The organism is Breoghania sp. (assembly GCF_963674635.1).
In the GTDB taxonomy this organism is placed as follows: domain Bacteria; phylum Pseudomonadota; class Alphaproteobacteria; order Rhizobiales; family Stappiaceae; genus Breoghania.
This window is the reverse complement of record NZ_OY771475.1, coordinates 2,923,185-2,979,513: the sequence shown is the minus strand read 5'-3', so window position 1 is coordinate 2,979,513 and position 56,329 is coordinate 2,923,185. Positions and strand designations below refer to the sequence as shown.

General features: G+C 60.8%; 52 protein-coding genes, 1 tRNA gene and 3 pseudogenes (2 of these 56 only partly in view). 25 read left to right on the top strand and 31 right to left on the bottom strand.

The window, feature by feature from the left end:
* Together lpdA and ABGM93_RS12990 are read left to right on the top strand one after the other, a co-directional pair.
* Positions 1-943: the 3' portion of a dihydrolipoyl dehydrogenase gene (gene lpdA, locus ABGM93_RS12995; RefSeq protein WP_321500056.1), read on the top strand. 461 nt of this gene lie to the left of the window's left edge; the window shows 943 of its 1,404 coding nt (coding positions 462-1,404); its start codon lies off the left edge, out of view; the stop codon is at positions 941-943.
* A gap of 180 nt (positions 944-1,123) precedes the next feature.
* On the top strand, positions 1,124-1,270 hold the full coding sequence (locus ABGM93_RS12990; protein WP_319772384.1) for a hypothetical protein: 147 nt from the start codon (positions 1,124-1,126) through the stop codon (positions 1,268-1,270).
* Between the two features lie 10 nt (positions 1,271-1,280).
* Here ABGM93_RS12990 and ABGM93_RS12985 read toward each other — a convergent pair whose 3' ends face one another.
* The 3 genes from ABGM93_RS12985 to ABGM93_RS12975 all read right to left on the bottom strand — a co-directional run bounded on the left by ABGM93_RS12985 (position 1,281) and on the right by ABGM93_RS12975 (position 4,547).
* Entirely contained in the window at positions 1,281-1,964 is a 684-nt protein-coding gene (locus ABGM93_RS12985; protein WP_321500054.1) for a GntR family transcriptional regulator, read from the bottom strand.
* Positions 1,965-2,149: 185 nt separating this feature from the next.
* Positions 2,150-3,487 carry an allophanate hydrolase gene (gene atzF, locus ABGM93_RS12980; protein ID WP_321500052.1) on the bottom strand — a complete coding sequence of 446 codons (1,338 nt, stop codon included), beginning with the start codon at positions 3,485-3,487 and terminating at the stop codon, positions 2,150-2,152.
* Positions 3,488-3,683: 196 nt separating this feature from the next.
* A complete protein-coding gene (locus ABGM93_RS12975) occupies positions 3,684-4,547 on the bottom strand; it encodes a GNAT family N-acetyltransferase (protein ID WP_321500050.1) in 864 nt (287 codons plus the stop codon).
* A 213-nt stretch (positions 4,548-4,760) separates the two neighbouring features.
* Between ABGM93_RS12975 and ABGM93_RS12970 the strand changes: the two genes are divergently transcribed.
* The 5 genes from ABGM93_RS12970 to ABGM93_RS12950 all read left to right on the top strand — a co-directional run bounded on the left by ABGM93_RS12970 (position 4,761) and on the right by ABGM93_RS12950 (position 9,009).
* Entirely contained in the window at positions 4,761-5,666 is a 906-nt protein-coding gene (locus ABGM93_RS12970; protein ID WP_321500048.1) for an alpha/beta hydrolase, read from the top strand.
* 509 nt (positions 5,667-6,175) lie between these two features.
* Entirely contained in the window at positions 6,176-6,367 is a 192-nt protein-coding gene (locus ABGM93_RS12965; RefSeq protein ID WP_321500046.1) for a PLDc N-terminal domain-containing protein, read from the top strand.
* Positions 6,368-6,643: 276 nt separating this feature from the next.
* Positions 6,644-6,841 (top strand): NepR family anti-sigma factor, encoded by a 198-nt coding sequence (locus ABGM93_RS12960; RefSeq protein WP_321500044.1) that lies wholly within the window; start codon positions 6,644-6,646, stop codon positions 6,839-6,841.
* On the top strand, positions 6,834-7,412 hold the full coding sequence (locus ABGM93_RS12955) for a sigma-70 family RNA polymerase sigma factor (protein ID WP_321500042.1): 579 nt from the start codon (positions 6,834-6,836) through the stop codon (positions 7,410-7,412). Before ABGM93_RS12960 ends, ABGM93_RS12955 begins: the two co-directional genes overlap by 8 nt.
* Positions 7,399-9,009 carry a histidine kinase dimerization/phosphoacceptor domain -containing protein gene (locus ABGM93_RS12950; protein ID WP_321500040.1) on the top strand — a complete coding sequence of 537 codons (1,611 nt, stop codon included), beginning with the start codon at positions 7,399-7,401 and terminating at the stop codon, positions 9,007-9,009. Before ABGM93_RS12955 ends, ABGM93_RS12950 begins: the two co-directional genes overlap by 14 nt.
* 139 nt (positions 9,010-9,148) lie before the next feature.
* On the opposite strand, the gene ABGM93_RS12945 is transcribed toward ABGM93_RS12950, so the two are convergent.
* On the bottom strand, positions 9,149-9,328 hold the full coding sequence (locus ABGM93_RS12945) for a DUF1328 domain-containing protein (RefSeq protein ID WP_319772393.1): 180 nt from the start codon (positions 9,326-9,328) through the stop codon (positions 9,149-9,151).
* Positions 9,329-9,727: 399 nt separating this feature from the next.
* On the opposite strand from ABGM93_RS12945, the gene ABGM93_RS12940 reads away from it, so the two are divergent.
* From ABGM93_RS12940 to ABGM93_RS12925, 4 genes are all read left to right on the top strand, one after another.
* Entirely contained in the window at positions 9,728-10,894 is a 1,167-nt protein-coding gene (locus tag ABGM93_RS12940; RefSeq protein WP_321500038.1) for a PRC-barrel domain-containing protein, read from the top strand.
* Between the two features lie 212 nt (positions 10,895-11,106).
* Complete coding sequence (locus ABGM93_RS12935; protein ID WP_321500036.1) at positions 11,107-11,448, top strand: DUF883 C-terminal domain-containing protein; 342 nt, start codon at positions 11,107-11,109, stop codon at positions 11,446-11,448.
* A gap of 4 nt (positions 11,449-11,452) precedes the next feature.
* Complete coding sequence (locus tag ABGM93_RS12930; RefSeq protein ID WP_321500033.1) at positions 11,453-11,893, top strand: hypothetical protein; 441 nt, start codon at positions 11,453-11,455, stop codon at positions 11,891-11,893.
* A gap of 62 nt (positions 11,894-11,955) precedes the next feature.
* Positions 11,956-12,471: a DNA starvation/stationary phase protection protein gene (locus ABGM93_RS12925; RefSeq protein WP_321500031.1), complete on the top strand. Its 516-nt coding sequence runs from the start codon at positions 11,956-11,958 to the stop codon at positions 12,469-12,471.
* An 89-nt stretch (positions 12,472-12,560) separates the two neighbouring features.
* Here ABGM93_RS12925 and ABGM93_RS12920 read toward each other — a convergent pair whose 3' ends face one another.
* Positions 12,561-12,782, bottom strand: coding sequence for a NepR family anti-sigma factor (locus tag ABGM93_RS12920; protein WP_321500029.1), 222 nt, complete (start codon positions 12,780-12,782; stop codon positions 12,561-12,563).
* Between the two features lie 137 nt (positions 12,783-12,919).
* On the opposite strand from ABGM93_RS12920, the gene ABGM93_RS12915 reads away from it, so the two are divergent.
* The gene (locus ABGM93_RS12915) at positions 12,920-13,717 is read left to right on the top strand and encodes a response regulator (protein ID WP_321500027.1); all 798 of its coding nucleotides are present in this window, start codon (positions 12,920-12,922) and stop codon (positions 13,715-13,717) included.
* A gap of 83 nt (positions 13,718-13,800) precedes the next feature.
* On the opposite strand, the gene ABGM93_RS12910 is transcribed toward ABGM93_RS12915, so the two are convergent.
* A complete protein-coding gene (locus ABGM93_RS12910; RefSeq protein ID WP_319772400.1) occupies positions 13,801-13,998 on the bottom strand; it encodes a CsbD family protein in 198 nt (65 codons plus the stop codon).
* Positions 13,999-14,171: 173 nt separating this feature from the next.
* On the opposite strand from ABGM93_RS12910, the gene ABGM93_RS12905 reads away from it, so the two are divergent.
* Both ABGM93_RS12905 and ABGM93_RS12900 read left to right on the top strand, forming a co-directional pair.
* On the top strand, positions 14,172-15,275 hold the full coding sequence (locus ABGM93_RS12905; RefSeq protein ID WP_321500024.1) for an AI-2E family transporter: 1,104 nt from the start codon (positions 14,172-14,174) through the stop codon (positions 15,273-15,275).
* A gap of 168 nt (positions 15,276-15,443) precedes the next feature.
* Positions 15,444-16,772 (top strand): DUF2254 domain-containing protein, encoded by a 1,329-nt coding sequence (locus ABGM93_RS12900; protein WP_319772402.1) that lies wholly within the window; start codon positions 15,444-15,446, stop codon positions 16,770-16,772.
* A gap of 32 nt (positions 16,773-16,804) precedes the next feature.
* Here the strand turns inward: ABGM93_RS12900 and ABGM93_RS12895 are convergent, their stop codons facing one another.
* From ABGM93_RS12895 to ABGM93_RS12880, 4 genes are all read right to left on the bottom strand, one after another.
* Positions 16,805-17,128, bottom strand: a complete 324-nt coding sequence (locus ABGM93_RS12895) for a hypothetical protein (RefSeq protein WP_321500022.1) — start codon at positions 17,126-17,128, stop codon at positions 16,805-16,807.
* Between the two features lie 74 nt (positions 17,129-17,202).
* Positions 17,203-18,981: an ABC transporter ATP-binding protein gene (locus ABGM93_RS12890; RefSeq protein ID WP_321500020.1), complete on the bottom strand. Its 1,779-nt coding sequence runs from the start codon at positions 18,979-18,981 to the stop codon at positions 17,203-17,205.
* Between the two features lie 279 nt (positions 18,982-19,260).
* A complete protein-coding gene (gene catB, locus ABGM93_RS12885; RefSeq protein ID WP_321500019.1) occupies positions 19,261-19,887 on the bottom strand; it encodes a type B chloramphenicol O-acetyltransferase in 627 nt (208 codons plus the stop codon).
* A gap of 289 nt (positions 19,888-20,176) precedes the next feature.
* Positions 20,177-20,953: a tetratricopeptide repeat protein gene (locus ABGM93_RS12880; protein WP_321334827.1), complete on the bottom strand. Its 777-nt coding sequence runs from the start codon at positions 20,951-20,953 to the stop codon at positions 20,177-20,179.
* A gap of 203 nt (positions 20,954-21,156) precedes the next feature.
* Between ABGM93_RS12880 and ABGM93_RS12875 the strand changes: the two genes are divergently transcribed.
* The 3 genes from ABGM93_RS12875 (at position 21,157) to ABGM93_RS12865 (ending at position 23,898) form a co-directional block, all read left to right on the top strand.
* A complete protein-coding gene (locus tag ABGM93_RS12875) occupies positions 21,157-22,491 on the top strand; it encodes a leucyl aminopeptidase family protein (protein ID WP_321505885.1) in 1,335 nt (444 codons plus the stop codon).
* Positions 22,492-22,615: 124 nt separating this feature from the next.
* Positions 22,616-22,966, top strand: coding sequence for a MarR family transcriptional regulator (locus ABGM93_RS12870; RefSeq protein ID WP_321500017.1), 351 nt, complete (start codon positions 22,616-22,618; stop codon positions 22,964-22,966).
* Complete coding sequence (locus tag ABGM93_RS12865; protein ID WP_321500015.1) at positions 22,963-23,898, top strand: NlpC/P60 family protein; 936 nt, start codon at positions 22,963-22,965, stop codon at positions 23,896-23,898. Before ABGM93_RS12870 ends, ABGM93_RS12865 begins: the two co-directional genes overlap by 4 nt.
* Positions 23,899-23,928: 30 nt before the next feature.
* Here the strand turns inward: ABGM93_RS12865 and ABGM93_RS12860 are convergent, their stop codons facing one another.
* The 3 genes from ABGM93_RS12860 to ABGM93_RS12850 all read right to left on the bottom strand — a co-directional run bounded on the left by ABGM93_RS12860 (position 23,929) and on the right by ABGM93_RS12850 (position 27,250).
* The gene (locus ABGM93_RS12860; protein WP_321500013.1) at positions 23,929-24,912 is read right to left on the bottom strand and encodes an NAD regulator; all 984 of its coding nucleotides are present in this window, start codon (positions 24,910-24,912) and stop codon (positions 23,929-23,931) included.
* Positions 24,913-25,077: 165 nt separating this feature from the next.
* Positions 25,078-26,577, bottom strand: a complete 1,500-nt coding sequence (locus ABGM93_RS12855; protein WP_321334832.1) for a phosphomannomutase/phosphoglucomutase — start codon at positions 26,575-26,577, stop codon at positions 25,078-25,080.
* 154 nt (positions 26,578-26,731) lie between these two features.
* Entirely contained in the window at positions 26,732-27,250 is a 519-nt protein-coding gene (locus ABGM93_RS12850) for a TIGR02281 family clan AA aspartic protease (RefSeq protein WP_321500011.1), read from the bottom strand.
* Between the two features lie 220 nt (positions 27,251-27,470).
* Between ABGM93_RS12850 and ABGM93_RS12845 the strand changes: the two genes are divergently transcribed.
* Positions 27,471-27,968, top strand: coding sequence for a CAP domain-containing protein (locus ABGM93_RS12845; RefSeq protein WP_321500009.1), 498 nt, complete (start codon positions 27,471-27,473; stop codon positions 27,966-27,968).
* Positions 27,969-28,008: 40 nt separating this feature from the next.
* Here ABGM93_RS12845 and ABGM93_RS12840 read toward each other — a convergent pair whose 3' ends face one another.
* The 13 genes from ABGM93_RS12840 to ABGM93_RS12780 all read right to left on the bottom strand — a co-directional run bounded on the left by ABGM93_RS12840 (position 28,009) and on the right by ABGM93_RS12780 (position 40,734).
* The gene (locus ABGM93_RS12840; RefSeq protein ID WP_321500008.1) at positions 28,009-28,521 is read right to left on the bottom strand and encodes an RNA pyrophosphohydrolase; all 513 of its coding nucleotides are present in this window, start codon (positions 28,519-28,521) and stop codon (positions 28,009-28,011) included.
* Between the two features lie 75 nt (positions 28,522-28,596).
* The gene (locus ABGM93_RS12835) at positions 28,597-29,766 is read right to left on the bottom strand and encodes a divergent polysaccharide deacetylase family protein (protein ID WP_321500006.1); all 1,170 of its coding nucleotides are present in this window, start codon (positions 29,764-29,766) and stop codon (positions 28,597-28,599) included.
* Positions 29,767-30,167: 401 nt separating this feature from the next.
* A complete protein-coding gene (locus tag ABGM93_RS12830) occupies positions 30,168-31,496 on the bottom strand; it encodes a S41 family peptidase (RefSeq protein ID WP_321500004.1) in 1,329 nt (442 codons plus the stop codon).
* Positions 31,493-32,800, bottom strand: coding sequence for a peptidoglycan DD-metalloendopeptidase family protein (locus ABGM93_RS12825; protein ID WP_321500002.1), 1,308 nt, complete (start codon positions 32,798-32,800; stop codon positions 31,493-31,495). Before ABGM93_RS12825 ends, ABGM93_RS12830 begins: the two co-directional genes overlap by 4 nt.
* 471 nt (positions 32,801-33,271) lie before the next feature.
* Positions 33,272-33,754, bottom strand: a complete 483-nt coding sequence (gene rlmH, locus ABGM93_RS12820) for a 23S rRNA (pseudouridine(1915)-N(3))-methyltransferase RlmH (RefSeq protein WP_321500000.1) — start codon at positions 33,752-33,754, stop codon at positions 33,272-33,274.
* Between the two features lie 75 nt (positions 33,755-33,829).
* Complete coding sequence (gene rsfS, locus ABGM93_RS12815; protein WP_319772417.1) at positions 33,830-34,213, bottom strand: ribosome silencing factor; 384 nt, start codon at positions 34,211-34,213, stop codon at positions 33,830-33,832.
* 314 nt (positions 34,214-34,527) lie between these two features.
* Positions 34,528-35,127, bottom strand: a complete 600-nt coding sequence (locus tag ABGM93_RS12810) for a nicotinate-nucleotide adenylyltransferase (protein WP_321505883.1) — start codon at positions 35,125-35,127, stop codon at positions 34,528-34,530.
* A 68-nt stretch (positions 35,128-35,195) separates the two neighbouring features.
* Positions 35,196-36,485: a glutamate-5-semialdehyde dehydrogenase gene (locus ABGM93_RS12805; protein ID WP_321505880.1), complete on the bottom strand. Its 1,290-nt coding sequence runs from the start codon at positions 36,483-36,485 to the stop codon at positions 35,196-35,198.
* A gap of 92 nt (positions 36,486-36,577) precedes the next feature.
* Positions 36,578-37,696 carry a glutamate 5-kinase gene (gene proB, locus ABGM93_RS12800; protein ID WP_321505878.1) on the bottom strand — a complete coding sequence of 373 codons (1,119 nt, stop codon included), beginning with the start codon at positions 37,694-37,696 and terminating at the stop codon, positions 36,578-36,580.
* A complete protein-coding gene (gene obgE / locus ABGM93_RS12795) occupies positions 37,693-38,736 on the bottom strand; it encodes a GTPase ObgE (protein WP_321499998.1) in 1,044 nt (347 codons plus the stop codon). Before obgE ends, proB begins: the two co-directional genes overlap by 4 nt.
* Positions 38,737-38,974: 238 nt before the next feature.
* Positions 38,975-39,607, bottom strand: a complete 633-nt coding sequence (locus tag ABGM93_RS12790) for a GNAT family N-acetyltransferase (protein ID WP_321499996.1) — start codon at positions 39,605-39,607, stop codon at positions 38,975-38,977.
* Between the two features lie 145 nt (positions 39,608-39,752).
* Complete coding sequence (gene rpmA, locus ABGM93_RS12785) at positions 39,753-40,022, bottom strand: 50S ribosomal protein L27 (RefSeq protein ID WP_319772422.1); 270 nt, start codon at positions 40,020-40,022, stop codon at positions 39,753-39,755.
* Between the two features lie 97 nt (positions 40,023-40,119).
* Positions 40,120-40,734: a 50S ribosomal protein L21 gene (locus tag ABGM93_RS12780; protein ID WP_321499994.1), complete on the bottom strand. Its 615-nt coding sequence runs from the start codon at positions 40,732-40,734 to the stop codon at positions 40,120-40,122.
* 614 nt (positions 40,735-41,348) lie between these two features.
* Between ABGM93_RS12780 and ABGM93_RS12775 the strand changes: the two genes are divergently transcribed.
* The 5 genes from ABGM93_RS12775 to ABGM93_RS12755 all read left to right on the top strand — a co-directional run bounded on the left by ABGM93_RS12775 (position 41,349) and on the right by ABGM93_RS12755 (position 47,987).
* Positions 41,349-41,438: transfer RNA gene (locus tag ABGM93_RS12775), tRNA-Ser, on the top strand.
* A gap of 1,091 nt (positions 41,439-42,529) precedes the next feature.
* Positions 42,530-42,937 carry a hypothetical protein gene (locus ABGM93_RS12770; RefSeq protein ID WP_321499992.1) on the top strand — a complete coding sequence of 136 codons (408 nt, stop codon included), beginning with the start codon at positions 42,530-42,532 and terminating at the stop codon, positions 42,935-42,937.
* A 169-nt stretch (positions 42,938-43,106) separates the two neighbouring features.
* Entirely contained in the window at positions 43,107-44,807 is a 1,701-nt protein-coding gene (locus ABGM93_RS12765) for a hypothetical protein (RefSeq protein ID WP_321499990.1), read from the top strand.
* Between the two features lie 29 nt (positions 44,808-44,836).
* On the top strand, positions 44,837-47,161 hold the full coding sequence (locus ABGM93_RS12760) for a glycoside hydrolase family 99-like domain-containing protein (protein WP_321499988.1): 2,325 nt from the start codon (positions 44,837-44,839) through the stop codon (positions 47,159-47,161).
* Positions 47,145-47,987: a class I SAM-dependent methyltransferase gene (locus ABGM93_RS12755; RefSeq protein WP_321499986.1), complete on the top strand. Its 843-nt coding sequence runs from the start codon at positions 47,145-47,147 to the stop codon at positions 47,985-47,987. The genes ABGM93_RS12760 and ABGM93_RS12755 overlap by 17 nt, the downstream gene beginning before the upstream one ends.
* A gap of 91 nt (positions 47,988-48,078) precedes the next feature.
* Here ABGM93_RS12755 and ABGM93_RS12750 read toward each other — a convergent pair.
* Positions 48,079-48,253, bottom strand: a pseudogene (locus tag ABGM93_RS12750) (integrase core domain-containing protein); the annotation flags it as partial.
* Positions 48,254-48,447: 194 nt separating this feature from the next.
* Positions 48,448-49,455, bottom strand: coding sequence for a hypothetical protein (locus tag ABGM93_RS12745; RefSeq protein WP_321499984.1), 1,008 nt, complete (start codon positions 49,453-49,455; stop codon positions 48,448-48,450).
* A gap of 952 nt (positions 49,456-50,407) precedes the next feature.
* Here ABGM93_RS12745 and ABGM93_RS12740 point away from each other — a divergent pair.
* Positions 50,408-52,876, top strand: a complete 2,469-nt coding sequence (locus ABGM93_RS12740) for a M10 family metallopeptidase (protein ID WP_321499982.1) — start codon at positions 50,408-50,410, stop codon at positions 52,874-52,876.
* Positions 52,877-52,981: 105 nt separating this feature from the next.
* Here ABGM93_RS12740 and ABGM93_RS12735 read toward each other — a convergent pair.
* Together ABGM93_RS12735 and ABGM93_RS12730 are read right to left on the bottom strand one after the other, a co-directional pair.
* Positions 52,982-53,689 (bottom strand): annotated as a pseudogene (locus tag ABGM93_RS12735) (IS5 family transposase).
* A gap of 710 nt (positions 53,690-54,399) precedes the next feature.
* On the bottom strand, positions 54,400-55,050 hold the full coding sequence (locus ABGM93_RS12730) for a hypothetical protein (protein WP_321499979.1): 651 nt from the start codon (positions 55,048-55,050) through the stop codon (positions 54,400-54,402).
* Positions 55,051-55,473: 423 nt separating this feature from the next.
* On the opposite strand from ABGM93_RS12730, the gene ABGM93_RS12725 reads away from it, so the two are divergent.
* A complete protein-coding gene (locus ABGM93_RS12725) occupies positions 55,474-55,788 on the top strand; it encodes a DUF6165 family protein (RefSeq protein ID WP_321499977.1) in 315 nt (104 codons plus the stop codon).
* Positions 55,789-56,196: 408 nt separating this feature from the next.
* Here ABGM93_RS12725 and ABGM93_RS12720 read toward each other — a convergent pair.
* Positions 56,197-56,329: pseudogene (locus ABGM93_RS12720) on the bottom strand (DDE-type integrase/transposase/recombinase) (its annotated part continues 159 nt past the right edge of the window); the annotation flags it as partial.

Here is a 56,329-nt window from a genome sequence, read left to right as displayed (position 1 = left end):
GATTGACGAGAAGAAGGTCGTCTCCTCCACCGGCGCGCTGTCGCTGGAAAAGGTGCCGGGCAAGATGATCGTGGTCGGTGCGGGCGTGATCGGGCTTGAGCTCGGCTCCGTCTGGCGTCGTCTCGGCGCCGAGGTGACGGTGGTCGAATTCCTCGACCGCATCCTGCCGGGCATGGATGGCGATGTCGCCAAGAACTTCCAGCGCATCCTCAAGAAGCAGGGCTTCGACTTCAAGCTCGGCGCGAAGGTGACGGGCGTGGAGAAGGCAGGAAGCGGCCTGAAGGTTTCCGTGGAACCGGCCTCCGGCGACGGCAAGGCGGAAACACTTGAAGCCGATGTGGTTCTGGTCGCCATCGGACGGCGTCCCTACACCGAAGGCCTGGGCCTTGAGGCGGTCGGCGTTGAGCTCGATGAGCGCAAGCGCGTGAAGACCGACGCCCACTTCAAGACCTCTGTTGACGGCATCTACGCCATCGGCGACGTGATCGCCGGTCCGATGCTGGCCCACAAGGCCGAGGATGAGGGTGCAGCCCTTGCCGAGATCCTCGCCGGTCAGGCCGGTCACGTGAATTACGACGTCATTCCGGGCGTGGTCTACACCATGCCGGAGGTTGCAAGCGTCGGGAAGACGGAAGAGGACCTGAAGGCGGCGGGCATCAAGTACAAGGCGGGCAAGTATCCCTTCTCCGCCAATGGCCGCGCCCGTGCCATCGGACAGACCGACGGGTTCATCAAGATCCTCGCCGATGCGGAGACCGACCGGGTCCTCGGCGCACACATGATCGGCGCGGGTGTCGGCGAGATGATCCACGAACTGGCCGTGCTGATGGAGTTCGGCGGCTCGTCGGAAGATCTGGCACGCACCTGCCATGCGCACCCGACCCTGTCGGAAGCCGTGCGCGAGGCCGCCATGGCGACCTACGACAAGCCGATCCACATGTGATCTGACCGTTCAACGACAAGCGGATTGGGAACGCGCCCGGGGGCTCTTCGGGCGCGTTTTTCATTGTGCCGGATCTCCGTGCCTGAGGCATCGAGGGGAACCGGTTGCGGTGGCGCGGCGTTTTCCTCCCGAAGCAGGCTCGAACACGGGCCTTGAAACCGTCTCAGGAGGGAAGCTCCCATGAACCGCAATGCGCTTTTCGCACTCGTCGCCGTCCTTGCCGTGGCCGCGGGCACCTTCGGCTATCTCTATTACGAGGAACAGCAGAAGACCACGGGCATCGAGGTGGAGGTCGGCAATAACGGCCTGTCCGTCGAGGCCAAGTAACGGCGCAGCGTCAGCCCTGCTGCTCGACATAGGTGTCGAAGGAGATCTTCACCGTGTCGATATGCGTCCGCATCAGCTCCGCGGCTCCGGCTCGGTCGCCGCGGGCAATCGTCTCCACGATGGTCGTATGCTCGGCCTGCGATTTCGCCAGCCGTCCGAGGGTGCGGAACTGGGCCCGGCGGAAAGGCGCAAGCCTGAGCCGGGTCGCTAGGGTGAGTTCCGCCAGATAGGCGTTGTGGCTTCCGGCATAGATCGCGTTGTGAAAGGCCTCGTTGAGTTCGTGGTAGCGCTGCGGGTCCCCCTGGCGCATCACCCCGGCGAGATCCGCAAGTATGGCTTCCAGCTCGCGCCGTTCATCCGCGCTCATGTTGACGGCCGCGAGACCGGCGCACAGGGCCTCAAGCTCGGCCATGACGATGAACATCTCGTCCAGCCGCTCCGGCGAGAGCTTCGCGACGAAGGCCCCGCAATGGGGCTTTTGCTCCACAAGCCCGCTCGCCTCCAACTGGCGCAAGGCCTCCCGAATGGGCGTGCGGGACACGCCGAACCGTGCGGCGAGGCCCATCTCATCGAGCTGTGTGCCCGGCACAAGTTCGCCCTTCACGATCTCATCGGCAAGCTGCAGGCGAATATCCTCGGTGCGGGTTCGGCTGCGTGAGGGCTTGGAAATGAGATCGTTGTCTGACGATGACATGATGGATTTGGCCCCCTGTAATTGCCCGCCATTCGCGATGCCCTGAACGAAAGGTCGAATCGCGGGGCGATCATAACGTCTTGAAATCTTGAGGGTTAGGTCTGTGTCGCCGCAGCATGGCGGGGCAGGAGGCATGGCGCAGACGCCGGGCGAATACGCCCCGCAGACCTGCGCCGGTGTCCGCCTCACCGCCCGCGTTCGATCGAGGCGGCGATGCCTGCAAGAAACCCGTCGCTTCCCGCCTCGCCGATTAGGGTGACATTTCCGGGAAGCCCGTCGCTGCGCGGAGCAACGGGGACGGCCAGGGCTGCCAGATCGAGCAGGTTCACGAAATTTGTGTATGTGCCGAGCTGGCTGTTGGGGGTGATCGGGTCGGCCTCGATTTCCGCCACTGTCACGAAACGCGGGATGGTGGGGACGCAAAGACAATCGACGCCCGCCATGTTCGCATGGGTGATGCGTTCCAGCGCCTTCAGCCGGTAAAGCCCCTCAAAGGCGTCGGCGGCGCTCAGGCCTTCCGCGGCGCTCACGATCCGGCGCGTCACCGGATGAAGGATCTCCGGTCGTGTTTCCATGATCTCGCGCAGCGCGGCATAGCGCTCCGCCACCCACGCGCCTTCATAGAGAAGGTCGGCGGTCTCGTGGAACGCGGCGAAATCGATGTTCACGATCTCCGCCCCGCGCGCGGCAAGCGTATCGAGCGTGGTCTGATAGGCGGCGGCCTGAGCCGCATCGCCGAAGAACCTGCGTTGATCACGCGGCGGCACCCCAATGCGCAGCTCCTGTTTCAGGCCCTCGGGGGCGGCGAATGCGAAGGTGCGGGAATAGGCGTCCTGCGGGTCATGGACGGCGGCGTGGGCAAAGACCGTCCAGGCATCGGCGACGTTGCGGGCAAAAACGGACATGCAGTCGAGCGTGCGGCAAGCCGGTATCATGCCAGTGGCCGAAAGCGCGCCCACGCTCGGCTTCAGGCCGACAAGATCGTTGAGGGCGGCGGGCACGCGTCCGGAGCCGGCCGTGTCGGTGCCGAGAGAAAAGCTGACAATCCCGTGGGCGACGGCGACCGCCGAGCCGGAACTGGACCCGCCCGGCACCAGGGCGGGGTCGATCGCATTTTTCGGCGCCGGATAGGGGGTGCGCACCCCCACAAGTCCGGTCGCGAACTGGTCGAGATTGGTCTTGCCGATCACGATGGCCCCCGCCGCCTTGAGCCGCGCCACCACGAAGGCGTCGCATTCGGGTCGGTATTCATAGGCGCGACAGGCCGCGGTCGTCGGCATTCCGGCCACGTCGATATTGTCCTTCACCGCGAAAGGGACGCCCCACAAGGGCCGGGCGGGGTCGAAATCGCCCAGCGCACGGACCTCATCCATCAGCGCGGTTCTGTCTGCCAGATGGATGAAGATGCCCGGATCGCCAACGTCGTCGATGCGCCCGAAGACGGCCGCAATCATCTCCTGGGGAGGGATCCCGGCAGCATAGGCCGCATGAAGGGCGGGGATTCCAGCGGCGAGATCGAGCATGGGCCTTGTCTCCTGGCAGGCATCGGCGGGTCGCAAGCCCTGAGGTTGCGAAACAACGTGGCGCACTTGCAGACAGTGCGATGGCCTGCGGTGCGACGGGCGCAAGCGCGCGCCACGGGATGGGGCAGGATCCGGGCGTTTGCTCCCGCAGACGGGGGCAAGGTGAGCTGCCTCTCTGCGCGCGAAGGCTCACGGCCTAGCCGAGTTCGAAAGTCGTGATGCCGAATATGCGCTCCACCGGCAGCTTCGGGTCGGTGCCGCGGTACATGCGGGCGGTCTCGAATTCGGGCGACAGCTCGTAGCGTTCCGCCATGCGCGCGGCCACCTCGTTTGGTTCGGGCAGATCGAGATAGACCATCCGTCCCTTGGCCTGACCGGCGAGCGCCCGAAAGAGGATGTCGGCGCTCTCGTCATCCTCGGCAAAGAGCGGCCCGATCTTGAACCCTTCCTCGCAGGCGCGGATGGCTCCGTAGCCGCGCAAGGCGCCGTCCTCGATGAGCGCAAACCCCATGTGGGTCCTTGCATCCGGCGCGAGCCAGCTTTTCAGAAACAGCTCGCGGTCGACCCCGAAAAAGGCGCGATCATAGTCGCGAACAGTTGGGAAAAGCCCCTGGCCAATGCGGTTGAGACGGGGATCGGGCGGCGTGTCGACCATCGAGAGGCCGCCATAGCGGATATTGCGATGGGCGCGTACAAAGCCGCTGCGGGCATAGTTGTCCTGCTGGGCGATGACACCGTCGAGCCCGATCGTGCCGCCGGGGGCAACCGTCTCCAGGCGCGCAAGCCCCGCCTGCCACAGGGCCCAGCCATATCCCTTGCCGCGAAATTCCGGTCGGCAGATATAAAGCCCGAGAAAGCTGAACGCCGTCCCGTAGGCCACCACCGAAATGGCGGCAACCGGCTCGTCATCCACGAAACCCATGAGGAACCCGTCCGGATCCGCACAGCGGAAGGCGGCGGCGTCCTCAAGCCCCGGATTCCAGCCCTCCTCGCGCGCCCAGTCCAGCGTCAGCGCAAGATCGTGCGGTGTCATGGTGCGGATCGTCAGGTCGGCTGGCATGGCGGTCTTTCGGGGCAAGTGTATGAGTTTGCGCGCGAGATTAACGTGCAATGTCCTTGCGGCAAAGGGCGTTGCCGCAAGGATATGCCCGGTATGCGCTCAATCCGTAAGCGGGGGCAACGCCGTGTTGCAATCGGTCCGGCTGCTTGCCACAGTGCCGCTCCCTGTCAGCAGCTCATTCCTGTCGACGCCCCGAAACGATCAGCGAGCGCAATGCGACCGATATCCCACCTGCCGTCTTTCCGAGCCATCCTGTTTTGCGCATTCCTTGCCGGTCTTGCCTCGCCCACCCCGTCCGCGCACGCCTATGATCTGCCGCTGAAAGCCTTCAAGAACGAGCTCTTCTCCGACCTTCCCATCAGCGACGTGAGCGATGACGGCGCGCGGGTCGTGGTCGATTATTCCAAGCAGCGCGACCTCTATGGCCGCGACGCGGTGCCGGAAAAGCGGGTGAAGGAGGCTTATGTCTCCAGCCGTGTCACGCGCCTGCAGGCGAATGAAACGCTCAGCCTGGGCGCGCACAAGGTCGAGTTTGCGCGTGTCGGCGCCAAGCGCGGAGCCGATTTCGCTGTCATCTTCATTCACGGGCGCGGCGGCGACCGCCGGCTTGGTGTCAACGATTACACGTTTGGCGGCAATTTCAACCGGCTGAAGAACCTCATCGTCCAGAACGGTGGAAGCTACTATGCGCCCACCGTGCGCGATTTCGAACAGGACGGCGTCGACGCGATCAGCCGTCTGGTCAAGCGCGTCCACGACCGCAACAAGAAGCGTCCCGTCATCCTCGCCTGCGCCTCCATGGGAAGCTTCATCTGCTGGGGGGCTGCGCGCAACGCAGAAACGGTCTCGCGTCTGGCCGGCATGGCGATCATCGGCGGCGCGCCCAATTCCGACTTCGTTCACACATCCGCCTATCGCGCCCGTCTGCCGCTCTACATCACCCATGGTGGTGACGACCCGGTCTATCCGGTTGGCGAACAGACCGCCTTTTTCCGCAAACTGCACGAGGCGGGTTATCCGACACGCATGACCGTGTTCGCCACCGGCTCACATGGCACCCCCATCCGCATGACCGACTGGTGGCGGCTCTTGAACTGGACACTGGCGCAAGGGCGATAGCCGCCGCCTGGCAGTCGCGCAGATCGCAACGACCGCCTGGCGAGGGGTTGCAGCATCCCTTCTGCATCGCCTTCGAGAGCCGTTCCATGGCTGGTTTTCATGTCGCACCGATTGGGCCGGAACTTTCCGGCCTCTCCTTGCGTTGGTTCGCTGAATAACTGGCGCTCTGCGGGGCCATCGGTGCCGGGTTTTGGCCCACCCCGCGAATAAGTGGAGAGGTGAAACCCGGACCTGTCAGGAGGAACTCGCGATGACGAAACAATCGCCGCGCAAGAGCGATGGCCGGAAGCCGCGAACACATCCGGCGGTGCTCGTTCTCGCTGGCCTGTTGGCCGCCTGCCTCCTTTACCTGGTTTCTCAGAGCCTGTGGGCGCTTTCGCAGAACTTCACCGCGACGGTGGATCGACCAGCAATCATCCTTTCTTCGCCCGCGTGACGGGTGCGGCAGGCGTGCGCGCGGTTGACCGGCCCTCAGGGCTATCCGGCGTCGATGATCAAGGAGAAAGACGATGGGTATCGAAGTTGGTGGCCTGATGGGCCTCGTGATACTGGTTCTGGATGTCTACGCGATCGTGAAAATTCTCGGATCCGGTGCATCCACGGGTTCCAAGGTACTGTGGGTCGTGCTGATTCTGTTGCTGCCGCTGATCGGCTTTTTGCTCTGGTTGATGGCAGGGCCGTCGCGCGCCTCATACGCCTGAACCGGGTGCTGCAATGTCATGCCCTGAATGCGGCATGACATTGCGGAAATTTTTTCACTTTGGATGGAACCGACGCGTATCAGGTGCGTTTCCTTCCTAGCGTTTGGCGATCGGAGGCGTGTGCACCGGTTGCGTTGTCTGAGGCGATCCGAGGGCTGTCGGGCCCATCATGGTCGCGCCGCCCTGCGTATCGGGCGTGAGTGACGCCGAGACTGACAAGCCGAAACGAGGCCTTGCCGGAACCGGCGAGAGGATGAAACCATGAAAAGAGACGTCATGGCTGATGAAGACAATCTTCGCCGTCAAGGCATTGGCTTCAGTGATGATATCCAGTCCAAGATCGGCACACAGCTGAAGTCGATCTATGACAGTGTGCTTGATGAGCCGGTCCCGGACCGGATCGCCATGCTGTTGCAACAGCTGGAAGAGGCGAGTCCGGCGGACTCCGGTCGGGAGCGTAATAACGATGGCTGAAGTTACGCCGGAACTGCGCAACGAATTCGTGGCCTGTATTCCCAGCATGCGTGCCTTTGCCGCCTCGTTGACCGGGGCCGGTGATCGCGCCGACGATCTGGTGCAGGAATCTCTGATGAAAGCGTGGGGCAACTTCCACTCCTTCACAGCTGGCACCAACATGCGGGCCTGGCTTTTTACGATCCTGCGCAACACCTTCTATTCCAACTGCCGCAAGGCGAAGCGGGAGGTGCAGGACAGCGATGGTACCTATGCGGCCAATCTGGCCGAGCATCCGCAGCAGCAGGGGCATCTGGATTTCGCGGATTTTCGGACCGCCCTCGACAAGCTTCCCGATGATCAGCGCGAGGCGCTGATTCTGATCGGAGCGTCGGGTTTTTCCTACGAGGAAGCGGCCGAAATTTGCGGATGTGCCATTGGTACTGTAAAAAGCCGCGTCAACCGTGCCCGGGCAAAGCTGGCGGAGATGCTAAGCGTTTCTTCCGCCGACGAGTTCGGCCCCGATGGTTCCGCTCAGGCGGTCCTGTCAATCACCTCAGTACCGACGGCCAAAAGTCGTGCCATGGGCTAAGCTTCCAACAACAAGTTCCAAGATCGATCGCCGTCTTTTCGGCTATATAGCGGGCGCCCTCATTCCACTTGCGGCGCTCGCTTTCGCCTTTTCGTATGCCGACCATGTGCGGCGAGCGGAGGCGGCGCGATCGGAATTCATTGATTATGCGCGCCTGACCGGCCAGTCGAGCGCGAAGATCATCGCGCGCGCGGAGGGCTTCGCGGCGGGCCTTGTGCTGCGTGATCGGCCCACCGCCATCGAATGCGATGCGGTCTTTGCGGCGTTGCAGGACCAGCTACCTTCGGCGATGAGTTTGCGTGTGGTCATCGATGGATTTCCGCATTGCGCTCGCACACGGTACCGCGAGGGGAGTGTGGTTTCCGCCGAACCGACGGATATCGATGCGAGTGAGCGTGAGGCGATCGTCGTTACGCGCAGATCCGGAAATGATCGCGTTGCCATCTCGATCGGCCTGAGGCCGCGCTCCGTGCTCATCGCGCCGATTGTCGCCACCACATCCGGCCATGCCAGCTTCGCCCTGCTCGATCCCGCCGGAAAGATCCTTGCCGAGTATTCAGATCGCAGCCAGGACAAGGAAGCGTTTCTCGATTTGCTCGACAAGGCGGACCTGGCGCAAGGGACTGCCACCCGGAACCTGCCGTCCGAGGATGGATGGCTGATTTCCGTCGTGCCGGTGTCCGGCACCGATTTCCGCATTGCCACCGGCGTTCTGCCCGAACAGGCGGCTTTCGAGCCGTGGTTGAGCGTGGCGCGCGCGCTGCTTCTGCCGGTGACGCTGCTGGCCGCGGTCTTTGTGGTGCTGCGTTTCGGCATGCAGCGTTTTCTGCTGCGCTACCTGCGCCACATCTATGGCACCTTCCGCCGGTACGGGGCCGGAGATACCGAAGCGCGCGTGGGACAGCTTGAGCGCGCCCCTGCCGAAATCCAGCTTCTCGGCATGACCTTCGACATGATGGCCGACCGCATAGCCTATCGCACGAAGGATCTGGAAAATTCGCTTGCCGAACAGCAGCGCCTGACCCGCGAATTGCACCACCGTATCAAGAACACCCTGCAGATGATCGCAAGTCTGGTGGGCATGCAGCGCCGTGAGGCGACGCTTGCCAGCGACAAGGCGACCCTGCGGGTGGCGCTTGAGCGGGTGCAGGGCATTTCCGCGGCCTTTCGCGTTTCCTACGCCACCAATGAAGGAACGGATGTCGGGCTGGAGGATCTGGTGCGCGAAGTCGTCGATGCCCTGCGCGAGCCGGTTCGACTGCCATCCGGTCGGGTTCGCTTTGAAGTGGGCAAAGCCGCGCACACCACCATTGTGCTCGACAAGGCGATCCCCCTTGCCTTCATCTTGGCCGAGCTCCTCCCCCCGCGCTTCGACCACCTGGCACCTGCCGAGCAGATCACGATCACCATCGTGCCGGAAGGCGAGCGCGCGCGGGTGGAGATTCGCGGTCCCGATGGCTATCTGGCGGGCCAGGATGACGATCCGCACCGCCCCATGCGGACGCGTCTGATGCGCGCCTATCTTGCGCAGCTGTCTGCCCAATACGAACTGGCCGAGGGCATCGTGACCCTCATCCTTCCAATCAGCGAAGCCTGATTTTCCTGCCAGGCCTGGTTTTCCTGCCAAGCCTGGTTTTCCAGCAAGACCCGAAAACGACATCGCCCCGCCTTCCACTGGCGACCTCTCGGTCGCGGAAGACGGGGCGATGGTCATTGATCGCGTCTTGTTGGCGTTCTTAGGCAACCGGCGGTCGGCGACCCGTGACAACGCCGTAGACCAGCGAGATCACAAGAAGCGCAAGCGCGACGAAGAAGATGATCTTGGCAATGCCGACTGCGGCACCTGCAATACCACCGAAACCAAGAACCGCGGCAATAAGAGCGACGACCAGAAAGGTAATGGCCCAACCGAACATGATAAACTCCTCTGGTGATGCGTGTTCAGCGTCTGATTGACATCCAGCGCCTTGGCGCCGTTGAAGTGACAACGCGCTATTGACGATAAGGTTCACCAGAAAATCGCATCCGATGAAATAAAATGAAGCAGCCGATAATCTGGCATCGCGCATTCAAACGTATTTCGGGCCGATATGGTGCTTGGGCTAAAATGAGAGGGCGGCACTCTTTAATATATATAGCTTTGCGCGCCTGTAACCGATTGCCGGTTCCGAATTTATTTTTGAATTGGATGCGGAACTTTGGTTCGTCCGTTCCGTTGTTGTGGCATGAGACGGCCACGCCGGACGCAACGTCTGCGAAAACATGACGCCCGGCGCGGCCTGTATGCCAAACACGACATACTGGGAGATCTTATCATGATCCGTGCGCTTTTGACGACCACCGCCCTGACCGCGATGCTGACCACCGGCGCGCTTGCCACAGAGGCTGGGAAAACAGCCGAAAACGCTGCAAAGCCCGCCACCGCGGCGGCCGCGTCCGCGAAGGCCGATGACATGACCATGGGCCGCTATATCCAGGCCACCAAGGGCCAGATCATGGCCTCCTCGCTGATGGGCAAGACCGTCTACAATGGCACGGGCGAAGAGGCCGAGGCCGTTGGTGACATCAATGACGTGGTGATCACGCCGGAAGGCGAGGTTGCGGCCGTCGTGATCGGTGCGGGTGGTTTCCTCGGCGTGGGTGAGCGCGAAATCGCGGTCAATTTCGACCGCGTCGCCTGGACGAGCCGCGATGGCGAGCGCATCCTGAGCATCGATGCCACCCGTGAGGATCTGGAGGCCGCCCCGGCATTCGATCGCTCCGTGATCGATAAGTCCGACAACGAGATGCACAGCTCCATGAGCACGGAGCAGACGGCGTCGGGCGAAAAGGTGGCTTCCAATGACACGATGTCCGGCGATGCCGCCGACAGTGCGACGCTGAATGCCGGGGACGGCATTCCCGTGGAAGAAATCGTCGGCACCAACGACGAGAAGACCTTTGACAGCCCGGTGATCGACAAGCTGGCTTCCAACCAGTCGACCGATGGCATGGACGGCAACATGTCCAAGGATCAGGCGGCCAACAAGATGCCGGCGTCCGAGGGTGAGTCCACGATGGACATGACCGCCGACGACCTGAGGTCGGGCGACAAGACGGTCGAGACGATGAAGACCGGCGAGGCCGAGGTGGGGCGCACCAAGGACGGTGATCTGGCCGCCATGAATGTCGATCCTTCCGTGCTGAGCGCGGACGAAATGATCGGGACGGTCGTCTACGGCGCGGATGGCAATGATCTCGGCGATGTCTCCGATGTCATCGTCTCGCCCGAGGGTGAGCTTGTCGCCTATATCATCGATGTTGGCGGGTTCCTGGGCCTCGGTGAAAAGCCGGTCGCGCTCGATGCCTCGAATGTCGAGGTCACCAAGGATGCCGAAGGTGAGCTGAGCATTCACATTGGCGTCACCGAGAAGGAGCTGAAGGCGTATCCGACCTATTCGGAGGAGGCCTACAAGGCCAATCCGGAAGCCGTTGTGCGCTAGTCATTCTGACAGTGGGAAAGAGGCAGATCCTGCCGCCCTTTCCGTCAAATAGAAAACGCCGGCCTTCTAGTCGGCGTTTTTTTATGCCGTAGCGGGAGGTGGAGAATACACGGATCTGAAAGCGGCGTCGGGACAGGCGCGATTATTTTTAATCGGATACGGAACGACTGCAGAAGGGCCGCGTTATCTTCACAGTTACCAAGGAGGTACCAATGGCTACCGCAGCAAAGACTTCAGATTCCGCAAATGGCGCTACCAAGGGCGCCAGCATCTCCGATATCGAGGCCGAGCTCGCGCGCCTGCGTGAGGATATTTCCGGTCTTGCCGGCACGCTTCAGTCCTATGGCGCTGCCAAGGGCAGCGAGATCAAGGGCAAGGCCGCGAAAACGGGCAGCGATGTGACCGCCGCCTCGCAGGATGCCCTGGAACTGGTGCGCAACGAGTTCCTCGACCTTGAACGCCAGATCCGCGGCCGCGTCCGCCGTCATCCGCTTCAGGCGCTGGGCATCGCCGCCGGTGTCGGCTTTCTCGCCGCCCTGATGGCGCGTCGCTGATCCCATGCTGACCCGCCTCGCTCCCGCGATCGCCTCTGCGATTTTCGGCGATGTCGCGCCGACGATGCGACGTGCGCGAAGAAACACCGTGCTTTACGGCTTCTTCGCGCTCTTCGCGCTGACGGCCTATGTGGCGGGCGTGGTCGCACTGGGCATCTGGATCGCGGCCACCTACGGCCCGCTTGAGGCCGCGCTGTCGATTGCCGCGGCGATGGTGGCGCTGGCAGCTCTGGCGCTGCTGGCGGTGCTGATTGCCAACCGCATCGACCGCCGCCGCTTCGAGGCGCGCGACCGCCGCCGGGCGGCCACGGCCTCACTTGTTCTTACCCTGCTGCCCACGGTGGCGCGTTCGCGCGCGCTCACAATGACCGCCATCGCCGGCGGTCTCGCCTTTGTCGCACTCAACATGCTGTCTGGCGATGACGGCGATGCTGCGGAAGACTGATCGAAACGATCGACGTCACCTCCGCCGTCGCGGACAGCCCGAAACATGAAGGAGATATCGAAATGGCCAGCTCTGCTGCTTCCGTTCTCAAGCCCGTTGCTCACGAAGAAACGCTGAATACCGGCCTCGACGAGCGTTATTGCGCCGAGATGTCGGAAATGCTCTCGCAGATCCTCGTCTCTACCTACCAGCTCACCATCAAGAGCCAGATCTATCACTGGAATGTGGTCGGCCCGCTCTTCAAGTCGCTGCATGAGCTGACGGAAGACCATTACAACGCCTTGTTCGGCTCCGCCGACATCATTGCCGAACGCATCCGCGCTCTGGGGCATCTGGCTCCGGCGACGGTCGGTGAGATTTCCGGCTTCTCGCCGAGCGGCAAGGATGTGGATCATGGCTCCGCCATCAGCATGGTCAAGGACCTGGTTGCCGACCACGAAGCCGCTGTTCGGGTGATGCGCAAGGCGGGCGTTAAGGCCGACGAGGCGGGCGATCTGGTCACCGCCGACATGCTCACCGCCCGTATGACCTTCCACGAAAAGGCGCTGTGGATGCTGCGCGCGATCATCACGCAGTAAGCGAGCGCGACAGAAAAATGAAAACGCCCCGCGTCGAAACCCTCGGCGCGGGGCGTTTTCGTTCGAATCGGGCAGGGCCCCGGAAAGGGTCAGTCTTCCTTGGCGGCCTGGGCCTTTTCCGCCTCGTCGAGCTTATGCAGCAGATCGAGAAAACGGTCCGGAATGCCTTCTCCCTGCACGGCTTCATAGATTTGACGCAGTTGGCGCGAAATCTGGGCCTGTGTCGCATCCTCCGCGCGCGCCGCGTCATTGTGCGCGCCGTCGGCGGCAGTCTGCGTGTCTTTCGGGGGGCGGGTGTTTCTGGAGGTCATTTTCAAAAACCGTCCGTTGCCTTAACCTTTGCGCAGCAGTGCGCTATCAAAAATAAACGTGACTGCGGAACCTTTTCCGCATCTGACCGTTGGCATGCTGTCAAAGATCATATCTGCCTGCAATCGGGGAGTTTCTCATGTCGCTGTCCACCCGGGTAGCCTCTCACCTGCCGTACCTGCGGCGCTATGCGCGGGCTGTTACCGGATCTCAAAGTTCCGGCGATGCCTATGTCGCCGCGGTGCTCGAAGCGTTGATCGCCGATGTTTCGGCATTTCCGCAGACTTCCGGCGATCGCGTCTCGCTCTACAAACTCTTCGCCGCCATTTTCGGTTCCACCCGGATCGAGGTTCCGGAGGTCGATTCGCCCTTCGGTTGGGAGCGCACGGCGACCGCCAATCTTCAGGCTATTTCTCCGCTTGCCTGCCAGGCTTTTCTGCTCAGCTCCGTTGAAGGCTTCACCTCCTCGGAAGTGGCCGAGATCCTGTCCGTCCCCGAAGAACGCGTCGGCGAGCTCATGGGGGATGCCGGTCGCGAGCTTTCCCAGCGCATCGCCACCGATGTGATGATCATCGAGGACGAGCCGTTGATCGCGATGGATCTGGAATACATCGTGGAAGAGCTCGGCCACAAGGTCACTGGCGTCGCACGCACCCACAAGGAAGCGGTCGATCTCTTTTCCCGCACCTCGCCCAAGCTCGTTCTTGCCGATATCCAGCTTGCCGATGGCTCCTCGGGCATCGACGCTGTCCACGACATTTTGAAGGAAGCGAGCCTGCCGGTGATTTTCATCACCGCTTTCCCCGAGCGCCTGCTGACGGGCGAACGCCCCGAGCCGACCTTCCTGATTACCAAGCCCTTCAATCCCGACATGGTGAAGGCGCTGATCAATCAGGCGCTGTTCTTCAACGAGAATGTGAGCGCGGCACGCGCCTGATTGGGTGCCGCAGGATGTGAAAAAGCCGGGGTCGCATCCGCGACCCCGGCTTTTCTATGTGTGGTCGGAAGGGGTCCGACCGATCAGTGCTGGCTAAGCCAGTCATCGATCTGACGCTCGGCGTCCTCGCGCGCGGTTCCGTAGCGCTCCTGGAGCTTGCCGGCAAGCTGCTTGCGATCGCCTTTGATGACGTCGAGATCGTCACCGGTCAGCTCGCCCCACTTGGACTGAACCTTGCCCTTGAACTGCTCCCAATTACCTTCAACCTGGTCCCAATTCATCGTTTTCTCCTCTCGTTTGTATGACTGTCGGGTCGATCATCGCCCGTCTTGCAGGAAAAACGTGCCGGAGGGGCTCCCGGTTCCAATTTTTGTTTCCGGTTTTTCTTTGCGCTTCCGCGGAACATTGACCCGGTTCTCGCGTTAAACGAGGTCAATCCAACCGGAATATTGAGATGTTGACCATCCAGTCCAGTTATCGATCCTGGCGAAAGCCAATAACCGCCCGGCAGGATGCGGCGGCGACCTTGCGCATCGCCGCGCAGCTGATGACGGTCGTGGTCGGGCTGGTCGTGCTTGTGGCGGTTCTGGATTTGGCGCAGATGATTCTTGCGCCCGTTGCGCTCGCGATCATCATTGGGCTGATGCTCGGTCCTCTTGCCGATCGCATCGAGCGGGTGGGCATTCCCTCCTGGATTTCCGCCGCCGCGATGGTCGTGCTCTTCGTGACGCTGCTGGGACTGGCCATGACAGGCTTCGCCGTTCCGCTTGCAGACTGGCTCGACAAGCTTCCCGCCATGTGGCGCAAGCTTCAGGCGGGCCTGACCGACTGGCAAGGCGTCATCGCTTCCGTTGTCGGGCTCGGCGAACAGTTGCGCGGGGCCCTGGGTCAGAAGGCGGCGATGAGCGTGAATGTGGAGGACGGGAGCACCGTGGAGAGCGTGGCCTATCTCGCGCCCGCCATCTTCGCGCAGGTACTGATGTTTCTGGCCGCGCTCTATTTCTACATCGCGACGCGCAAGAACATTCGTCTCGGGGTGCTGTCCTTGTGTTTCTCGCGTCGCCTGCGCTGGCGCATCGCGCATGCCTTTCGCGATATCGAGACGCTGGTCTCGCGCTACCTGTTGTCGATCACGGTGGTCAATATCGGTCTTGGGATTGTCGTCTCTCTTGTCATGTGGGCGCTCGGTGTGCCTTCGCCTCTGCTTTGGGGGCTCCTTGCGGGCGTTCTGAACTACGTGATCTATATCGGACCGGCCATCATGGCCTTTCTGCTCTTCGGCGTCGGGTTGGCGAGCTATCCCGATATTACGGGGGCGCTGACGCCGCCTCTGGTCTATCTGGCAATCAATCTCACCGAGGCCCAGTTCGTCACCCCGCATGTGCTTGGCCGCACCATGACGCTGAACCCCTTCCTCGTCTTTCTGTCGATTGCCTTCTGGATCTGGCTTTGGGGCCCGGTCGGCGGGTTCATCGCCGTGCCCTGTCTGCTGATCGTCTATGCGGTGGTGACCAACATCGTGCCCGTCGTCCCCGTGTCGGAACGCAGATCGGTCTAATCGGGAACCAAAGCGTCCAACCGGCGTTCACGCAAGATGACCGACATCCCTCGGAGCGGTCGGCAACAATCACACCTCGCCGTTGCGCCCGTTCGACGTTAGGCTGCGCGAAGGGGAGACTTCGCGGGGCTCCCGCTTTTCAAAGATCGACAATGGAAGGCGCGGGACATGCGAGCGTCGCGTTCGGGCAAGGCATTCACGCTGCTCAGCATCCTCACCGCGAGGCTGAACAGGTCCTTCCTTCTTCTGCCCCTGCTGGTCAGCCTGTCCGGGCTTTGCTGCGCGCTTGTCGTGATCGGATGGGGCGCGGCGCTGGAAGACGCCGCCGGCAGGCTGTTTCCGGCGCCTGATATCCAGACCGTACGATCGGTTCTCTCAACCATCGCAGGCTCGGCCCTGACGGTCTTGTCTCTGGTCTATTCGCTGACGCTGGTTGTCTTTACGCTGGCGGCTGGAAACATCAGTCCCCGACTTCTCACCCGTTTTGCCGAAGACACCATGATCCAGATGACCGCAGGCATTCTTGCGGCCACGTTCTTCTATGCGGTCATGGTGCTGCAGCGCGCCGATACGGTTCCGCCGTCGCTGGCAACGGGCGTGGCGGTGGCCTGGAGCGTTGGATCCATCGCCGTTCTGATCGTGTTCATTCACAAGGTTGCGACCCGCATCACCATGGATGAGGAGATCGGCCGCATCGGCGCCTCCCTGGGCGCCAATATCGACCGGATTCTGGAAGAGGCGGAGGACGAGGACCCCACGGATGGCAAAGCCGATGCGGAGGATTGCCGCCCGGAAGGAGAGATCGGCCGACTGCTCGCCGCGCGCAGTGGCTATGTGGCGGCGGTCGATCTGGAAACGTTGCTGAGGGTGGCGAGCAAACACGATCTCTTCGTGGAAGTGAAAGCCCCGCCGGGGCAATTTTCCGTGGAGGGATGCGCGTTGGCAAGCTATGTGGGCAAGCCGACGGATGAGGCGCTGCGGACGATGCGCGGCGCTTTCGTGATCTCGCGTCAGCGTACGCCGGAAGCGGATCTCGATTTCTCCATCCTGTTGTTGGTGGAGATTGCCCAGCGGGCTTTGTCGCCCGGCATCAATGACGGTTTCACCGCGATTGCGGTGATCGATCATCTGTCGGCCGCATTTGCCCGCATCCTGCGCCGTCGGCCGCCTTCACCCTTGACGAGCGATGACCAGGACGTGCCGCGTGTATGGTTGGAAAATGCGGATATCTCTCGCCTTCTGGCGACCGCCTATCACCCCTTGCGCCGGAATGCGGCGGGCAATGTCACGGTTACGCTTCGCCTTCTGGCGTCCCTCCAGAGCCTCGCGCATGTCGCGCGGCCGCAATATCGCGGCCTGTTGGCCAGTCATGTGCGTTTGATCGCCGAAGACATGAAGGCGGCAGAGGCCAATCCGCGCGATCAGGAAGATGTCCTCTCGCTCTGTCGCGAGATCCTTGAAAGCCTGGGGGAGGGCGACCAAGCGGAGCCCGCCTGAGCCGTCGTGGGCTCAAGCCCCTTTACAGGATCCTAGTCGAGCGAGGCTGTCTGGTGACCACGCATGTCGGCCCGGCAGACCGTGGTGTTGCCGCGCGACACGCAGTTCTCGCGGGGGCGACCGGTCAGATCCCGCGCGTCCGTATCGAGGGCGATCCGGTCCCCCTTCTTGGCGGTGTTGGTGGTCACCTCGGCGCTTTCGCCGTGTGTGGCGGGGGCGAAGACGGGAGTTGAGATCCCGGCCGCATGCGCTTGACCGGAAAACTCGCCGACCAGACGCGAGGCCGTCAGGGTGACAACCAGCGCGAAAGCGAAGGAAATGACGACGATGCCGATATGAGTCGAGAAGCGTTCCATTTCGAGTACCTCCACATGGTTAATGCACGAGGGACTCGCTGGTTCCATCGGGATCGTAAAGGGCGGGGGAGAGCCTAGGCCTTGAACTGGAGGTCGTGCAGCTTGCGATAGAGCTTGCCATGCGCCATCAGCTCGTGATGGTTGCCCTCTTCGACCGCGCGTCCGTGATCCATCGCCACGATCTTGTCGGCATTGCGCACGGTGGAAAGCCGATGCGCGATGACGATGGTGGTGCGGTTCTCCATCAGCCGTTCAAGCGCGGTCTGAATTTTGGATTCCGATTCCGCATCGAGCGCGCTGGTCGCCTCGTCCAGCAGCAGGATGGGCGCATCGCGCAGCATGGCGCGCGCAATGGCGATGCGCTGGCGCTGGCCGCCGGAAAGCCGCCCGCCATTCTCGCCGATCGGCTCGTCGAAGCCCTTGGGAAATTCCAGAATGAAATCTTCCGCATTGGCGTCACGCGCCGCCTGACGGACATCCTCGTCGCTGGCGTCGGGCCGCCCGCGCAGGATGTTCTCACGGATCGTGCCGTCGAACAGGAACGTGTCCTGCGTGACAAGCGCGATGTTGCCGCGCAACGAGGCGACGGTGACATCGCGAATGTCCTGACCGTCGACAAGGACCTGGCCGCCCTCCACGTCATAGAACCGCTCCAGTAGCGCCAGAACGGTCGACTTTCCGGCGCCCGATGCACCGACAAGGGCGGTGGTGCGCCCCGCCTCGGCGACGAAGGTCAGGCCGTCAAGCGCCCGGTTCTCCTTGCCATAGCCGAAGGAGACGTTCTCGAAGCGGACCTCACCGTTTCGCACCTCAAGCGGGCTCGCCCCGTCCTTTTCGGCGATGGTCAGATCCATATCCAGCAGGTCGTACATGATCTTGACGCCAACCATGCCTTTTTCCAGCTGCACATGCATGCGGGCCAGCCGCTTGGCGGGCTCATAGGCCATCAGCAGCGCGGTCAGGAAGGCGAAGAAGGCGCCCGGATCGCTGTCCAAATGGATGACCGAATAGCCGCCCCAGATGATGACGAGGCCGACGGCGATGCCACCCAGCGTTTCCATCATCGGGCTGGTGCGCGCCCGCAACAGGCCCATCCGGTTGGACTGTTTCTCCACATCGTTGATGGCCTTCTGCATGCGCTTGCGCATGGCAGCTTCGGCCGTGAACGCCTTGACGACGCGCGCCCCCAGAACCGTTTCCTGCATGATGGAATTGATCTGGGTCAGCGAGACGAACTGCGCCTTGGCGACTTTCCGGGTCTTGCGTACAAGGGCCGTGACGCCGACGACGGCGGGGCCGCCGACCAGAAGCGCGAGCGTCGCCATGCCGGGGTCCATGTAGATGACGACGAACAGCAGTCCGATCAGGGACAGCAGGTCGCGTCCCAGCGACACCACGATCAGGTCGATCACCGCGCGGGCCGCGGAGGCATTGTGCGACATGCGCGTGGACAGATCACCCAGCACGTGGTGATCATAGAAATCCATGCCCTGATCCTGGACATGTGCGAACAGGCGCGCCTGGTTCATCGCAACGATGTTGTTGCCGATACGCGTCATGATGACGTTCTGGCCGTAGCTCGCCCCGCCTTTCAGCATGTAGAGAGCAAACACCGCGCCCGCGATGACATAGACCATGCTCTCGCGCTTCTCGATGAAGATCTCGTTGATGATGTCGCGCATGATCCACGCGCTGCCCGCTGTGGTGGCCGCCACCAGCGCCATCATCGAGAAGGCCAGCGCATACTGCCAGACATAACGCCGGGCGTTTTCCGCAAGCAGCCGCCGCATCAGCGACAGGGTGCTTTCGGGGTCCTTGAACATCCAGCGGGCGATAAGGCGAAGAAGGGGCAACGAGGCCTCACGGGCTTTCCATAGGGGGCGTCGTCGGGGCGGGAGCGAACCTTCCGGATCCGGCCCTGAGCGCGGCTTGCTTAAGAGCATATTCCGGCTCAACAATCAATTGTCTGCCAAGCGCGCGTCCTTGACGCAATGGCATTGTCGCGCGCGCTTGAAGGCCGTGGCCAAGTCGATCGAGCTGCACGAACCGGGCTTCGGCCGGGGCCCGACGACATTGGCCCCGGCTTCTTCGCGCGATCCCGCGGGTGGCGGGACAGGCCTGGTTATCGCCTGTCAACCGAGAGCCTGCCAATAGCGGTGGAGCGCCTCGATGTCGCCGCTGGTCAGAAACGGCATGGCACCGTGGAGCGCGTCGTCGCCCCAGTCCCACCACTTCATTTCAAGCAGCAGCGCAATCTGCTCTTGGGAAAAGCGCCTGCGGATCGGTTTGGCGGGATTGCCGCCGACAATTGTGTAGGGCTCGACGTCGCGCGTGACGATGGCGCGTGTGCCGATCACCGCACCGTCGCCGACGGTGACGCCAGCCATGATGATTGCCTCAGACCCGATCCACACATCGTTGCCGATCACCGTGTCGCCGGCCGGACTGTAGCCGTTGGCCGCCCCGGCAAAGGTCGGCACCTCCGACATGAAGAAGAAGGGAAAGCTGCTGATCCAGTCGTGCCTGTGGCCCTGGTTGCCCGCCATGATGAAGACGGCACCCGAGCCGATGGAACAGAAGCTGCCGATGATCAGTCGGTCAACGCCCGGATCGGGCATCAGATAGCGGGCGCAGTCGTCAAAGCTGTGGCCGTGGTAATAGCCCGAATAGTAGCTGTAACGGCCGACAATGATGTTGGGATTGGTGACCTGCTTGTCGAGGGTCACGCCCCGGAAGGGGCTTTCGAAGAAATTGTCCATGTGACGTTCTCTGAATGTGTGGGAAGCGCTCGCGCAACGCGAGCGACAACGGCGCGAAAGTCTGCCGACTTCGCGCTAAAGCCCCTTCATGGGGGCTGCATTCAGAGGGTTCGTCGCGTGGCCTTCACTGAAAATCTCTTTTCTTGAACAGGGGCCTATCTTATGGGGCGCACAGCGCAGCGGCAAGAGCCGCCGGGGCGCCGCGTGCAAACCCCGCACCTCAACCGCCACCCGGCTCGACCGTCCGGCGGTCTCGGAGACGAGGGCGATATTGGCGACCAGGGATCGTTCAGCTCTTGCCGCGCTGGGCGAGCATGCGCTTCAGATAGGCCATGTTGGCCTTCACCTGCTCGGGCGGCAGGTCGGCGCTGGCGACCTGTTCGGCTTCCGCGAAACGGCCCTGAAGCCCCAGCACGAGGGCAAGGTTCTGGCGTACGCGCGGATCCGTCCTGTTGCGCGCCATGGCGCTGCGCAGGATTTTTTCTGCCGTTGTCAGATCGTTTTCCAGAACATGGCTCATGGCCAGGTTGTTGAGCACGGACGGTTCGCCCGGCACGATCTTGAGGGCTTCGGTGTAGAGATAGCGCGCGCGTTTGCGCTCGCCCAGCTGATCGCGGATCGCGGCTTCAGCCGACATCAGTTTCCAGTCGGGCCGGGTCGGGGTCTGGGCTTGCTGGATGACGTTCAGAGCTTCCTTGAAGTGCCCCTTCTGCGCCAGGATCTTGCCGTAGGCCGCCGCGATCTCGCGGTCCTTCTGGTGTTCGATCAGGCCGCGCCGCAACACTTCCATGGACTGGTCAAGTTGATCGTTGCGGCGAAGCGCGTCCGAATAGCCCAGGATATTGGTCTTGTCGGACGGATCTGCCTCATAACGCGACGCCCATTGCCCGACGGCCTGAAGCGAGACGCCCGCGCCCGACGCCCCGGAGGGAGACGACACTTTGCCGTCGGAGACGCAGCCTCCAAGCACCAGGGCCGCGGCAAGGCCGGCAATCACCGCCAGGCGGCGCAAGGGCGCGGTCTTACGCGATGCCACAGGGGCCGAGCTGTTGGTGCGGGCGAGCATGGCGACACTCCGGTTGCCGACGCGGGATGCGAAAAACGCACTCCAGTCATAATTCGTTTACCCTAATGCTTGGTTAAACGAACCCGCGCCGTTGCTTTGACTGCCCCCGCTCCCTACTCTCCCTTGCATCTCTTTCCATTCCGTTTCCGGAGCTTTTTCCCGTGTTCGATTCCCTTTTGGCGTCTGCCGAAACCACGCTCGCCATCCATGCCGTCACCCCCGATACGCTTGACGGCGTCGTCGCTTCTCTAACCCCGGCCGCTGCGCGTTGGGTCGAGGCCAACGGCTATACCGGCGCGCCGGGATCGATCCTGAGTGTGCCGGACGCCGAAGGCGGGGTTGCAGCGGTGCTTTTTGGCGATAGCGCGGACGCGCCGGCCCATGCAGCGGGCGCTTTGGCCTCGTTGACGCCGGGAACATACCGTCTTGAGGGCTTTGCCGATCCCGCAACCGCCTGCATCGCCTTTGCGCTGGGCTCCTATTCCTTCCGCACCTATCGTTCGGGTGGGGAGGGCAAGGAGCCGGAACGCGCCCGTCTCGTGGTGCCGAAGGGGTTCGATCTTCCCGCCGCGCGGATCCAGCTGGAGGCGGTCGCCCTTGCGCGCGACCTGATCAATACGCCTTCCAACGACATGGGCCCGGAGGAATTGGCAGAGGCCGCAAGACGGCTTGCCGATCGCTTCGGCGCGACCTTTTCCACCATCACCGGCGACGCGCTTTTGGAAAAGAACTTCCCGATGATCCACGCCGTCGGCAAGGCAAGCACCCGCGCGCCCCGGCTCATCGATTTCTCCTGGGGCGATCCGTCCCATCCGCGCCTGACGCTTGTGGGCAAGGGCGTGTGTTTCGACACGGGTGGCCTCGACATCAAGCCCTCCAGCTCCATGCTCTTGATGAAGAAGGACATGGGCGGCGCGGCCAATGTGCTGGGCCTTGCGCTGATGGTGATGGCGTCCAATCTGCCGGTGCGCCTGCGCGTGCTCATTCCGGCGGTGGAGAACGCCATTTCCGGCAACGCGTTTCGCCCCGGCGACATTCTGCCGAGCCGAAAGGGGCTTTTCGTCGAAATCGGCAACACGGATGCGGAGGGCCGTCTGGTTCTGGCGGACGCGCTGGCGCTGGCCGACGAGGAGGATCCCGATCTGCTCATCGACATGGCGACCCTGACGGGCGCTGCCCGTGTCGCGCTCGGGCCGGAGGTGATGCCATTCTACACCCACGACGATGCCTTCGCGCAAGACTTGGCGGAAAAGGCCGCCGATGTGTCCGACCCGCTGTGGCGCATGCCGCTTTGGAAGCCTTATGCGAAAATGCTGGATTCCAAGGTCGCCGACATCAATCACGTCACGTCTGGCGGCTTTGCGGGCTCGATCACGGCGGCTCTCTTCCTGGAGCAATTCGTGGAAAACGCCAGCGTCTGGGCGCATTTCGATATCTTCGGATGGAACCCGTCTTCGCGGCCCGGCCATCCGGAAGGTGGCGAGGCGCAGGCCATCCGCGCGCTCTTTGCACAGCTGAAGACACGCTATCCGGCATGACGCGCGCTTGATGCGGCCCGCGTCAGATTCTATACCGGAACCGAAATGATCACTCTCCGGATACCGGCGCTCCAGGCCGGTATCCGGATCCTGTTCCCGCGTAGCGAAGGCGAGCAACCGCATCATGGCGATCGAGATCCGGGCAAGTCAGGCCCTGAAGCTCTGGCACGACGTCACGCTGGAGCTGGTGCATTTCGGCGAGCAGGATCTCACCGCCCGCCAGATGGCGATTCTCCTGACGGTCTATCTGGAGCCGCCGCCGCATACGGTGCGCGGTCTCGCCAAGAAACTGAACGTCACCAAACCCGCCATCACCCGTGCGCTCGACACCATGGGCCGGATGAAACTGCTCGACCGACGCCGCGATGAAAATGACCGGCGCAATGTCGTGATCCTGCGCACGGTTGAGGGGGCGCTTTATCTGGAGCGTCTGGCCGATGTGGTGGTGGAAAAGGCCGCAATGGTGCGATCATGAGCAAGCCGGAGCCTCCCGCCACAGCGTCATCCGCCACAGCAACGCCGGCCAAGGCGCGTGTGCCTGCCGACCGGCGTGTAACGCCCTGGCGTCCCGACCTCGCCGCCGCGCATCTGCGCGAGCGCTATGAGGCGCAGCGATATGTCGAGGGACGTCCGGCACGCGTCGTCGTCGGCAGCGCGCCCATGCGGCGCGACCCCGACCTTTCCTGTTCCCTCGATACCGAGCTGCTCTTCGGCGAGACTGTCACCGTCTACGAGGAGCGCGCGGGATGGGCGTGGGTTCAAAACGGCTATGACGATTATGTCGGCTGGGTTCGGGCAGATGCGCTGGGGCCGGTCGGCTCCCATCCCACCCATCGGCTGTCGGTGCTGCGCAGCTTTCTCTATCCGGAAGCCGAGTTGCGCGCGCCCGCTCTCAGCTACCTCTCCCTCGGGGCGCGCGTCTGCGTGGTCGACGAAGTGGAGAAACGCGGGACGCGCTATGCGGTTCTGGCCGACGGATCGGCGGTCATTGCCCGCCATCTCGTGCCCGATACCCATTTTGCGGATGACTGGGTTTCGGTCGCCGAGAGCTTCGTCGGTGTGCCCTATCTGTGGGGCGCGCGCACCAGCATCGGGCTCGACTGCTCCGCCCTTGTCCAGATCGCGCTCGCCGAAAGCGGAATGTTCTGCCCGCGAGACAGCGACATGCAGGAACGCAGCCTCGGGGATGCGCTCGATATCTCCAACGGCCTGCCGGGCCTCAAGCGCGGCGATCTCGTCTTCTGGAAGGGGCATGTGGGCATCATGGTGGACAGCGATATCCTGCTCCACGCCAATGGCCACACCATGACCACCTCAAAGGAACCCCTCGCGGGCGCGATGAGGCGCATCGCCGCCAATGAATATGGCGCGGTGACAGCGGTTCGCCGGATGGTTCGCAGGCGATAGGGCCCTGAATCTCGCCTATATGCAGGCTCTTCAGCGCGCGCCCACGCGCAAGCCCGGTGCCGGGCGCTCGCGCAGCACCTGACGGCGAAAGCGGAAGAGAGCTGCGGGCCGCCCGCCCGTGCGCGCCGTTGTCGCCCCGGTCGGCTCCACCAGTTCGGTCGTCTCCACGAAGCGGCGGAAATTCTGCTTGTGCAGATGACGTCCGGAAATCGCCTCCACCGTGCGCTGAAGCTCCGTCAGCGTGAAGGAGGTGGGCATGAGTTCGAAGATGACCGGGCGATATTTGAGCTTTCCGCGCAGCCGCGAAATCGCGGTCGCCAGAATGCGGCGATGGTCGAACTGCATCGAGCGCCCGAGATAGGGACGTCTGGCATAACCGTCCGCCATGGGGCGTCCGTCGCGCTCCGCTTCCGCGGTCAGGCCCGCCTCGTAACAAAGCTCGTAGCGCTCCAGCGCCCGTTCCTCGTCCCACGGGCTGCCCTCGCCGCCAAAGGCCAGTTGCAGCCGCTCCAGACGCGCCGCGCCAAGCGCCGGGTCCCCATCCTTCGTGGGGGCTTCGGCCCAATGTTCTAGGGCCGGCATGATGGCCTCGTCCAGCATGGCAGGCCGCCCGTCGCGCCAGTCTTCCCAGGGGAAATAGTCGTACCAGGGCCGCCAGCGGGCGCGGGCGCGCGCCAGAACCGCCTCCGCTTCGGGGCTTTGCCGCGAGAGCGCGAGATAGCCGACAGACACCACATGCGGGCCGGTATCGCCCGGTTGGGCGTGTCGCCCGCGGTCGCCATAGGTGTAAAGCTGCTCCACATAGCCCAGCCGCAGCGCGGTCTGCTGGTTCACCCAGTCGCGCAGGCCGATTTCCAGCGTGCGGTGATGAAGCGGATCAAAGGGGCCGAAGGGCAGGGATTCCGGTTCGCCCGAATGGGCTCCGTCAATGGTCAGAACCATCGGAGTGGGATGCGTCACGGCGACGATCACGGCATTGAGGCCGATCTCGATAGCTGGTGCCGCCCTCTCCATTCCTCAAGCTCCATTCCACATCCGGCGCGCCTCACCGCGCAAGGCCTGCTGTTTCTAGCCGATCCGTCGGGTATTTTGAACTCAAACGGCGCACTGTCCTGACAGGGGGCCGGGAAACAGCGCGCCGTTGAGGGGGGAGACCGGGGTTTTTGTCAGACCGCCCCGTCAGATCGACTGGTTATAGGCGCCGACTTCCGGGTTTTCGCGCAGCACCCCGTCGACCGACTTGAACATGGCGCGCATGCGCTCCTCGGAGACGGGGCTTTCCACCACCACCACCAGTTCCGGCTTGTTGGAGGAGGCGCGGACCAGCCCCCACGTGCCGTCTTCTGCAACGACCCGCACACCGTTGACGGTGATCAGATCGGCGATCGGCTGGCCATCGAGCTTTTCACCCTTGGCCTGCATGTCCTTGAAGCGGGCGACCACGCGCTCCACCACGTCGTATTTCTTCTCGTCATCGCAGTGGGGCGACATGGTGGGCGAGCCCCAGGTCTTGGGCAGCGCATCGCGCAAGTCCGCCATGGACTGGCCGGGATTGCGGTCCAGCATGTCGAGGATCGCGAGTGCGGAGACGAAGCCGTCATCATAGCCCCGCCCGATGGGGGCGTTGAAGAAATAGTGGCCCGACTTCTCGAAGCCGACCATGGCGTTGAGCGCGTTGACCCGGCGCTTGATGTAGGAATGGCCAGTCTTCCAGTAGTCGGTCTTTGCGCCGTTTTCCTGAAGCACCGGATCGGTGAGGAAAAGGCCGGTGGATTTCACATCCACCACGAATTGCGCGCCCGGATTGAGACGGGAAATATCGCGCGCCAGCATCACGCCGACCTTGTCGGCGAAGATCTCCTCGCCGGTGTTGTCCACCACGCCGCAGCGGTCGCCGTCGCCGTCGAAGCCGAGGCCGACAGCGGCCCCCGTCTCGCGCACGGTTTCCGCGATGGCGTGCAGCATTTTCATGTCTTCCGGGTTCGGATTGTAACGCGGGAAGCTGTGGTCGAGCTCACAATCGAGCGGCACGACCTCCGCACCGATGGCGCTCAGGATCTTCTCCGCAAACGCGCCCGCCGTTCCGTTGCCACAAGCCGCGACGACCTTGATCGGGTTCTTGAGTTTCGGCCGGTTGGTGAGATCGGCGATGTAGCGCGACGGGAAATCCTCCACGAAATGATAGGAGCCACCCCCCCGCGTATCGAAAGCGGCCTCAAGCACGATTTCCTTCAGCCGGCCCATCTCGTCGGGGCCAAAGGTCAGGGGGCGGGCCGCGCCCATCTTCACGCCGGTCCAGCCATTGTCGTTATGCGAGGCGGTGACCATGGCCACGGCCGGAACGTCCAGTTCGAACTGGGCGAAATAGGTCATTGGCGTGGTCGCAAGGCCGATATCGTGCACCTTGATGCCCGCGGCCATCAGGCCGGTCACCAGCGCCATCTTGATGGAGGCCGAATAGGAGCGGAAGTCGTGACCCGTCACGATTTCCGGCTTCACGCCCATTTCATGGATCAGCGTGCCAAGGCCCATGCCGAGGGCCTGCACACCCATGAGGTTGATTTCTTTTTCGAAAAGCCAGCGCGCATCATATTCGCGGAAGCCCGTGGCCTTGACCATCGGAGAGGATTCGTAGGCATAGGTGTTCGGCGTGAGCGCCGCGACAGGCTTGGGAAACATGAAGGCTCCTGAAATCGATCAAGGCATCGGTGTGGAACGGTATAGGATGGTGCTGCGACCAAAGGAAGGCGCAGCACGAAACAACCGCAACGCAAACGCGACAAAGTTGTGTCCGTTCCCGGTTATCGACATGAGAGTTCCGCTCAAGGCGAGCCTATTGCTGCATGACCAGCTCATTGCCGCGCATTTCGACATTCTTGAGCTGCCGCAGGAAGCTCATGCCGAGCAAGGTGGTCGACAGCGCCCCGCGCGGCGCGATGAGGGCAGGCACGTCGTAGACGCGGATCGTGTCGATGCGCACTTCGCTCAGCAGCACCGGCGCGCTTTTCTGGATGCCGTTGGCGGTGGAGATCTCGATGGTGAAGTCGGAGTTGCCTGGCCGCATGCCCAGGCGGACGGCTTCCTCATAGGGAAGCGCCACGGCCGTTGCCCCGGTATCAACCAGAACATCGACAAACCGGTTGTTGATGCGTGCGGTGGTCGAAAAATGTCCGTTGCGGCCGGCGCCGAGGATGACGGTGCCACGGCCCGAGGGACGATAGGCCGGTTTTTCCGCGCTCCGCGCGGCGGCGGCGTCATCGTTTGGCAGGGCTTCCACGCCCCATTGCATCAGCGTCGGGCCCGCAAGCGCCGCGAAGACGATCACCACCAGAATGAAGATGAACCGCTGCATTTCCCGCTATCCGCTGTTTTCCGTATATTTCGTGCCACAGCGAGCGTTAGCGCACTGTGAAGAAGTGGACGTAACGTGAGCCAGGGTTAGCGAGATCTTAACGCAGGCGCGGTCATGGTGTTGAAGGGCATTGTCCCGCGGGACGGGACCAGACGGTCCGAAAACCGCCGTCTTTATGGTGTCTGCCCGGCCTGACCTCAGCTTTTACGGACACCGATCCATGCGCACCGTCCTTGCCGTTCTCGCCCTGACCCTCGCCCTGGCCGGTTGTGCCGGCGGGTTGCCAGATCTTGGGGGGGGCGAGGCCGTCATCAGCCATGTGCCGGTCAACGAGCAGGCGGCGCTCGATCGCATCAACGCCTATCGGGCCTCGCATGGGGTCGCCCCGCTCACCCTGTCACCGGCGCTCAATGCGGCCTCCCAGGACATGGCTGACTACATTGCCCGGCGCGACAAGCGAAAATCTCCGCTGCACTCCAGAAACGGGCTCTTCAAACGGCTGACCGAGCACGGCATTCGCCACGATGCGGCGGCGGAAAACCTCGGCTATGGCTATCAGAGCTTCGACGCGGCCTTTGCAGGCTGGCAGGGCTCTGCCGGGCATGACCGCAACCTGCTCAATCCGAATGTCACGCAAATGGGCATCGCGCGCTCTTCGCGGCCCGACGGCATGTGGCGCAATTTCTGGGCGCTGATCATGGTGCGTCCTGGGCGCTGAGAACTGCGAGCTGAGGCTGGGAGCTGCTCGGCCTTCCGGCTCAGGCCGTCAGATGGGCGAAGGCAGCGACCACGTTTTCATAGACCTTGCGCTTGAACGGAATGATCAGCTCCGGCAGGCGCTCCGCTTTTTCCCACCGCCAGCGTGAGAATTCCGGCTTGTGTCCGTCGGGCGGCGCAAGCACGTCGATCTCGCTTTCATCGCCTTCGAAGCGGAAGGCGAACCAGCGTTGCGTCTGGCCCTGATAGCGGCCCCTCCAGCTTTGCTGGGCCACAGGGGCAGGCAGATCATAGGCGTACCACTCGGGGGCTTCCGCCAGCAGGGAAATCGATTTGACCGAGGTCTCCTCGAAAAGCTCGCGCCGGGCGGCTGCCAGCGGATCCTCGCCCGCATCGATGCCGCCCTGCGGCATCTGCCAGCTATGCGTCGCATCCACATGTTCCGGGGTGCCCTTGTAGCGATCCCCGATCCAGACCAGCCCTTTCGGGTTGATCAGCATGACGCCGACGCAGGGACGATAACGGGGGGCGGTACGGTCAGACACGGGCGACATCCTCAGGCTGCAAAGATCTTGAGGCAACCTAGACCATATCGCACCGCGATTGTATCGCTGCGATGCAGCGAGATGTCAGGAATTGTTGTAGAGCACACCCGCGCTGATCGGCACGAGCTGAAGGCCGCGGGCCTCAAGGCTCTTGGCCCATTCGCTGATCCGGTCGATGGAGACGGGAAGGGCGGACGCGTAGCCGACCGCGAAACCCTTGGTGCGCGCCACGGCTTCCAGCTCCAGAAGCCGTGCATCGATATCGTCGCGCGAGGGATTGCGGTCCAGCTGCAGATCGGCGCGCAGGAAAGGCGTACCGGTGGTATTGGCGACGCTGGGCGCCGTTGAGCGCGACGAGGAGCCATCATCCATGTAAAGCAGTCCACGCCGCCCGATTTCCGCCAGCACGGGTTGAAGCGAGTCGGGCGTTGCCGTGAAACGGCTGCCCATCTGGTTGACCACGCCCACATAATTGGTGATGCGCGTCAACAACCAGTGCAACCGGTCAATATTCTGCTGGTGGGCGAGATCGACCAGCAGCGTGTGCGGGCCGGGATCGTTGTCGGGATAGTCAAAAGGCTCCAGCGGCACCTGCAGAAGCAATTCGTGTCCCTCCTGACGGGCCCGGACTTCCCAGTCCTTCAGATTGTCGCCATAGGGCGCGAAGGCGAGTGTGACCGCGGAGGGCAGGCGGGTCAGCGCCAGATTGGTGCCCGCTTCGCTGAGCGTCAGGCCGCCGACCACGATGGCGATCCGCGCCACCCCGATCGTCTCGGTGTCGAAGGGACGGGCATAGAAATCCAGTGGCCGCGCTCCGTTGTCGGCAATGCGGGGCAGGGTGCCATAGCGCCCCTGCTCGGCGATGCGCGGATCGGGGTCGGTGGTCAGCGACGGGGTGCCATCATTGGCGGGACGCAGCCCGGCGCCTTCCGGCGGCAGAACGGGCTTGAAGCGGGGACCGCTGTTCGATTGCGCGCCGGTCTGCGGCATCTGGCTGGGGTCGTTGGTGAGAACCCCCGGTTGGATGCCGACCACCTCCATGTCGCGGGCAGACACGCCCTGCACGGAGGTCTTGTTGAGAGCGACCACGGCGGAGGGTTCGCCACCATAGGGGGCATCAACCACCACGATCCACACGCCCAGCGTGAGCACGAGCGCGGTGATGATCACAATGCCGATCAGGCCGAGCGGAATGCGAAAGCGCCGCTCTCCAATGCCCAACCCAAGGGGGGAATTCAGGTCGTCCCCGGCCATTGTCTCCTACCATCGCTCGTCTTGTTGCGCCGTTTCGCACACCGGCGTCGGCTGTCCTGTCCGTGGCGAATGTGCTTGCGCGAACACCGTCCAGTGCCCGCTCTTGCGCCCGGACGCACCTTCGCGCCAGCCTAGCGTAATCATGGTTAACAATTTCTAAGCGTGCCCCGGTTGGGCATCGGGCGGGCATCGGGCAGGCCTCCGGGGCGGCGGAGGGCTGCCCGCCGCCAATCCGGGTGCAATGTCCACGCTGGTCAGTTTAGCCCGGCCCTGCCCGGCAGGCATCCGCTCAAACTCGTAAGACGCGGCAAGGCGGGCGCAGATAAGAAAAGGCCCGCACCGATTGGATGCGGGCCTCCTGAGAGGAGCGGCCTGAAGGCCGGGTTGTCAATCGTGGCCGATCAGTTCGGCACACCTGCGGAGGGATCCGGCGGGAAGGCCTTGTTGGCCTGGATGCCGCGCAGCAGGTCATAGGCGAAGTTCAGCTGCGCGTCGTCCTTCTGGTCCTGCGGGACATAGGCCTGGCTGCCGGTCTTCTCCGTGCCGTCATCGGATCCCAGGTGTCCGCGAAGCGAAGCTTCGCCGCGCGGCTCCACCTTGCCCTTCAGTTCGTCGGGAAGCTCCTGCTTGACCTCGATATCGGGCGTGATGCCCTTGGCCTGAATGGAGGTGCCCGAAGGCGTGTAGTAACGGGCCGTGGTCAGCCGGATCGCACCGTTGGGGCCGAGCGGGATGATGGTCTGGACCGATCCCTTGCCGAAGGAGCGCGTGCCGACAATGGTCGCGCGGCGGTGATCCTGAAGTGCGCCGGCCACGATCTCGGAGGCCGAGGCGGAGCCGCCATTGACCAGGATGATCACCGGCTTGCCGCGGGTCATGTCGCCAGAACGGGCGTTGTAGCGCTGGCTTTCCTCGGCATTGCGCCCGCGGGTGGAAACGATCTCGCCGCGGTCGAGGAACGTGTCGGAGACCGCGATTGCCTGGTCGAGCAGTCCACCGGGATTGTTGCGCAGGTCGATGACAAAACCCTTCAGGTCCTTTTCCGGGATCTTCTCCTCGATCTCGTCAATCGCGGCTTTCAGGCCGTCAAAGGTCTGCTCGTTGAACTGCGTGATGCGGACGTAGCCAATATCCTTTTCCTCGCGCCAGCGCACGGAGCGGATGCGGATGATGTCGCGCGTGATGACGATCTTGACCGGTGCGGTTGCGCCCTCGCGGCGGATGGTCAGCTCGATGTCGGTCTTGACCGGGCCGCGCATGCGCTCGACCGCCTCGTTCAGCGTCAGGCCCTGCACGTTCTCGCCGTCAAGCGCGACGATCACGTCGCCGGCCAGGACGCCCGCGCGATAGGCCGGGGTTTCGTCGATCGGGGTGACGACCTTCACGAACCCGTCTTCCATGGTCACTTCGATACCGAGGCCGCCGAACTCGCCGCGCGTCTGCACCTGCATGTCGCGGAAACTCTTCGGCGACATGTAGCTGGAATGCGGATCGAGCGAGGAAAGCATGCCGTTGATGGCTGCCTCGATCAGCTTTGCGTCGTCCGGAACTTCCACGTAATCGGCGCGGATGCGCTCGAAGACGTCGCCGAACAGGTTGAGCTGGCGATAGGTATCCGACGCCGCAGCCTCCGCGGTGCTGCCGACCACAATCTGCGTCTGGGACAAGGTGACCACCGCTGCCGCGCCCATCAGCGCGCCGACCAGCATCAGCGAAGCTTTCCGTATCATCCGCGAACCTTTTCGTCTTCCGGCCGAGCCCACCAGGGCGAAGGGTCGATTGAATTGCCGTCTTTTCGAAATTCTATGTAAAGCACCGGCCGCGTGGATCCCAGATCCAGCGTGGCGGCACTTGCGAGTTGCGTGGATCCCATGGATCCAATCGGCTCCCCGGCCAGAACGAATTGACCGAGTTGCACATCGATTTCCTTCATCCCTGCAAGCAGGACATGATATCCATCGCCTGCATTCAGGATCAAGAGTTGCCCATAACTGCGGAACGGTCCCGCATAGACGACCCAGCCATCGCATGGCGCATTCACGCTGGCATTGTTGCGGGTCGCAATGGAGAGCCCTTCCGCGGGCGTCCCAAGACTGTCTTCCTCACCAAAACTGCGCAGCGGCGCACCTGCGACAGGCAGCCGAAGTCTGCCCTTTGTATCGTCGAATGCCACGGCGGGCGCCAGCCGACCGGGATCAGCAAAGGGATCGCCGGGGCGCTTCTTGCCCGCGTTCTCCTTGGCGGCCCTGGCTGCGGCTTCCGCCGCCTTGCGGGCGGAATCGATCTCGCTTTCCAGCGAGGCAATCAGATTCTTCAGCGACGTTGCCTTGCCGGCCAGCTCGCCGGCCCGCTCGCTCTCCTCGGCCAGCTTGCGGCGTGATTCGTTCGCCTCTTTACGCTTGGCCTCAAGCAGCAACTCGATCCGCTTTCTTTCTTCCGCCAGCCGCGTCCCGTCGCCCTTCAGCCTGTCGCGCTCGCCGGCAATCCGGCTTTCAAGCCGGGTCAGCTCCGCAAGATCCACAGCCAGAGCTTCCGCTTCGCCGTGAATGCCCGGCATGACCGCGTTCAGCAGCATTGCCGAGCGCACCGCTCCCAGCGCATCCTCCGGCCGCACGGCAAGAGCGGGCGGCGGACGGCGGCCTATCCGCTCCAGCGTCGCCAGCACCTCCGCCAGCACGTCGCGGCGCTCGTAAAGCGAGGCGCGCACGGTGTCGGCATTCTCGTGCAGGCGCAGCAAACGGGCTTCCGTGGCGCTCAATTCTTCTTCCAGCGACTGGACGCGCTGTGCGGTTCGAAGAAGATCCGCGTTCAGCGCGTCACGGTGGCGATCAATCGTGTCGATCTGATGTTTGAGCTCGCGTTGGCGCGTTTCGCTCAGCGTCAGATCCTCTGTCAGCGCAGCAAGCTCCTGCTCGCGCGCCCGTTTGCGTTCCTCAGGGCCAAGTGCGGAGAAATCCGTCTCCGTTTCGGCCTGCTCCGGTTTTGAGACCGGCGTCTCCGTGGCCATGGCCCGTGTCGCGGGAAGTCCCGCCATCAGGGCGCTGCCCGCCAAGAGGGCGAACAGGGTCGCTCTCCCAAACCGGGAGAGGGCGCCGCTTGAACCGGGGGAGGAAAACCTGTCTTGCGAGATCGTCGATGCGCCGAGCTGGCACTGTCCGGTCATCGCTCCCCTGTTCGGGGCTCCCCGTTTCGCGGTTGCCCGTTGCACGTTCCGTGCAGCGACCACATGAACCTCCGTTTCGACCCTTGCGCCCGACTTAAGAACGGCGCCTCAATCCGAAGTCCCCGGCACGACATCCAGTCGCGTCGCCTCGGGATCGGAGCGCGTGATCCGCTCAGAATCGCATGCAGAGCGTTAACGATCCGTCAACCATAATGCCGGTTCGCCGCCTGCCCTAGGGGCACATGGCCCGAAAGCCACAGGAATGTGCACGTAGTCGCATATCCGGGGATTGCGGCAACAAACGGGCGTTACGGCAGTGCAGCGCGCAACCTCAGGCTCCGCTCATTCGCGATGATAGGGATGGCCCGACAGGATCGAGATCGCGCGGTAGATCTGTTCCGCCAGCATGATGCGCACCATCTGGTGCGGCCAAGTCATCGGCCCGAAGGCGAGCTTCAGGTCCGCCTGCTGGAGCAGGGCGCGGCCATGCCCATCAGCTCCGCCGATCGCAAAAACCAGCGCCCCCGCCCCGTCGTCGCGCCAGCGGCCGACGCGCTGGGCGAAATCCTGCGAGGGCATGGTGCGCCCGTGTTCGTCGAGGGCGACGAGAATGCGCGGGGAGGGCATGGTGGCCAGCAGGCTTTCGGCTTCCGCCTGCTTGCGGTCATCGGCGCGTGGGGCGCGTGCTTCCGGCAATTCCGTGAGATCCGGCCCGCTGAACCCTATGGCGCGCCCGGCCTTACGGGCGCGCTCCAGATAGCGATCCACAAGCTCACGGTCGGCCCCGGCTTTCATCTTGCCGATTCCGGCAATCACCAGACGCATGCAACAAGCCTTTCGCACTTCGGACGATCCGAAGCACGGACCACCGCTTCAGCGGTCAGTTCCCGCCTTGGAGCCTCAGTTCGAGTATTGCGGCGCCGTCTCCGTGTCCGCCGCCCACATCTTCTCGATATTGTAGAAGCTGCGAACTTCCGGACGGAAGAGATGAACGACCACGTCCCCCGCATCGATGAGGACCCAGTCGCAATGCGGCAGGCCTTCGACGCGCGGCGCTCCGAAGCCGGCATTTTTCAGATCACGCACAAGATGATCGGCGATCGCGCCGACATGGCGGTGCGAACGTCCCGACGCCACGACCATGTGGTCGGCGAGCGCGGTCTTGCCCGTGATATTGATGGAAACAGTGTCCTCGGCCTTGGAATCCTCCAGGCTCGCGAGAACGGCAGACAGCGGATCCGCATGATCGCCTTTGCGGATGGCTGCGATCTGAGGATCGGACACGGCCTGATCCTCATTATTGAATGGCATGCTCAGGGGTTGGTGCCTTTCGCCATGTTTTCCGGTTTCATGCCCCGCGCGCTCATTCGCCGGGGCGGGTCACGCCACTTTCAATGCAGGCGTATCCGTATTTCGAAGGGACGTGGTGTGCTCGTCCCAAGACGCGCCTGCCGCGAAGCAGGGGCGGACGCATCGTCCCGGCCCACCTGCCTCGGATGAGAGGATAAGGGAGGCCGGGGCGAAAATTCAAGACTTGGTCTTTTTTCAGATTGGCGGAATTCCAGAGATAGGGCGCAAAGGCCTCGCCTGAGCGCGGGTCACGATTTCCATTTTCCCGCCTGTCTCAGCGCCGTGGAGGATGCCGGATCGCGCGGCGTATGCAGGAAGGTCCAAGCCGGTGTCGGGCCACCTGGCAGCGTTGCGGCCTGTTCTTCCGGCACACGAAACCCGCCATAGGTGCGCGCAGCCGGTGCCGAGAGCGCCGCAAGTTCGGCGCCGGGCCGGTCGACAATGGCGACGGGAACACTGTCGATGATGGCGCGCCAGTTCTGCCAACGATGGAAGGTGGAGAGGTTGTCCGCCCCCATTACCCAGACGAATTTCAGATCGGGCCGCCGATGCTTCAGCGCCGCAACCGTCTGGGCCGAATAGGCTGTGCCGAGCCACGCCTCCCAGGCAGTGACCCTTACATGCGGATCGTTGGCGCAGGCGGCGGCCAGATGCACACGGGTCTCCAGTGGAGCCAGCTCGTAGATGTTCTTGAGCGGATTGCCGGGCGTCACCAGCCACCAGACCTGATCGAGCTTCAGCCGCCGCATGGCCGTGCGGCTGACCAGCGCGTGGCCGGAATGGGGCGGGTTGAACGATCCGCCGAACAAGCCGATGCGCTGGCCCCGGCCAGCAACCGGAAGGCGCATCCATTGCGGCGGAGTGCCTGTGCGCCAGCCACCCTGGCCGGAAAGGAGATCGTCGCGGGGAGGAGGGGTCACGGGCGCGTCTGGCCGTCACCCAGGACCCGGTACTTGAAGCTGGTCAGCTGTTCCAGCCCGACGGGGCCGCGCGCATGCATGCGCCCCGTCGCGATACCGATCTCCGCGCCGAACCCGAATTCGCCGCCATCGGCGAACTGGGTGGAGGCGTTGTGGACGACGATGGCGGAATCGACTTCCGCAAGGAAGCGATCCGCTGTGGCCTGGTTCTCCGTGATGATGCAATCGGTGTGATGCGAGCCGAGCGTTTCGATATGCTCGATGGCCTCGCCAATGTCTGAGACAACCTTAACCGCGATGATGGCGTCGAGATATTCCGTCACCCAGTCCTCGACCGAGGCCTTTTCCGCATCCGGTACCAACTCGCGGGTCTCTTCGTCACCGCGAATGGCGCAGCCCGCCTTCTTGAGTGCATCAAGAAGAGGCTTGAGGTGGGTTGCGGCACACGCGCGATCGATCAGCAGGGTTTCCGCCGCCCCGCAGATGCCCGTGCGGCGCATCTTGGAATTGACCACGACCTTGATCGCTTTTTCCAGATCGGCGTCGCGGTCGATGAAGATGTGAACGAGCCCTTCCAGATGGGCAAAGACCGGCACGCGGGCCTCGTCCTGAACGCGGGCCACGAGGCTCTTGCCGCCGCGCGGCACGATCACGTCCACATTGCCGCCAAGACCTGAGAGCATGGCGCCAACTGCCGCGCGGTCCGTCGTGGGAACAAGCTGGATGGCGGCATCAGGCAGACCGGCTTCCACAAGTCCCGCACTCAGGCACCGGGCGATGGCCTGAGAGGTGCGGAACGCGTCCGATCCGCCGCGCAGGATGGCGGCATTACCCGCTTTCAGGCACAGCGCGCCCGCGTCCGCGGTCACGTTGGGGCGGCTTTCGTAAATGACGCCGATGACGCCCAGCGGCGTGCGCACGCGCTGGAGGTGCAGCCCGTTGGGTCGGTCCCATTCCTCGGTGATGCGGCCGACGGGATCGGGAAGGTCGGCAATTGCCTCAAGGCCGGCGGCCATGGCATCCACGCGCGAGGCATCGAGCCGTCCGCGGTCGATGAAGGAACCCGCAAGACCGCGCGCCTCCATGCCCTCCACGTCGAGCGCATTGGCCGCGAGAATGGCGGCTTCGCTTTCGCGCAGGCGCCGCGCCATGGCGCGAAGGGCGGCATTCTTGGCGTCGGTTGGCGTATTGGCGAGCTGCCGTGCAGCCGCGCGTGCCCTGGTGCCAAGCTCGCTCATCATCGCGTCGATGGACCCGCTTTCGGGTGCCTCTGCGTGGTTCAGCATCATGTCATCCCCTTGGACCTTCGCCTGAAAAGGCTTGGGCCTTCAGCCTCGACCCGAGGGCCCGGCTGCCTGTCAGCGATCGAAACCCGATCTTATCCGAAATCCTTCAGCACCATGTCGTCCCGATGGATCATTTCCGCGCGCCCTGCATAGCCCAAAATCGTTTCGATCTCGCGCGATTTGTGGCCGATGATACGCACCGCGTCGCCGCAATCATAGGCGACAAGCCCGCGCCCGATCTCCCGGCCATCCGCGTCCATGATACAGACCGTATCGCCGCGCTGAAAGTCGCCCGAGACAGCGCTCACACCGGCAGGGAGCAGGCTCTTTCCCTTGCGAAGCGCCCGTTCCGCACCGTTATCGATCGTGATCTGTCCGGATGGCTTGAGCTGCCCCGCGATCCATGTCTTGCGGGCGGTGGCGGGCGTGGAATGCGCGGTAAACCATGTGCAGCGCGCGCCCTCGTCGATCGCGCGCAACGGATGCAGGCGCTTGCCGGAGGCGATCACCATCGTGGTGCCGGATTCGGTGGCGATCTTTCCCGCCTCGATCTTGGTCTTCATGCCACCGCGCGAAAGCTCGGACGCCGCGACCCCCGCCATGGATTCGATTTCCGGCGTGATGCGCTCCACCAGCGGTATGTGCGCGGCCAGCGGATTGTCCGCGGGCGGCGCGGTGTAGAGCCCGTCGATATCGGAAAGCAGCACGAGGCAATCCGCGCTGATCATTGTCGCGACACGGGCCGCCAGCCGGTCATTGTCGCCATAACGGATCTCGGTTGTGGCCACGGTATCGTTCTCGTTGATCACCGGCACGGCCTTGAGCCTGACAAGCGTGCCGACCGTGGCGCGCGCGTTGAGATAACGGCGACGCTGTTCGGTATCGCGCAGGGTGAGCAGCACCTGCCCCGTGATCATGCCGCGCGCGGCGAAGATCTCTTCATAGGCCTGCGCAAGCTCGATCTGGCCGACGGCGGCGGCAGCCTGGCCCTCTTCCAGCTTCAATGCACCGGAAGGAAGCCCCAGAACCCCGCGCCCGAGCGCAATGGCGCCGGAGGAGACGACGATGATCTCCACTCCCGCGCGTGACAGGTCTGCCAGGTCATCGGCCAGAGATTCCAGCCAGTCCCGCTTCAGCTTGTTCTTTTCGACCAGCAGGGAGGAGCCGATCTTGACGACGATGCGGCCATAGCCGCCGAGGCTTTGCATCAGGGATGCCACCCTTCTTCTTCCGAACGGGGCAGGTCGTCCTCGGCCTCCCGATCAAGCGTCTCGATGGCCCTTCGCACCATGCGCAGGGCCTCCGTCATGCCCTCGCCGGAGGCTGCCGACAGAAGGATCGGTTTGGTGCCTGTGGCTTCGCTCAGGGCTTTCAGCGTTTCCTTGCGCGTCTCTGCGTCGAGCGCATCGATCTTGGACAGCGCGACGATCTCCAGCTTGTCTTCAAGCCCGCCGTCATAGGCTTCCAGCTCGCCGCGTACCACACGATAGGCCTCGGCCGGGTCGTCCTGCGTGGAATCGATCAGATGCAGCAGCACACGGGTGCGCTCCACATGGCCGAGGAACCGGTCGCCGATGCCCACGCCCTCATGGGCACCCTCGATGAGGCCCGGAATGTCTGCCATCACGAATTCCTGCCCATCCACACCCACAACGCCCAGATTGGGGTGGAGCGTGGTGAAGGGATAGTCGGCGATCTTGGGCTTTGCCTGCGAGACGGCGGCGAGGAAGGTGGACTTGCCCGCATTGGGCAGACCGACAAGCCCGGCATCCGCAATCAGTTTCAGGCGCAGCCAGATCCATTTTTCCTGGCCGTCCAGGCCGGGATTGGCGCGCCGCGGGGCCTGATTGACCGAGGTCTTGAAATGGGCATTGCCGAAGCCACCATTGCCGCCGCGCAGCAAAAGCAGTCGCTGGCCGACTTCCGTCATGTCCGCGATCAGCGTCTCGTTATCCTCTTCGAGGATCTCGGTGCCGACGGGGACCTTCAGCGTGATGTCGGGACCTTTGGCGCCGGTGCGGTTCTTGCCCATTCCGTGGCCGCCGGTCTTGGCCTTGAAATGTTGCTGGTAGCGGTAATCGATGAGGGTGTTGAGACCCTCCACGCATTCCACCCACACGTCGCCGCCGCGCCCGCCGTCACCGCCATCGGGTCCGCCATATTCGATGTACTTCTCGCGGCGAAAGGAAACCGATCCCGCTCCGCCGTCGCCGGAACGTACATAGACCTTGGCCTGATCGAGGAATTTCATGTTGGTACTCGAATTCTGCGTGCCGCAATTGTTGAAGCGGACACATGGGTGCCCGGTGAATAGCCGATTTCGGGGGCAAGTTACAATCGCCTGTCTCGCCCGCCAGTCATTTGCCGCCGTCACAACAAGCGAAACAGCCCGTGCCGCCCGTCTCGGGCCGGCACGGGCTGTCCGTTTCATCGGCGTCCGGTCTCCGGATCTGGCTGTAAACCCGATGGCGCGGCACGGCAGATCAGGCTCAGCCGACCGAGCGCCAGCCCTTCAGGGCGTCCCAGGTCTTGCGGTCGAGAACATAGGTCTCGACCGGAACCATTGCGCCGCCATGGGCAAGCGAGCGCATGACGCCGCTGCCACGATACTGGAAGCCACACTTCTCGATCACCCTGCGCGAGGCGGGGTTGGTCAGGCGGCACGACGCAGTGACGGCATCGTGGCCGGCAACGGTGAAGGCATGGTCGATGACCGCCTGCGCCGCTTCCGTGGCATAGCCGTGCCCCCAGAAAGGTTCCCCGATCCAGTAGCCAAGTTCCGGCTCCCGTCCCTGGCCCACAGGGCCAAACTGGTATCCGCAGGCCCCGATGATGCGGCCCGTGGACTTCAGGCGCACGGCATAGCTTGCCGTGCCCGGTTCCGTATTGCGTGTGCTCTCGATCCAGTTGCGGGCGGCTGCGAGGCCGTAGGGATGGGGCATGCTCGCAAGCATTTCCGCAACGCGGCGGTTATTGGCCAGGAATACAATATCGGCGGCGTCATCCATCGTCGGACGGTCGAGTTTCACGCGCTCGAGCGTCAGGGCCGGACGAGCCGCCGACAGACTGCTGGGATCTTCTAACCTTCCGCCTTCCAAGAGGCTTTCGCTTTCCAGAACCATTGTATTTCTCCGATCGGCCCTTGCCCGGGCGCAAAAGAAAAGGGGAGATGGGTCTTGTGTCCCATCTCCCCTGAACTTTGACCGGTCTTCTCAAACCGCCGGGTCGATGAGACCCCGGCAATCTGATGAACTCATATGCCGGGAATTATTCCGCTGCTTCCATCGTCGGAAGGACGGATACGTAGGTTCGGCCATTGGCTTTCGCCGTAAACGTGACATGGCCTTCGACCTTGGCAAAAATCGTGTGGTCCTTGCCCATGCCGACATTGGTGCCGGGATGCCACTTGGTGCCGCGCTGACGCAGAATGATGTTGCCCGGAATGACGGCCTCGCCACCGAACTTCTTCACGCCAAGACGGCGACCTGCAGAATCGCGACCGTTACGCGACGAACCGCCTGCTTTTTTGTGAGCCATGACGTACTCTCCTGATCCTTCGGGCCTATCCGGCGCACTGGCGTCCATGCCAGGCGTGTCCGGGATACCCCGTCAATTTCGTGTCTTCGCCTGCGGCTTACTTGCCGGCGAGTTCCTTGGCCTGCTCGACCCAGTTGTCGCGCTCGAAACGGCCCTTGATGCCGGCCTCTTCCTCGACGCGCGCCACGTCCTCGGCGGTCATGGAAGCAATCTGCGCATAGGTGGTGATACCCGCGGCATTGAGCTTCTTCTCGATCGCCGGGCCGAGGCCCGAAAGCTTCTTCAGGTCGTCGCCGCCGGATGCGGCTTCAGCCTGTGCTGCCGAAGCAGCGGTGGTCTCGGAGGCCTTCTCGGCCGGAGCGGCCTTGGCTGCCTTCTTGGCGGCCTTCGGCTTGGCGCCACCGGTCAGGATGTCGGTGATCCGGACCAGCGTCACCTCCTGGCGGTGACCCTTCTTGCGGCGGTAGTTCTGGCGGCGCTTCTTCTTGAAGACGATGATCTTCCGCGTGCGCGCCTGTTCCACCACTTCACCGGCGACGGAGGCACCTTCGACGGTCGGGGTGCCGATCGTCGTTTCCGTTTCGCCACCGATCATGAGAACGGTGTCGAAGGTCACGGTGTCACCGGCTTCGCCGGAAATCTTCTCGACCTTGACCAGGTCGTCTGCGGCAACGCGGTACTGCTTGCCGCCCGTCTTGATAACAGCGAACATCGCTGAGGTCCTTACAGTTTGTCGCCGGTACCTTTCATTGGTACTCTGCGAACCTTGTGCGCACCCTTCGGCGCCGCATGACAGCGGACTTTGGCGGACGCTTTTGTCTTGGTCCCTTGCTGGGGGCCAAGACCGGCTGAAGCGTCGGAGAGCCTCGGGCAGCGCGTTGGGCGAGAAATCCCGCCATGCGCGAAGCCAGCGCAATATACGGTTTCACCCCCTCGCGTCAACGCTTGATGCGACAATTCCGGCGGTCAGCCGCCGTTTTTCGCGAATTTGGGGTGTCGAGGCCCCGAATCCGGGAGGTGCCAAACGGACGTGCGGGCAGCAGATGACGGTGCTGGCCGTCCTGAATCGGCGGGGAAAAGAGCGCGTTTGGCGTATCGCATGTCTTCCTCGCGGGCCCGGGTGCCTTGTCGCAAGTCCGTCGGCGCAGGCCCGGTTCCCACAAGGGGGTGGGCAAGGCGGGGGAGGGTCCCGTAGCGGTTTGCACGGCTTTTGCGGCCTGCGGTGGCAAGATTGCGGTCGGGCATGTGAAATGCGCGCGCGGGGCCTTGCGCCCATGTGCCCCCCTGTGTATGTTCCGCGCCGCCAGAAGACATGGCGGCCCTTGCGGAGAGGTGCCGGAGTGGTCGAACGGGGCGGTCTCGAAAACCGTTGAGCGCGCAAGCGTTCCGAGGGTTCGAATCCCTCTCTCTCCGCCATTTGTACTTGTATTTAGTTGATTTTATTGGCGTCGATTTTTCTGACGCCTTTCGGCCCGTCTCACAACCCATCATGAGATTCAAGGTTCTTGGACCCGCGGACATCCGCGGGCGATTTTTCCGCAATAGAACGAGAACATTTGCGGCCAAACCGACGGTGCGCTAGCCGCCCTCATGTTGCAAGATGCCGTATTCGGCGATAATCGTTGCGCAGGGCAGGCGCTCGGGCCAGGGCGCGATTGGCCTCAAGGTGTCGCAATGTCATGTCCTGCTGCCATCAGTGGTCTATATGAGTTTCCTCTGTCTGGGGTGAGACCGTGCAAGAGCGGGAGCCGGTCCTCAAGCTCTTTTCATAGACTCTGCTGTGCGAGAAAGTGGGGAGCGACCATGCCTGTCAGATCCAGCCTCAGGAGGCGCAGGAGCTGCATGATGTAGGGCTAGGGAGTGTCAGCGGCAGTCGCCTCATCTACGACAAGAACAGATCGCTTCATCTGCGGAGAGAACTTGTGTGACATCGAGTGCACGTTTCTGTCGCATGGGCCCGGATGGCCCTGGGAAAACATTGCCTATGCAGCTTGGTAAAATCTACCGGCTGGAAGCCTCTGGTTTCAAAGCAAAAAAGCAAAAAAAATGAATTACAACGTGTTGGCTATTCTTGGCTGATTGGCGTGAGAATTGCGTAACAGGCAGTGCGTTTATTACGGGAGATTTCGATGGCGACGTTAGGATCAGCGTCATATCGCGATTACTAGTTCCATTCTACCAGATTTGGCAAAGCGAATAGCGGTCCACAGCAGGAGGGACTGACGGCGAGCCAGCATAGAAGCGGCTGCAATGCATCGAAGACCGGCGTCGATGGCACTGCGCCGCGTTCCGTTGCCGATTTCGCGGCAACGCTGCTTTCTTCACGCGGCCTGAAGCCGGTCAATATCGCCGAACTGCCCGAAGACGCATATCAAGCCCATATCGGCGGCGAGGAGCGGCGTCTGAAAGCCAACGCGCGCTATCTCGAATACCGGTACACTGACACCTCATGGACGGAAGCGGTCGAAGCCTCGCTCAAGGCGTTTCCGCCCGAGGACAATCCGGCGATGCAGACCTATGCGGCGGTTCTCGTCGATGCAGACATCGTGGCGACGATCGACAATCAGGGGGTCGTCTCCTCGAAGAATGAATTGGGAGCCAAGCTAAAGGATATCCTACGGGGCGAGGTCAACGGCACCAATGGTCCCGATCTGGCCCAGGCCCGCGCCGAACAGATCTCCGATTTTCTTGGGGGCGAGATCGTCAAAGCAGATACGGCGATAACCCAAGCGGAATTCGAAGGGCTCCCCTCTGCGGAAGGGATTCAGCAATCCCTCGATTACGAAGCGATGAAAAATGACCCGATGTTCGAACAGCTTCAGCGCATGATTGCCCGGATGGAGAATTTGAGGGAGCTGAGGGAAGGATACCTGACAGAGGCCGGCGCAGAGTCGGGAACAGACGTTCTGATCTGAGCAAGCAGACTGAATATGCGCCATGAAGCCTCGGCCTGACATGGTCGATCCAGGCCGCTAAAACACGGTAGAAAGGCGGGGCTTGAGCTTGGCAAATGTTCCTTTCATATGCTCTAAGGGGCGATGATCGACCCTTGGTCGAACCTGCAGTCGGGTACGGTGCGAGTCTATGAATGACGGTCTAAACGTTGATGTCAGCCTACAGCAAAATCAAATCATGCAGGATGAAGGGCGAAAAGCAGTTGTTGTACTTGGAATGCACCGCTCTGGAACAAGTGCTTTAACTCGCGTTATTAGCCTAGTTGGGTGTGACCTACCCAAGTCGCCGGTGGGGGAAAGCAAAGGCAATGAGACTGGGCATTGGGAGCCCAATAGTATCATGCAGCTCAATAGCCGGATTCTGGAATCCGCCGGCACGCATTGGGCCGATTGGCAGGAATTCGATCCAGATTGGATGCGGACACCTAAAGCTGAACCTTATCGTAGCGAAGCGCTGAAGGTGCTAGAGAGCGAATATGGCGCCTCCCGCCTATTTGTTCTAAAGGATCCGCGGATTTGCCGTCTTTTCCCCTTTTGGAAGGATATTTTGCGTATCTCCGGGGTGGACCCGTTGATCATCTTGCCACTACGCAATCCGCTAGAGGTGGCCGCCTCACTACAGGCCCGGGATGGATTGGATCCCATGTTCAGCCATCTCTTGTGGCTGCGCCATGTGCTTGATGCAGAGGCGGTATCCCGCGGTCTGCCTCGCTTCTTTCCAACTTACGATCAATTGATGTCTGACTGGACAATCGTGATGGCGCGTGGAGAAACCGCATTCGGAATCACATGGCCAAGGTTTTCGGAAAAGGCCCACGAAGAAATCAGCTCTTTCCTATCGATGAGGCATCGACATCACCAAGAGCTCCCAGGGAGCGTCCTTGAAAATACTGAACTTTCCTTCTGGTTGCGAGAGACGTTTCGAATTCTCTTAAGTTGGTCTGAGGGGGGCGAAAGAAAGAATGATCATGCCGACCTTGATCAGATACGCGCAGAGCTCAACGCGGCGGGGCCAGCCTTTGGGCGGCTGATTGCCGCCGGGCAAAATGCTGTTGAGAGGGTGAGACACTTTTCCAAGCTTGAGACCGAATTGCGGAGGGGATTGGCGGAGAGAGATGGTGAGATTGCCCGCCTTATGAGCGATCTCGAAGGCCACACCAGTGCAGTTCGCGAAGCAGAAGCAGAATTGGACGCCCTACGAGGCCGGATTGCTCAAGCTGAGACCGCACTGCGCCAATCTAAAGCTGAGGGCGAGAGGATTACAGAAGTTCTTTCTGCAACCCAAAAAGAAGTAGAGCGATTGGAGGAATTGCGAGCCGAGCATATGAGGTTAGCTTCCGCTTTCGAAGCCCAAGCTGAAGAGATTAAAAGGCTAAAAAAATCGATCGACGCTCAAACTTTCATAATAAATGAAAAAACGGCAGAGGCCGAAAAGGCTGACGCATCTAAATCCAAGATTGAACAGGTACTTCAGGAGCGGTTTGATGAAATCGCGAAGTTAACAAGTTTGATTTATGATAGTGACAGACAAATGCGGTCGCTTTCTGTCACCGCAGAGAGTGAAATTAGTCGGCTGATATCTGAATTAACTCGTGGTCCGGAGGTGTCTTTGTTTGGTGTGAAAATAGGCTTGAGACGCAAGATAGCGCGAATACAAAAATCCGGCCTATTTGATGTAAAGTGGTATCTGAAGAATAATGCGGATGTTGTTGATGCCGGTTGTGACCCGCATATACATTATGTTCGCTACGGTGCTCAAGAAGGTCGTGCCCCCAACGCTGCGATCGCATCGCTCTTTCATGCTGCGCGCCGAAATAATGACAAAAAATAGATAAGTATCTGTGCTCAAGGGGCTATCCGATGTACCCGTCGATCGATGATGACATCAAAAGAATACGTCAATCTGGCCTGTTTGATGAGGATTGGTACCTCAAGACCTATCCTGACGTTCGAGCGGTCGGAATGGATCCAATCAAACATTATCTGTGGCTTGGGGCTGCGCTGCAGCGTAATCCGTCGCCGACTTTCGATACAGCTAAATACCTGGAAATGCAGACAGATGTTGCGGGGTCCGGGGTTAATCCGTTGCTCCATTACATATATTGGGGTGAGAAAGAGGGTCGGCCAAGGCCAAGTGCTCAGCCTGAAATGGACCTTTATGAAGGCTCTAGTAGTGAAGCGGGCCTTTCCAAGAAGCTTCAGAGCTATAGTCTATATATTAATCAGGTGCTCTCTTCGTCAAAGAAGGCAGAGGGCATCGACTTAGATTACGTTCCGAAGATGCAAGAATATATCGATTTTTCGGAAAACCCCCTTTCTCTAATAGCATTCTATTTGCCGCAGTTTCATCCAATCCCTGAGAACGATGAGTGGTGGGGGGCTGGCTTCACCGAATGGACGAATGTTTCAAAGGCGAAGCCTCAGTTTTTGGGGCACTATCAGCCTCATTTGCCTGGGGAACTCGGCTTCTACGACTTGCGATTGCCAGATGTCATGCGGCAACAGGCGGCATTGGCTCAAATGTATGGCATAAGAGGTTTCTGCTTTCATCATTATTGGTTTGGCGGGAAAAGATTGCTTGAGCGTCCGGTCAACCAATTGCTGGCAGCAAAAGAGATAGATATCCCGTTTTGCTTGTGCTGGGCTAACGAAAACTGGACAAGGCGGTGGGATGGTCAGGATAGTGAAATCCTGATCGAGCAAAAACACTCTCCGGAAGATGATATTGCTTTTATCGATGATCTAATTCCCGTTTTTTCGGACGAACGTTACATCCGTTTTCAGGGAAAGCCGATCCTAATCGTTTACCGCGCCTCTATATTGCCAAATGCGAAAGAAACTGCGCAGCGTTGGCGTGATAGATGCAAAGAGGCGGGAATAGGAGAGATCTACCTTATCGCCGCCCGCTCGTTTGAGGTGACGGATCCGCGACCATATGGTTTTGATGCTGCTGTGGAGTTCCCCCCGCATCAGATGCCAGCAGCGCGAGTCAACGATCAACTGGAGATAATTGATCCAAAATACAGTGGAAATATATATTCTTTCACCGATATAGCGACTGGCTTCGCAGCTCAGAAGACCTCCGAATATCCGCTGCTGAAAACTGTATTTCCCAGTTGGGACAATGAGGCTAGAAAGCCAGGAGCTGGTCACACTTTCTTCGGCTCCTCCCCCCAAGCTTATGCCACTTGGTTGCGCAGTGTATGTGATTGGACATATCAGCGATCACAGGCAGATAAGAACCACCCACCCTTCGTATTTATCAACGCTTGGAACGAGTGGGCTGAAGGGGCTCATTTGGAGCCCGACAGGAAATACGGCTATGCTTATCTTCACGCTACTGCGAACGTGGCCCGCGAATTTCTTCCAGTAAATCCAGAAGTCGAGGAGATGGTTCTCGAGTCACAAACCCGCTATAAAAAAGAAAATAATACTGCGGTTGTCGCTCATCTCTATTATGATGAGCTTTTTGAAGAGCTCCAAGAACACATCAAAGCGGTAAATCAGGCCGATGTGTTTTTCTCTGTCAGCGCGAACATCCCACCGCAGCGATGCAAGGCAATCATAGACAGCTTCCCGAATGCCCGGTTGGCAATTTTTCCCAATCGAGGGCGCGACATCCAACCTTTCTTGCATGCCTTACGGTTTCTTAGAAAGGAAGGATATGAGGTTGCGTGCAAAATTCACGGTAAGAGGTCTCCGCAACGCTCAGATGGAAACCAGCTGCGCGGCGGGGCGTTGAATAGCCTCTTAGGCTCAAAAGCCAATGTTGAGCGAATTCTCGCCCGTTTTCAGGAAGACCAGTCACTTGGGATCATCGCCCCAAATGGCTCGCTACTGAATTTGGGCGAACCGAACAGGAACGTCCTCAACAGAGCTTGGTTGGACAGATTGTTTGACGCTCTTGGGATGGATGAACTAACCGGTAGCTATAATTGCGATTTTGTTGCAGGTTCGATGTTTTGGTTCCGAGTTGAGGCCTTGGCTAAGCTCGATGAACTCGATCTTAAAGCTGACCAATTTGAAGATGAACTCGGGCAAGTCGATGGAACGCTAGCCCATGCGGTAGAGCGTTTGTTTGCGGTGGTTACGGCAAGGGCTGGATTTGAGGTCAAGCAAGCATGCGACGCGCATTCGACATACAGAACTAAGAACGAACGAGGACTAAATGGTTCGCATCGATGAATTTAGAGAGCTTTCCGATCGCCAATGGTTGGATTTGCTAATTCAAAGCACAGATTCTGAGATTGTTCAGGGGCTTCAGTTTCCTCGGTTTCCGGCCGCATCGGTGCAGGCGCAGTTTGTTGGTTCATCCGACAAGCACGCGCTTAATGAGGCTTTTGCGTTCTATGAGTATTTCAAGAGAGAAGCTCTCAATGTCGGCAAACCGATTTTAGAAAACTCGAATATTCTCGACTTTGGGACGGGGTGGGGGCGTTTTCTGCGCTTCTTCTGGAAAGATGTTAAAGTCGACGGCCTACATGGTGTCGATATTGATCCCTCCATCGTAGACACTTGCAAGTCTCTTGGCGTACCCGGCGACTTAAGGCACATCGACCCGCACGGCTCGCTGCCCTATGCAGATGCAAGTATGGATTTTGTCCTTGCGTATTCCGTATTTACCCATCTTCCCGAGAATGTTCATCGCCATTGGATGAATGAGTTTAAACGTATTGTGCGTCCTGGTGGAATTGTTGGTTTGACGATTGAACCGCGTAGGTTCCTCGAATTCGTGGCCGATCTAAAGGGCAAGAGTCTCGACAGCGAGTGGCACAAGGGGCTTCAACGTTTTTCAGACTACGCTTCTGCAATGTTGCCTGCATACGATTCAGGTCAACTCGTATACATTCCCACTGGCGGTGGGGATTTCCGAGATGCGACTATCTATGGTGATGCAATCTGCCCCACCAGTTTTGTCGAGCAAAACTGGGCGCCGGAATTTGTAATTAGATCTCATATTGATGATCCAGCAAAATTTTGGCAGGCCACCCTTATATTGCAGAAAGTCTAGATGGCAATTATGCCCTGCCATTAGATCATTATCCTGCCGCAACCGGAGTTCTTTTGGTGTTTACTCCGATTGGCACAGGTTGCGGCAGTCAGGCTCGGGCGTAGTCAGCCGGGTTCGGCAGTCCAAGGCTGGGTGCTCTGTGTTGTAGATATCGCCCATGCCACGATCACGACACGAGGATAAGCGCCGTATCTTGACATGGTCTCATTTGTCAGTTCAGTCCGCGTCCGACCGTTGAAGCTCTCCACGAAGCTACCATCCGGCATGTTGTTCTCGGTGCCAGCATATGGTCGGTTGCCGGATCCTGTTGGCTTTGGGCAAGCGGACCACGGGAATCCGGGAGCACACAAGCGCAATCAGGCTGTTATATCTAGATGAACCGAGCATTTTAGCGCGTAATCTGGAAGTCCCGGCTACAGCCTGGATGTTCTGCGGTCGGGGATCCGAATTCGGGGGTGGTTCACGAAGGAGCCGCTTGCGCCTCGGACGTCTGTCTAATCCGGTTGTATACATACGGTGCGGTGCGGCGCACGAGATCTTCTGCCACGTGTCGATCCATGGGCTTGATCGGTCGCATCTTTTCATAGTCCTCATCATAGGCGGCGGCATCCCACCACCGTGCATCGGCCAGCATCGCCTCTCGCTGGTCAGGCGATAGCGAAGCCGCGAGCAGCATATTATCATCTCGCGTTGCATCGATAACATGCGCCGCCAAATGTCTGGGGACTGCCCATGGGGCCCTTGGACCGTTTCCGGCAATCGATCTTAGAAGCGCATCATGAACAGAGTCATGGGGCGCTCTGATCTCTGGTATGGCGTCGTAGATACGGATCAGATCTTCCGTCATTGAAACATTGAATCGTGTCGTCTCATCAGGCAACGTAAGGCCAAGAAGCGAAAAAAAATCTCGGGTGTTGTCCTTGCTGTGCAAGCGCACGTTCAGTTGTGAAATGCGGCGCCATGGGGCCAGCAATTTCCACCAATCAATGAAGCCGCCCCCCCACGCTTTCAAGACAGCTTCCGGGTCTTCATAGCGACGATACCAGCGGAGCCACTGCCACCAAGCAGCGTTCAGGTATTCGACCGGTGGCCGTACATAGACGTAGGTCGTCGGCCTATTGGCTCCGATGCTCGCCCAAAAGTCTGTATCTTCAAATTTGGGTCCGATATTCGCCCAGTTCTCGTGAGACAAAATTGGTATGCGGCCTGCGGATACTATCTCGCGAATCCCCGACGCGATCTTGCGACGGTTGCACTCGTCACCAGTAGGATCGGCGCGTGACGGCGCATAGCCGACTATGTGATCGTGCGCTAGGCGCCGCAGAGTTTCACTCGTTGCAACCTCTCCGCCATGTCCAATGATGCAGTGTTGATAGTCACCAAGACCAGAAGAGGCATACTGGCATAGAGCAGCCTGAATCGACGATGAGCCGGTCTTTCCGGTGCCAATATGAGCGATCAAGTGCATAATTTACTACTCCTGAATCCCGACCATATGTCCTCTGCTAGAGACGCGCAAGGCAGCACATGACCTAGACGTTCCCTGCCCATTGAGGTGGGGAGGTTATTGGGTAAAACGCATGGAACTGGTTTGGGATTGGCGGCGTATGCGGCTGATATCACTAAGTTTCTGGTCGCAGGCTGCCGGCCACCTTTCGGTGTTGATCATCCTGGAGGGGCGCGACTACATGACAGGCTGGAACTTCGACCCGGCTGGCACTTGGTAACAAGAAGAACTGCCGCGGGTTGTACGACTGGCGATTGCTCTGCCTGCGAAGATCGGCCAAACACAAACCGGACCTCGGTCATGGTTGGATGAAGGTTTAGCGGCAGATCAGGATTTATTGCGAAGAGAATCGGACCATGCGCCGGCGAAGTCGTTGAAAACGCGCAATGGGCACAGGGCTACCGATGTTGAGCCCCGTCTTCCCAAACAAGAGGTGGTCGCTCGAGTTTGTCTCGCACCAGTTGACCGACTTTATGACGCTTCCGGCTTCTAGCGATCCTGGGAAATTGGACCCGCGAATGCCCGGCTCTTGTGGCCGACACATCGCCATCGGATCTTCGTGTGGCGAGGCAACCGCAAACGCTCACGGCCCCGCGTGGAAGGCTGAAGATAGAGGTTAGGGCAAGGGAGCCGGGTTCACCTCGAACGCGATCCTGAGCTTCGCGGAGAGGTTACAGATCGGCTGGAACGACATTGTTCCGCTTAAGCCCATGCTGAAACGACGATTAGCTGCGTGTAATATGAAGCACGATATAGCACCACACTACTTTGAATGACTTTCTCTCTAGACGTGTTCTCATGGCCATGCGATTTTCAAGCGTGTCAAATACGCGTTACGCTCTTTAAGCGTTCGTAAGAGTTTGACGCTATACCCATATTGGCTTGCTCAGGCTACTTGTGAGATGGATCCGGAATGACTGTCGAACATGAAGACATCCTCGGTTGCACGTGCCTGAATTGCGCCGCGACCGGGCAGTTCCAGGCCGATGCGGTTGAGCCTCAAAACGCCGCCAAGCCAGTCTTCACGCTAAGCCAGGTGATCGACCAACTGACCGATCCCGCGCAAAGCTGGACATCGACGACGGTCACCTACGGGTTCACGACGGTCAATCCCGGGTATGGCAGCGAAGCGTCCGGATACGCGCCTTTTTCCGCGGCCCAGAGGTCGGCGGCACGCGAGGCAATTGCGTTATGGGATGACCTGACCCCCCTGACCTTCGTGGAATCCGGCAACGGAAACACGGCGGATATCCGCTTTTCGAACACCACAACCGGGCCACAGGTTGCCTGGGCCTATTATCCCAGCACCTATTCCAATTATCAGGAAGAGGGCGACGTCTGGATCAACCCCAATTACTGGGCGAACAGTTATCTGGACTATGGCGAATACGGCTTCCACACACTTGTGCACGAGCTTGGTCACTCAATCGGGCTTTCGCATCCCGGCGCCTATAACGGCGGATCGCCGACCTACACCGACATGGCCGAATATCAACAGGACACCCGCCAATATACGGTGATGTCCTATTTTCAGGCTTCCAACACGGGCGCGGACCATTCGCCTCCGGGGCAATCCACATCCTACGGCGCAACGCCGCTGCTGCATGACATCGCCGCCATTCAGGCGATCTATGGCGCCGACATGACGACACGCACGGGCGACACGGTCTACGGCTTCAATTCCAATGCCGGACGCGCCCAGTTCAATTTCGCGATCAACACCGCCCCCGTGGTCGCCATCTGGGATGCGGGCGGCACGGACACGCTCGATCTGACGGGTACGAGCTACAATCAGGTCATCAATCTGGCGGAAGGCACCTTCTCCGACGTGATGGGCATGACCGACAATCTGGCCATCGCATTCGGCGTGTCGATCGAAAACGCGATAGGCGGCAGCGGACAGGACCAGATCAATGGCAACGGCCTTGCCAACTATCTTTATGGCAATGCCGGGAATGACATGCTCAATGGCGGCGACGGCAATGACATCCTCTGGGGTGGCCTTGGCGCGGATCATCTCGATGGCGGCGACGGCATCGACCGCGCCCAGTACCATCTGGCTGCGGCTGCGGTGACAGCGGATCTTCTGATCGCAGCCAACAACACCGGCGAAGCCGCAGGCGATACGTATGTCTCAATTGAGAACCTCTGTGGTAGTGGACACGCAGATAATTTGCTAGGCGACAATGCGGCCAACAGCATTTGGGGGTGGAACGGAAACGATCAGATCTTTGGTCGTGACGGGGATGATGTCCTCTATGGCGGGGACGGCAGCGACATTCTTTTCGGCGGGCTTGGCGCGGACCATCTCGATGGAGGCGCTGGAACGGATCGGGCGCAGTACCATCTGGCGACGAGCAGCGTTGTTGCAGACCTGCTAAACCCCGCGAACAACACCGGCGAGGCTGCCGGAGACACCTATGTCTCAATTGAGAACCTCTGTGGTAGTGGATACGCAGATAATTTGCTGGGCGACAATGCGGCCAACAACATTTGGGGGTGGAACGGAAACGATCAGATCTTTGGTCGTGACGGGAATGATGTCCTCTATGGCGGGGACGGCAGCGATATTCTTTTAGGCGGGCTTGGCGCTGATCTGCTCGACGGAGGCGCTGGAACGGATCGGGCGCAGTACCATCTGGCGACGAGCAGCGTTGTTGCAGACCTGCTAAACCCCGCGAACAACACCGGCGAGGCCGCCGGAGACACCTACGTCTCAATTGAGAACCTTTGTGGCAGCGGATACGCAGATAATTTGCTGGGCGACAATGCGGCCAACAGCATTTGGGGGTGGAACGGAAACGATCAGATCTTTGGTCGTGACGGGAATGATGTCCTCTATGGCGGGGACGGCAGCGACATTCTTTTCGGCGGGCTTGGGGCGGATCTGCTCGACGGAGGCGCTGGAACGGATCGGGCGCAGTACCATCTGGCGACGAGCGGCGTTGTTGCAGACCTGCTAAACCCCGCGAACAACACCGGCGAGGCCGCTGGCGACACCTACATCTCGATCGAAAACCTCACCGGTAGTGGATATGGCGACACCCTGCGTGGTGACAATGCGGCCAACAGCATCTGGGGGTGGAACGGCGACGACCAAATCTCCGGCCTTGGTGGAGACGACAAGCTTTACGGCGGCGCGGGGGCTGATGTCTTTCACTTCGCCGCCGGGTTCGCATCCGACACGGTCTTCGACTTCGAATACGGCTCCGACACACTCATGTTCTCTAGCGACTTTGGTACCAATCAGGCCGCGACCCTGGTCTCGACATACGGTGAACAGGTCGATGCGAACTACGTATTAGATTTTGGTCACGACGGTCGCCTGACCATCGCCAACGCCACCGAAGCCCAGATCGTCGATAGCATCGTGTTTGCCTAAGTGTCTTAGCCTTCGCGCGCCTAATTTACTCGCGCCTTGAAACAAGGGCTCCAATAAATACTGACAACGGCCCCGCAGCTAATCCGGCTTGATTAGGCGGCGGACTCATAACGATTTGATCCAGATGCGGAGTGCGGCGAGTTTGATAGCTGCGAGGTAGTTGTCGGCGCGCCGATCATAGCGCGTTGCGATGCGGCGCATCTGTTTGAGGCGATTGAAGAAGCGCTCAACCAGGTTTCGCTGGCGATAAACCCCGCGGCTGAAGGCGAATGTGCCTTTGCGGGTGATCCGTGGCGGGATGTTCGCCCAGCCGGCACGCGCGGCCACGAAGGCCCGGATGCCGTCGGTATCGTAGGTCTTGTCGGCCAGCCCGGTTGCACCCGTCGCCACCGTTTCCAGCAACTTGGTGGCCATGGGCGCGTCGCCGGCGTGTCCGGCGGTGAGTTCGATCCGGACCGGACGGCCTTCGGCATCGACCAGCGCGTGGATCTTTGTCGTCAACCCGCCGCGGGACTGTCCCATGTACCGATCTTCAGATCCCCCTTTTTCGCGCCGGCACCATGCTGGTGGACGCGGATGCAGGAGCTGTCGATCATCACGATGTCGCCGTCGTAAGCCTTTGACACCGCGTCCAGAAGCTGGTCCCAAACGCCCGATGCGCGCCATCGGCAGAACCGGTTGTAGTGCGTCATGCGTGGGCCGTAGCGCTCCGGCACCACGCCACGACGAGCCGGTGCGGAACCGTCATAGGATCCCATTGATAACGGGTCTATCATCGACACGCTTCACACCCCGGCTCTTGCGTGGCAGCATCGGCTCGATGATCGACCATTCCTTATCGCTCAACTCGTGACGCGCATGGCAACCTCCTTATCAGGAGGTCGGATCAAATCTCACACATCAACGTAACCCGTTTATGGGGAAAGGTCCTAGGTCGCAGCGCCGAACGGATATCGCTTTCGATTTCCTACGAGGCCGAAATCGCGATCGCGGTTGCCTTCATCCAGCGAAAGTGCGCCGGCCCGCAGACCTTGGCACCCAACCCAACCGACCTCGCAGGCTAAGTTGTGGCCGTCGAAAGGGTTTTGACAACGCACGAAATATCGCTTGTTCGTGCCGGGGACCGTGCGGCTGTCGATGTTGCGCGTGACCCAGTAGTCGCGGAACCTCCTGAAGCACTCTCGAAAGCGCCCGCGCTTCCGGGTGGACCGGCTGACGGCAACCGAATACGTGGACAGACTGAACCCAAGTCGGAGTTTGCCGCTCCTCTCGCATGCGAGCGAAGCGGAACCCGACGTCAACAACTGAGTCCACGGCGGCCAAGCCAAACGTTTGGGTTTCCGTCACGTTGGATCAAACTTGAAAACAACTTCACGGGCGTTGCACAAACAGATCGGTGCGCAGCCTTCACTTACTGACCGCGCCGGGGAGCGCATGGTGCAATTCCGCACCCCGTCTTTTCGAACGTCTTCTTCCGGCCCCCCTTCGCTTATGGCTGAATGCCGGGCGGCCCGATGGATGGGTCAAATATCATCATAGTGCAGATTGAGCATGCACCCACAGTCGAGCGCCCTGCGAAGATGGTGCGATTGAAAGCCATTCTTCTTATTATACAGGTGCACATCCTGATGGGGGAAGTATAGGAACGCCATATGCATGAAGGCAGAGTCCACGCCGACATGGAAGCGCGCCTTTGACATCGCGTAACCGATATGCCGAAGAGAGTTCTTTAGCGCCGGGTTTTCTGCCTCTCCTCCAACGATCACGGGTTTGTAACCGGACTTGCGATATTCATCGAGAACGGCTTTTCGACTTTCAAGCGGAAGGGTTCTAGCGTCTTCGTTGGAATCCCACTGCACCGTCACATATTGATCCGGAAGATCTAGATCACCGCTGAGATCCTCGGCCTCGAGCAATGGAATGTTCTTCAGATAATGTGAAATATCCAGAACTTCCGGCTTCGCAAAGCGCCCCGGATAGTCTTGATACCAATATGGCTCGGCAGGCAGACCCTTGTCCTTTAGATAGGAGATCCAAGACCGTTCGTCTTCAGGCTCGAAGTCGTGAAGCATAAGCTCGACATGACCTTTTGGAAAAAGATCCAGAACCTCAAACCAGGATTCGAGCTTGTTTCCATATTGGCCTCCTTCCTGCTTCCTCTTTGTCAGATGCAAGACCACTGGAACCGAGTGAGCATGCGAAAAGACCCAGCCCAGCGTTACGCAATGAATCCTGTCACCAAGCCCCGCCGCAGTAAATGCCGCCTTCCTGCTATTGGTGCTGCGTGCCGCCAGAGCTATGTGTTTTGTACCGTCTTCTGCGAGTATGCCCGGGGTGGTTCTGTAGTCTCGGTTTGTATAGCGCCTATCGAAACGGCGGATAAGCTTTTTGGCCCATCGCGTGCGGCGATCCTTTAGAATTGATCCATTACACCAACTTACTCATAGACGATCGCCTAATATAGCGCTAATAGTGCATTTACACTCATTTATTGCATAAGCGGCCAAAAGTGGAATATACATGAGCACGCCATCAGTACCGGTTTCTTGGGGGGGGGGGGTATCGACAAGATAACGATTCTAAAAATCAAAAAGTTGATGATAAAAGATATAGAAGCGAAAGCAAACGTTGCGCATGAGCTTTCAATTCTAAATGATATCTGTCAGGAAATACTGGATTTTAATCCCGACGCGGCACATTTGAAGGAAAGGCTCTCAGAGGTCAATTCCCGCTTATGGGATATTGAGGACAAAACTCGTGAAAAGGAATCCGCCCAGGATTTTGATGCCGAATTCATCGATCTGGCGCGCAGCGTCTACAAAACGAATGATCTCAGAGCCTCACTCAAGCGGCAAATAAACATCTGCCAAGAATCCGATATCATAGAAGAAAAAAGCTATCAGTCATACTAATAGTCCGAGCAGAGTGTGGGGCCGGTTTCTGTATTGCGCACCCTGTTGACACTGGTTTAACAGTCTGTTGCAGCGAGAAAATAGGTCCCGCTCCTTACTTCTTGCTGAGCGGGGCCTGATGATCGTTTGGCTCCACTCGCGATGGCTGCGAACACGACACGTGCGCGTTTCTTCAGCCCTGTCCAATCTCGGGCATGCAAAAAATGACTGCCTCCCTGCCACGGCAACAGTTCTGGCAGGGCTACGGGCTGGATCGAAGGCTTGTCAGGTTTGGATCCCGCAGGGAAATTCGCACGGACATCTGTCCAAACAACGGCCCTCCCCTTCGAAAAGGGGGAGGGACTTCCCGATAGTTGGACAGTTTTCGACGTAGATTAAGCTCCGTTCTGGACCTGCTGATCGGGGCGCCGCCCGCCGCAACCGGTCCGTCCACGCGAAGGACATGAACTGGCTGCCTTTGTCCGTATTCACAATCCCGGGCAGGCCGAACTTGTGGACTGCCTCGTTCAACGGTTCGACGACAGACGTCGGCCGCCAGCGT

Coding starts and splice junctions, on each gene's coding strand:
- ABGM93_RS12990 (WP_319772384.1), top strand. CDS start 1,124: ATGAACCGCAATGCGCTTTTCGCACTCGTCGCCGTCCTTGCCGTGGCC.
- ABGM93_RS12985 (WP_321500054.1), bottom strand. CDS start 1,964: ATGTCATCGTCAGACAACGATCTCATTTCCAAGCCCTCACGCAGCCGA.
- atzF (WP_321500052.1), bottom strand. CDS start 3,487: ATGCTCGATCTCGCCGCTGGAATCCCCGCCCTTCATGCGGCCTATGCT.
- ABGM93_RS12975 (WP_321500050.1), bottom strand. CDS start 4,547: ATGCCAGCCGACCTGACGATCCGCACCATGACACCGCACGATCTTGCG.
- ABGM93_RS12970 (WP_321500048.1), top strand. CDS start 4,761: ATGCGACCGATATCCCACCTGCCGTCTTTCCGAGCCATCCTGTTTTGC.
- ABGM93_RS12965 (WP_321500046.1), top strand. CDS start 6,176: ATGGGTATCGAAGTTGGTGGCCTGATGGGCCTCGTGATACTGGTTCTG.
- ABGM93_RS12960 (WP_321500044.1), top strand. CDS start 6,644: ATGGCTGATGAAGACAATCTTCGCCGTCAAGGCATTGGCTTCAGTGAT.
- ABGM93_RS12955 (WP_321500042.1), top strand. CDS start 6,834: ATGGCTGAAGTTACGCCGGAACTGCGCAACGAATTCGTGGCCTGTATT.
- ABGM93_RS12945 (WP_319772393.1), bottom strand. CDS start 9,328: ATGTTCGGTTGGGCCATTACCTTTCTGGTCGTCGCTCTTATTGCCGCG.
- ABGM93_RS12940 (WP_321500038.1), top strand. CDS start 9,728: ATGATCCGTGCGCTTTTGACGACCACCGCCCTGACCGCGATGCTGACC.
- ABGM93_RS12935 (WP_321500036.1), top strand. CDS start 11,107: ATGGCTACCGCAGCAAAGACTTCAGATTCCGCAAATGGCGCTACCAAG.
- ABGM93_RS12930 (WP_321500033.1), top strand. CDS start 11,453: ATGCTGACCCGCCTCGCTCCCGCGATCGCCTCTGCGATTTTCGGCGAT.
- ABGM93_RS12925 (WP_321500031.1), top strand. CDS start 11,956: ATGGCCAGCTCTGCTGCTTCCGTTCTCAAGCCCGTTGCTCACGAAGAA.
- ABGM93_RS12920 (WP_321500029.1), bottom strand. CDS start 12,782: ATGACCTCCAGAAACACCCGCCCCCCGAAAGACACGCAGACTGCCGCC.
- ABGM93_RS12915 (WP_321500027.1), top strand. CDS start 12,920: ATGTCGCTGTCCACCCGGGTAGCCTCTCACCTGCCGTACCTGCGGCGC.
- ABGM93_RS12910 (WP_319772400.1), bottom strand. CDS start 13,998: ATGAATTGGGACCAGGTTGAAGGTAATTGGGAGCAGTTCAAGGGCAAG.
- ABGM93_RS12905 (WP_321500024.1), top strand. CDS start 14,172: ATGTTGACCATCCAGTCCAGTTATCGATCCTGGCGAAAGCCAATAACC.
- ABGM93_RS12900 (WP_319772402.1), top strand. CDS start 15,444: ATGCGAGCGTCGCGTTCGGGCAAGGCATTCACGCTGCTCAGCATCCTC.
- ABGM93_RS12895 (WP_321500022.1), bottom strand. CDS start 17,128: ATGGAACGCTTCTCGACTCATATCGGCATCGTCGTCATTTCCTTCGCT.
- catB (WP_321500019.1), bottom strand. CDS start 19,887: ATGGACAATTTCTTCGAAAGCCCCTTCCGGGGCGTGACCCTCGACAAG.
- ABGM93_RS12880 (WP_321334827.1), bottom strand. CDS start 20,953: ATGCTCGCCCGCACCAACAGCTCGGCCCCTGTGGCATCGCGTAAGACC.
- ABGM93_RS12870 (WP_321500017.1), top strand. CDS start 22,616: ATGGCGATCGAGATCCGGGCAAGTCAGGCCCTGAAGCTCTGGCACGAC.
- ABGM93_RS12865 (WP_321500015.1), top strand. CDS start 22,963: ATGAGCAAGCCGGAGCCTCCCGCCACAGCGTCATCCGCCACAGCAACG.
- ABGM93_RS12860 (WP_321500013.1), bottom strand. CDS start 24,912: ATGGAGAGGGCGGCACCAGCTATCGAGATCGGCCTCAATGCCGTGATC.
- ABGM93_RS12855 (WP_321334832.1), bottom strand. CDS start 26,577: ATGTTTCCCAAGCCTGTCGCGGCGCTCACGCCGAACACCTATGCCTAC.
- ABGM93_RS12850 (WP_321500011.1), bottom strand. CDS start 27,250: ATGCAGCGGTTCATCTTCATTCTGGTGGTGATCGTCTTCGCGGCGCTT.
- ABGM93_RS12845 (WP_321500009.1), top strand. CDS start 27,471: ATGCGCACCGTCCTTGCCGTTCTCGCCCTGACCCTCGCCCTGGCCGGT.
- ABGM93_RS12840 (WP_321500008.1), bottom strand. CDS start 28,521: ATGTCGCCCGTGTCTGACCGTACCGCCCCCCGTTATCGTCCCTGCGTC.
- ABGM93_RS12835 (WP_321500006.1), bottom strand. CDS start 29,766: ATGGCCGGGGACGACCTGAATTCCCCCCTTGGGTTGGGCATTGGAGAG.
- ABGM93_RS12830 (WP_321500004.1), bottom strand. CDS start 31,496: ATGATACGGAAAGCTTCGCTGATGCTGGTCGGCGCGCTGATGGGCGCG.
- ABGM93_RS12825 (WP_321500002.1), bottom strand. CDS start 32,800: ATGGCGGGACTTCCCGCGACACGGGCCATGGCCACGGAGACGCCGGTC.
- rlmH (WP_321500000.1), bottom strand. CDS start 33,754: ATGCGTCTGGTGATTGCCGGAATCGGCAAGATGAAAGCCGGGGCCGAC.
- ABGM93_RS12810 (WP_321505883.1), bottom strand. CDS start 35,127: ATGCGCCTTCCGGTTGCTGGCCGGGGCCAGCGCATCGGCTTGTTCGGC.
- ABGM93_RS12805 (WP_321505880.1), bottom strand. CDS start 36,485: ATGCTGAACCACGCAGAGGCACCCGAAAGCGGGTCCATCGACGCGATG.
- obgE (WP_321499998.1), bottom strand. CDS start 38,736: ATGAAATTCCTCGATCAGGCCAAGGTCTATGTACGTTCCGGCGACGGC.
- ABGM93_RS12790 (WP_321499996.1), bottom strand. CDS start 39,607: ATGGTTCTGGAAAGCGAAAGCCTCTTGGAAGGCGGAAGGTTAGAAGAT.
- rpmA (WP_319772422.1), bottom strand. CDS start 40,022: ATGGCTCACAAAAAAGCAGGCGGTTCGTCGCGTAACGGTCGCGATTCT.
- ABGM93_RS12780 (WP_321499994.1), bottom strand. CDS start 40,734: ATGTTCGCTGTTATCAAGACGGGCGGCAAGCAGTACCGCGTTGCCGCA.
- ABGM93_RS12770 (WP_321499992.1), top strand. CDS start 42,530: ATGCAGACCTATGCGGCGGTTCTCGTCGATGCAGACATCGTGGCGACG.
- ABGM93_RS12765 (WP_321499990.1), top strand. CDS start 43,107: ATGAATGACGGTCTAAACGTTGATGTCAGCCTACAGCAAAATCAAATC.
- ABGM93_RS12760 (WP_321499988.1), top strand. CDS start 44,837: ATGTACCCGTCGATCGATGATGACATCAAAAGAATACGTCAATCTGGC.
- ABGM93_RS12755 (WP_321499986.1), top strand. CDS start 47,145: ATGGTTCGCATCGATGAATTTAGAGAGCTTTCCGATCGCCAATGGTTG.
- ABGM93_RS12745 (WP_321499984.1), bottom strand. CDS start 49,455: ATGCACTTGATCGCTCATATTGGCACCGGAAAGACCGGCTCATCGTCG.
- ABGM93_RS12740 (WP_321499982.1), top strand. CDS start 50,408: ATGACTGTCGAACATGAAGACATCCTCGGTTGCACGTGCCTGAATTGC.
- ABGM93_RS12725 (WP_321499977.1), top strand. CDS start 55,474: ATGATAAAAGATATAGAAGCGAAAGCAAACGTTGCGCATGAGCTTTCA.